The organism is Caldicellulosiruptor morganii (assembly GCF_026810225.1).
GTDB lineage: Bacteria > Bacillota > Thermoanaerobacteria > Caldicellulosiruptorales > Caldicellulosiruptoraceae > Caldicellulosiruptor > Caldicellulosiruptor morganii.
Genome location: NZ_CP113865.1, coordinates 744043 through 801713 on the forward strand (window position 1 = coordinate 744043; position 57671 = coordinate 801713).

47 protein-coding genes, 1 tRNA gene and 4 pseudogenes (2 of these 52 only partly in view) are annotated in these 57671 nt (G+C 36.2%); 36 read left to right on the forward strand and 16 right to left on the reverse strand.

Annotated elements, in window-relative coordinates; all coding sequences use genetic code 11:
• The 11 genes and pseudogenes from wecB to OTK00_RS03570 all read left to right on the forward strand — a co-directional run.
• Positions 1 to 1082, forward strand: the 3' portion of a protein-coding gene (gene wecB / locus OTK00_RS03520) for a non-hydrolyzing UDP-N-acetylglucosamine 2-epimerase (RefSeq protein ID WP_045170117.1). 76 nt of this gene lie to the left of the window's left edge; the window shows 1082 of its 1158 coding nt (coding positions 77-1158); its start codon lies off the left edge, out of view; it ends in the stop codon at positions 1080 to 1082.
• Positions 1083 to 1172: 90 nt separating this feature from the next.
• On the forward strand, positions 1173 to 1490 hold the full coding sequence (locus OTK00_RS03525) for a fibronectin type III domain-containing protein (RefSeq protein WP_052670858.1): 318 nt from the start codon (positions 1173 to 1175) through the stop codon (positions 1488 to 1490).
• A 40-nt stretch (positions 1491 to 1530) separates the two neighbouring features.
• A complete protein-coding gene (locus OTK00_RS03530; RefSeq protein ID WP_052670860.1) occupies positions 1531 to 3816 on the forward strand; it encodes a fibronectin type III domain-containing protein in 2286 nt (761 codons plus the stop codon).
• A 22-nt stretch (positions 3817 to 3838) separates the two neighbouring features.
• On the forward strand, positions 3839 to 7450 hold the full coding sequence (locus tag OTK00_RS03535) for a fibronectin type III domain-containing protein (RefSeq protein WP_045169074.1): 3612 nt from the start codon (positions 3839 to 3841) through the stop codon (positions 7448 to 7450).
• Positions 7451 to 7472: 22 nt separating this feature from the next.
• The gene (locus OTK00_RS03540) at positions 7473 to 8297 is read left to right on the forward strand and encodes an S-layer homology domain-containing protein (protein ID WP_241765465.1); all 825 of its coding nucleotides are present in this window, start codon (positions 7473 to 7475) and stop codon (positions 8295 to 8297) included.
• Between the two features lie 141 nt (positions 8298 to 8438).
• Positions 8439 to 9197, forward strand: coding sequence for an ABC transporter substrate-binding protein (locus OTK00_RS03545; protein ID WP_241765466.1), 759 nt, complete (start codon positions 8439 to 8441; stop codon positions 9195 to 9197).
• Between the two features lie 16 nt (positions 9198 to 9213).
• Positions 9214 to 9876 (forward strand): amino acid ABC transporter permease, encoded by a 663-nt coding sequence (locus OTK00_RS03550; protein WP_045169078.1) that lies wholly within the window; start codon positions 9214 to 9216, stop codon positions 9874 to 9876.
• Positions 9863 to 10645, forward strand: a complete 783-nt coding sequence (locus OTK00_RS03555) for an amino acid ABC transporter ATP-binding protein (protein ID WP_307188830.1) — start codon at positions 9863 to 9865, stop codon at positions 10643 to 10645. Before OTK00_RS03550 ends, OTK00_RS03555 begins: the two co-directional genes overlap by 14 nt.
• A 109-nt stretch (positions 10646 to 10754) precedes the next feature.
• On the forward strand, positions 10755 to 11666 hold the full coding sequence (locus tag OTK00_RS03560) for a DMT family transporter (protein WP_052670862.1): 912 nt from the start codon (positions 10755 to 10757) through the stop codon (positions 11664 to 11666).
• Between the two features lie 4 nt (positions 11667 to 11670).
• Complete coding sequence (locus OTK00_RS03565; RefSeq protein ID WP_045169080.1) at positions 11671 to 14139, forward strand: MBL fold metallo-hydrolase; 2469 nt, start codon at positions 11671 to 11673, stop codon at positions 14137 to 14139.
• 9 nt (positions 14140 to 14148) lie between these two features.
• A pseudogene (locus tag OTK00_RS03570) lies at positions 14149 to 14361 on the forward strand (tyrosine-type recombinase/integrase); the annotation flags it as partial.
• Between the two features lie 695 nt (positions 14362 to 15056).
• Here OTK00_RS03570 and OTK00_RS03575 read toward each other — a convergent pair.
• The 6 genes from OTK00_RS03575 to OTK00_RS03600 all read right to left on the reverse strand — a co-directional run bounded on the left by OTK00_RS03575 (position 15057) and on the right by OTK00_RS03600 (position 20023).
• On the reverse strand, positions 15057 to 15185 hold the full coding sequence (locus OTK00_RS03575) for a hypothetical protein (RefSeq protein ID WP_268760832.1): 129 nt from the start codon (positions 15183 to 15185) through the stop codon (positions 15057 to 15059).
• Positions 15186 to 15448: 263 nt separating this feature from the next.
• Positions 15449 to 16342 carry a hypothetical protein gene (locus tag OTK00_RS03580; protein ID WP_241765467.1) on the reverse strand — a complete coding sequence of 298 codons (894 nt, stop codon included), beginning with the start codon at positions 16340 to 16342 and terminating at the stop codon, positions 15449 to 15451.
• Positions 16343 to 16477: 135 nt separating this feature from the next.
• Positions 16478 to 17278: a hypothetical protein gene (locus OTK00_RS03585; RefSeq protein ID WP_045169083.1), complete on the reverse strand. Its 801-nt coding sequence runs from the start codon at positions 17276 to 17278 to the stop codon at positions 16478 to 16480.
• Between the two features lie 77 nt (positions 17279 to 17355).
• A complete protein-coding gene (locus tag OTK00_RS03590; RefSeq protein ID WP_045169084.1) occupies positions 17356 to 19185 on the reverse strand; it encodes a CHC2 zinc finger domain-containing protein in 1830 nt (609 codons plus the stop codon).
• 158 nt (positions 19186 to 19343) lie between these two features.
• A complete protein-coding gene (locus OTK00_RS03595) occupies positions 19344 to 19670 on the reverse strand; it encodes a hypothetical protein (RefSeq protein ID WP_045169085.1) in 327 nt (108 codons plus the stop codon).
• 131 nt (positions 19671 to 19801) lie between these two features.
• Positions 19802 to 20023 carry a helix-turn-helix domain-containing protein gene (locus OTK00_RS03600; RefSeq protein ID WP_045169086.1) on the reverse strand — a complete coding sequence of 74 codons (222 nt, stop codon included), beginning with the start codon at positions 20021 to 20023 and terminating at the stop codon, positions 19802 to 19804.
• A 146-nt stretch (positions 20024 to 20169) separates the two neighbouring features.
• Between OTK00_RS03600 and OTK00_RS03605 the strand changes: the two genes are divergently transcribed.
• Positions 20170 to 21411, forward strand: a complete 1242-nt coding sequence (locus OTK00_RS03605; protein WP_045169087.1) for a helix-turn-helix domain-containing protein — start codon at positions 20170 to 20172, stop codon at positions 21409 to 21411.
• Between the two features lie 39 nt (positions 21412 to 21450).
• Here the strand turns inward: OTK00_RS03605 and OTK00_RS03610 are convergent, their stop codons facing one another.
• A complete protein-coding gene (locus OTK00_RS03610) occupies positions 21451 to 22380 on the reverse strand; it encodes a tyrosine-type recombinase/integrase (RefSeq protein WP_045169088.1) in 930 nt (309 codons plus the stop codon).
• A gap of 168 nt (positions 22381 to 22548) precedes the next feature.
• Positions 22549 to 22624 (reverse strand) — tRNA-Arg (locus OTK00_RS03615).
• Positions 22625 to 22823: 199 nt separating this feature from the next.
• Here OTK00_RS03615 and OTK00_RS03620 point away from each other — a divergent pair.
• From OTK00_RS03620 to OTK00_RS03630, 3 genes are read left to right on the forward strand one after another with little or no spacing between them, the layout of a single operon-like run.
• Positions 22824 to 23957: a dienelactone hydrolase family protein gene (locus OTK00_RS03620; protein ID WP_045169089.1), complete on the forward strand. Its 1134-nt coding sequence runs from the start codon at positions 22824 to 22826 to the stop codon at positions 23955 to 23957.
• 27 nt (positions 23958 to 23984) lie between these two features.
• The gene (locus OTK00_RS03625; RefSeq protein WP_045169090.1) at positions 23985 to 24356 is read left to right on the forward strand and encodes a sensory rhodopsin transducer; all 372 of its coding nucleotides are present in this window, start codon (positions 23985 to 23987) and stop codon (positions 24354 to 24356) included.
• 28 nt (positions 24357 to 24384) lie between these two features.
• A complete protein-coding gene (locus tag OTK00_RS03630; protein ID WP_045169091.1) occupies positions 24385 to 26415 on the forward strand; it encodes a beta-galactosidase in 2031 nt (676 codons plus the stop codon).
• Between the two features lie 291 nt (positions 26416 to 26706).
• Here the strand turns inward: OTK00_RS03630 and OTK00_RS03635 are convergent, their stop codons facing one another.
• Entirely contained in the window at positions 26707 to 28137 is a 1431-nt protein-coding gene (locus OTK00_RS03635; protein ID WP_045169044.1) for an ISNCY family transposase, read from the reverse strand.
• Positions 28138 to 28419: 282 nt separating this feature from the next.
• Here OTK00_RS03635 and OTK00_RS03640 point away from each other — a divergent pair, with 282 nt between their 5' ends.
• Together OTK00_RS03640 and OTK00_RS03645 are read left to right on the forward strand one after the other, a co-directional pair.
• Entirely contained in the window at positions 28420 to 29667 is a 1248-nt protein-coding gene (locus OTK00_RS03640) for a putative DNA modification/repair radical SAM protein (protein ID WP_045169092.1), read from the forward strand.
• A gap of 2 nt (positions 29668 to 29669) precedes the next feature.
• Positions 29670 to 30413: a TIGR03915 family putative DNA repair protein gene (locus tag OTK00_RS03645; protein WP_045169093.1), complete on the forward strand. Its 744-nt coding sequence runs from the start codon at positions 29670 to 29672 to the stop codon at positions 30411 to 30413.
• A gap of 40 nt (positions 30414 to 30453) precedes the next feature.
• Here OTK00_RS03645 and OTK00_RS03650 read toward each other — a convergent pair whose 3' ends face one another.
• Positions 30454 to 31536, reverse strand: coding sequence for an AAA family ATPase (locus tag OTK00_RS03650; RefSeq protein WP_045169094.1), 1083 nt, complete (start codon positions 31534 to 31536; stop codon positions 30454 to 30456).
• A gap of 177 nt (positions 31537 to 31713) precedes the next feature.
• Between OTK00_RS03650 and OTK00_RS03655 the strand changes: the two genes are divergently transcribed.
• From OTK00_RS03655 to holA, 4 genes are all read left to right on the forward strand, one after another.
• The gene (locus OTK00_RS03655) at positions 31714 to 33096 is read left to right on the forward strand and encodes an NAD(P)/FAD-dependent oxidoreductase (RefSeq protein WP_045169095.1); all 1383 of its coding nucleotides are present in this window, start codon (positions 31714 to 31716) and stop codon (positions 33094 to 33096) included.
• Between the two features lie 109 nt (positions 33097 to 33205).
• Positions 33206 to 34045: a PHP domain-containing protein gene (locus tag OTK00_RS03660; protein WP_045169096.1), complete on the forward strand. Its 840-nt coding sequence runs from the start codon at positions 33206 to 33208 to the stop codon at positions 34043 to 34045.
• Entirely contained in the window at positions 34042 to 36294 is a 2253-nt protein-coding gene (locus tag OTK00_RS03665) for a DNA internalization-related competence protein ComEC/Rec2 (RefSeq protein WP_045169098.1), read from the forward strand. The genes OTK00_RS03660 and OTK00_RS03665 overlap by 4 nt, the downstream gene beginning before the upstream one ends.
• A gap of 6 nt (positions 36295 to 36300) precedes the next feature.
• On the forward strand, positions 36301 to 37305 hold the full coding sequence (gene holA, locus OTK00_RS03670; protein WP_045169099.1) for a DNA polymerase III subunit delta: 1005 nt from the start codon (positions 36301 to 36303) through the stop codon (positions 37303 to 37305).
• Between the two features lie 50 nt (positions 37306 to 37355).
• On the opposite strand, the gene rpsT is transcribed toward holA, so the two are convergent.
• A complete protein-coding gene (gene rpsT / locus OTK00_RS03675) occupies positions 37356 to 37655 on the reverse strand; it encodes a 30S ribosomal protein S20 (protein WP_045169100.1) in 300 nt (99 codons plus the stop codon).
• A 145-nt stretch (positions 37656 to 37800) separates the two neighbouring features.
• Positions 37801 to 38745: an L-lactate dehydrogenase gene (locus OTK00_RS03680; protein WP_045169101.1), complete on the reverse strand. Its 945-nt coding sequence runs from the start codon at positions 38743 to 38745 to the stop codon at positions 37801 to 37803.
• A 251-nt stretch (positions 38746 to 38996) separates the two neighbouring features.
• Here OTK00_RS03680 and OTK00_RS03685 point away from each other — a divergent pair, with 251 nt between their 5' ends.
• Positions 38997 to 39881, forward strand: coding sequence for an ABC transporter permease (locus OTK00_RS03685; protein WP_045169102.1), 885 nt, complete (start codon positions 38997 to 38999; stop codon positions 39879 to 39881).
• A 176-nt stretch (positions 39882 to 40057) separates the two neighbouring features.
• On the opposite strand, the gene OTK00_RS03690 is transcribed toward OTK00_RS03685, so the two are convergent.
• Entirely contained in the window at positions 40058 to 41350 is a 1293-nt protein-coding gene (locus OTK00_RS03690) for an IS110 family RNA-guided transposase (RefSeq protein WP_045168742.1), read from the reverse strand.
• 489 nt (positions 41351 to 41839) lie between these two features.
• Between OTK00_RS03690 and OTK00_RS03695 the strand changes: the two are divergent.
• From OTK00_RS03695 to OTK00_RS03705, 3 genes and pseudogenes are all read left to right on the forward strand, one after another.
• Positions 41840 to 42816 (forward strand): annotated as a pseudogene (locus tag OTK00_RS03695) (ABC transporter permease).
• Between the two features lie 42 nt (positions 42817 to 42858).
• Complete coding sequence (locus tag OTK00_RS03700; RefSeq protein WP_045169103.1) at positions 42859 to 43875, forward strand: ABC transporter ATP-binding protein; 1017 nt, start codon at positions 42859 to 42861, stop codon at positions 43873 to 43875.
• 32 nt (positions 43876 to 43907) lie between these two features.
• Positions 43908 to 44873 (forward strand): annotated as a pseudogene (locus tag OTK00_RS03705) (ABC transporter ATP-binding protein).
• Between the two features lie 309 nt (positions 44874 to 45182).
• On the opposite strand, the pseudogene OTK00_RS03710 reads toward OTK00_RS03705, so the two are convergent.
• A pseudogene (locus tag OTK00_RS03710) lies at positions 45183 to 46623 on the reverse strand (transposase).
• Between the two features lie 168 nt (positions 46624 to 46791).
• Here OTK00_RS03710 and OTK00_RS03715 point away from each other — a divergent pair.
• Both OTK00_RS03715 and OTK00_RS03720 read left to right on the forward strand, forming a co-directional pair.
• Positions 46792 to 48402: a peptide ABC transporter substrate-binding protein gene (locus tag OTK00_RS03715; RefSeq protein WP_045169104.1), complete on the forward strand. Its 1611-nt coding sequence runs from the start codon at positions 46792 to 46794 to the stop codon at positions 48400 to 48402.
• A gap of 121 nt (positions 48403 to 48523) precedes the next feature.
• Complete coding sequence (locus OTK00_RS03720; RefSeq protein WP_045169105.1) at positions 48524 to 49114, forward strand: hypothetical protein; 591 nt, start codon at positions 48524 to 48526, stop codon at positions 49112 to 49114.
• Here the strand turns inward: OTK00_RS03720 and OTK00_RS03725 are convergent.
• On the reverse strand, positions 49100 to 50227 hold the full coding sequence (locus tag OTK00_RS03725; RefSeq protein ID WP_045169106.1) for a M20 family metallopeptidase: 1128 nt from the start codon (positions 50225 to 50227) through the stop codon (positions 49100 to 49102). The genes OTK00_RS03720 and OTK00_RS03725 overlap by 15 nt on opposite strands.
• An 18-nt stretch (positions 50228 to 50245) precedes the next feature.
• Positions 50246 to 51616, reverse strand: a complete 1371-nt coding sequence (locus OTK00_RS03730; RefSeq protein ID WP_045169107.1) for an aminotransferase-like domain-containing protein — start codon at positions 51614 to 51616, stop codon at positions 50246 to 50248.
• A gap of 91 nt (positions 51617 to 51707) precedes the next feature.
• Between OTK00_RS03730 and pdxS the strand changes: the two genes are divergently transcribed.
• The 9 genes from pdxS to OTK00_RS03775 form a co-directional block, all read left to right on the forward strand.
• Positions 51708 to 52604 carry a pyridoxal 5'-phosphate synthase lyase subunit PdxS gene (pdxS, locus tag OTK00_RS03735; protein ID WP_045169108.1) on the forward strand — a complete coding sequence of 299 codons (897 nt, stop codon included), beginning with the start codon at positions 51708 to 51710 and terminating at the stop codon, positions 52602 to 52604.
• A 3-nt stretch (positions 52605 to 52607) separates the two neighbouring features.
• Positions 52608 to 53174, forward strand: coding sequence for a pyridoxal 5'-phosphate synthase glutaminase subunit PdxT (gene pdxT, locus OTK00_RS03740; protein ID WP_045169109.1), 567 nt, complete (start codon positions 52608 to 52610; stop codon positions 53172 to 53174).
• 252 nt (positions 53175 to 53426) lie between these two features.
• Positions 53427 to 53798 (forward strand): holo-ACP synthase, encoded by a 372-nt coding sequence (gene acpS, locus OTK00_RS03745; protein ID WP_045169110.1) that lies wholly within the window; start codon positions 53427 to 53429, stop codon positions 53796 to 53798.
• A gap of 7 nt (positions 53799 to 53805) precedes the next feature.
• Positions 53806 to 55341: a bifunctional ADP-dependent NAD(P)H-hydrate dehydratase/NAD(P)H-hydrate epimerase gene (locus OTK00_RS03750; protein WP_045169111.1), complete on the forward strand. Its 1536-nt coding sequence runs from the start codon at positions 53806 to 53808 to the stop codon at positions 55339 to 55341.
• Positions 55342 to 55412: 71 nt separating this feature from the next.
• Positions 55413 to 55640, forward strand: coding sequence for a hypothetical protein (locus OTK00_RS03755; RefSeq protein ID WP_241765468.1), 228 nt, complete (start codon positions 55413 to 55415; stop codon positions 55638 to 55640).
• 7 nt (positions 55641 to 55647) lie between these two features.
• Positions 55648 to 56811 (forward strand): alanine racemase, encoded by a 1164-nt coding sequence (gene alr, locus OTK00_RS03760; protein WP_198525727.1) that lies wholly within the window; start codon positions 55648 to 55650, stop codon positions 56809 to 56811.
• 107 nt (positions 56812 to 56918) lie between these two features.
• Entirely contained in the window at positions 56919 to 57236 is a 318-nt protein-coding gene (locus OTK00_RS03765) for a hypothetical protein (RefSeq protein WP_045169113.1), read from the forward strand.
• Positions 57229 to 57636: a type II toxin-antitoxin system PemK/MazF family toxin gene (locus OTK00_RS03770; protein WP_272480965.1), complete on the forward strand. Its 408-nt coding sequence runs from the start codon at positions 57229 to 57231 to the stop codon at positions 57634 to 57636. Before OTK00_RS03765 ends, OTK00_RS03770 begins: the two co-directional genes overlap by 8 nt.
• Positions 57597 to 57671, forward strand: partial view of a coiled-coil domain-containing protein gene (locus OTK00_RS03775; protein ID WP_045169115.1) — the 5' end (the start) only. It continues 573 nt past the right edge of the window; only the first 75 of its 648 coding nucleotides appear in the window; its start codon is at positions 57597 to 57599; the stop codon falls past the right edge of the window. Before OTK00_RS03770 ends, OTK00_RS03775 begins: the two co-directional genes overlap by 40 nt.

The window sequence follows — 57671 nt, forward strand, 5'->3', positions numbered from 1 at the left end:
ATGATTCAAACTTTGATGTCAGGGTATGCGTAACAGCTCAGCACAGGCAGATGCTTGACCAGGTTCTGGAGATATTTGATATAAAACCTGATTATGATTTGAATATTATGAAGCACAATCAAAGTCTTTATTCTGTAACAGCCGATGTTATATTAAAGTTCGAGGAGGTTTTAAAAAAAGAAAAGCCAGACATTGTTCTGGTGCATGGTGACACAACCACAACATTTGCATCAGCTCTGTCTGCTTTTTATTATAGGACAAAGATTGGGCATGTTGAGGCAGGGCTTCGCACTTTCAATAAATATTCACCATTTCCGGAGGAAATGAACAGAAAACTCACGGCAGCCCTTTGTGACGTTCACTTTGCACCCACAAAAAGGGCAAAATTGAATCTGTTAAAAGAGGGGATTAAAGAGGAGGACATTTTTGTAACAGGAAACACAGTGATTGACACGTTAAAATATACTGTGCAAAAGGATTACAAATTCAGAGAGCCAATTTTAAACCGGATTGACTACACAAAAAAAGTTATAACACTTACAGCTCACAGGCGGGAAAATTTTGGAAAACCGCTTGAGAACATATTTGAAGCAGTGGCAAATTTAGCCGACCAGTTTGACGATGTTCTTTTTGTATACCCTGTTCATCTAAATCCCAATGTTAGGGATGCTGCAGAGAGGATTTTGAGAAATCATCCACGAATTATTTTGATAGATCCTGTTGATGTTGATGATATGCACAATCTCATAGCAAGAAGCTATCTTGTCCTGACAGACTCGGGTGGGCTTCAGGAAGAGGCGCCTTCTTTGGGCAAGCCGGTTGTTGTTTTGAGGGACACAACAGAAAGACCTGAAGCAGTTCTGGCAAACACAGTTAAAGTTGCGGGGACAGATAAACATAATATAGTTGATGTGGTAAAAAGACTTTTGACTGACGAAGAAGAGTACTCTAAAATGGCGCATGCGATAAATCCTTATGGTGATGGGTTTGCCTCAAGGAGGATAAAAGATGCGCTTTTGTACTATTTTGGTTACAGGAAAGAAAAGCCAGAGGAATTTAAAGGAAGTGATCTGTATGTGTGAATATCTTTATGAAATGTTGTAATTGGCCGATTTTATCAATATGAAAAAATAAAAATGGTTAAATTTTTTATTTGCAGGGTGGGGTATTTTATGAACAGGATTTTCAAAAAAATTATTGTGATTTTATGTATTGTAGGGCTTTTCATATCAAACCTTGATTTTAGCGTGCAGGGATTTTCTCAGACTCTGAGTTCCTGGTTAAATTTGATGGTAATGCGCGATAGCAATGGGGTTTATATGATAACAAAAAATTCCATTACTGTAAAGTGGAATGCAATCGAAGATGCTGCAACCTACCAGGTAAGTGCTGCTTCTTCAAATACCCAGATAGATTTTTCAACAGTTACTGCCAATACATACTGTGATGTAACGGGTTTAAAACCAGCAACAGTTTATAAATGTCTCTGACCCTAACAATCCAAAAAAATCAGATTTTTCACTTGTATTTGTGGGAACAACAAAGCCTGTTGTGACATTGATTGTTCCACCCGTTGATGATAATTTTGTAACAAAGGTAGAGTCTGATGTGAGCAGGATTACAATCTATACGTATCAGGATAAGCTTTTGGAAGATGTGCATTCAAGTGTGTATGACTTTGTAAGAAATAGCCAGGAGTTTTTAAACTATCAGAGTGTTGAAGAGGCGGTATACTATCAGGTGTACGTTTGTAAATCTACATGGGATGAAAGCAGAGTTATCAAATTTTTTGAGATTTCAAGTAGCAGCTTGAAGAATGATGAAGGAAAGATTGAGATAAACGGTCTTGAGGCAAATACTGTTTATTACATCAGATTTAAAGTGAGAGTTTCTCTTTTTGACAGGGATTATTTTTCAAATTTCAGCAAAGCATATGTTGCTGCAACAAAGCCCCAGCAGGTACCACCGGCAATCTCAAGACCTGAGATTCCCAGAAACTTTATGATAGCACCAGAGGATGGAGCTTTGAGCCAGACATCGGTGAAATTGAGATGGGATACAAAGCAAAATCAATCCTATGTGATTTTGCAGACTTTCAGGCTTTTAGAAGATAATAGCTTGAGCTTGGATGATACAATCAGATATTTTACAAATACTTTAAAGCAAAAAGTTGAGATTTATTCTCAGACATCTTCGGGTGGTTTTGTAGTAGACAGAGTTGTATATGATGTATATTCTCAGAACGCTTCTGTTGGCGCAAAGATTTATATAAATGTAAAACCTCCCTGTACTTTTACAAACCTTGCACCAAATACACTGTATTACTTTTCAATAAAGGCAATTGAGAATGATATGGAGTCTTACTGGGGAAGTATAGCAGTAACAACATCGCCTATTGAAAAACCTGAAAATTTGATTGTTGTATCAAGAGACTCAAGCGGACATGGTATTAGTATACAGTGGCAGGCAAACCCCTCTTATGGCTACCAGATTTTTGTCAAAACGGATACAGATACTGTATTTTCAATGGTCTACTCGGGGAATATCTCTCCTTTTTCAATAATTGACTCAAAAACGGCAATTTTCAGGTTTTATATTGGAAATCTTAAATCCAATACCCTTTACCATATAAGAGTAAGAAGTATTCATATTCCAACAGGTAAAGTATCTTTGTTTGCCGAAACCTTAGCAAGGACGTTGTTCAATCAAAGTGATTTTGAAGATGAGCAGAGAAAGTTAAAAGAGCAGGAGGAGAATAGAATTAAAGAAATCCAAAATCAAAAACAGGTAACCGTTGTTTTAGAAAATAGCCCGGATAAATACTACCTGTATGTAATTGACCAGAATGCCCAGGATGAAATACAAAGGGTTTCTGCAGGTGAATTTGTCATTGACTTTACAAAGGCGGCATACAGCAGTGCAAAAGCTCAAGCTCAGTTTTCATATAAAGTAGCTGATTTGCTCGAAAATGCAAAGAAAAACCTTGTTTTGAAATACAAAAACACAATCATAAAGATACCCGCAGGAGCTTTAAATGTGCCCGAGGTTGAAAGCCTTTCTAAAAGATATAATATTGACAAAACGGGTATATTGCTATTTGCAGAGATGAAGATTATAAATGCTTCCCCGCCGCCGGGCTATGAATTAAATTCAGAGATTGTAAGCTTTAAATTGACAGCCAGATACTATTATAACGATGATGTGGTTATTTCAAATTTTGTAAAGCCTGTAAGCATTACAATGTTTTACAATCAATCAGGCATTGATCAAAACCAAACAAGGGTTGTGTATAGCTTTTCGGATAATGTCTTTATAAATAATTTTGATACAGACAAATTGGCAAATAGAATAGTATTTAATACCAACAAAACAGGAGCATATGGAATTTTGAAAACTTCAGTTTCGTCAGCTTATACAAATAGCAGATACAGAGATGATATAGTTTATCTTGCACAGAAATACGAACTGACCGGTTTGTACACCAATTTTTCACAGATTTTAACCCAGGAATATGCAGCACAGCTATTGAAAAAGGTGTTTTCTGTGCAGCCAGAAACCATAAAAAACGGAAACCTTACCCGACAGGAAGCAATATATCTTCTTGCAAGGGTGTACGAAGCAAAGAAGAGTACCTCGGTTGATAACATTTTGATTACAAAGACAACCAGTTTCAATCCCGATGGAAGGTACAAAAAGTATATCCTGGCTATGCTATCAATTGGTATTTTGGATGCAGATTTGAATCCGGTGGAGTATATACCTGTAGATGAATTTGTTCATTATATTGCTGCTGCCGAAAAGATTTTGAACAACTAAGAAATGGATTGGGTGATTGAGCATGAAGATGTGTGCAAAGAAATTGTTATCTTTACTTTTGCTATTTTCTTTCATCTTTTCTTTAATGCCTGCTTGGGTGTTTTCACAGACCATTGTTCTTCCTGCACCGTCGCAACTTACAATTGAAAGGCAAAATAATCTGCCAAGGATGGATGTCGGAGATGATGGGACAATTACCCTGTACTTTTCCTGGCAGTATTCTTATACTGATTTTGACTACTTTGAACTTTATTTGGGGGATGACCCCAGCAAGTTTACCTATAGCTATACAATTTATAAAAGTGATCCAAACCTCACACAGGCAAATGCACAGAATTATGTCTATAAGGTTCAGGGACTGCCAAACGGGCAGAAGATACCAAGCGGTACAATCTTTTATGCCAAGGTAAGAGCAGTGAAAGTCCTTCAGCAGCAAACAGGAAATATCATGTACTATTCTCCCTATTCAAATATCACCGTTTTTTTAACTCCAATATTTGTGGAAGCGTCAACATCATCAGAAACCTCAATTGACATTGTGTGGGACGATGTTTACTATTCAGGCAAAAGAATTGATTATGACATATATGTTTCAAAAGACATAAGCTTTACAACACCCACAAAATACCAGATTGATGGTGATAGAATTACACTCATGCAAAGCCAGAAACCGGGCGGGCGTGTGGATATTTTACCAAACAGGAAATTAAAGTACACCGCATCAAATCTTGCACCAAGCAGCCTTTACTATGTGAAGGTATTGCCAAGAAATTTGCCCTCAGAGGTGATCTGGAGAGACCCTCAGACCTATACTCCTCCAAATCCAAAGGTGATTGGTGAGGCAGCAACCTATATTCAAGCGGAGGCGCAGAGGATTGCAGACAATGTGGTGTGGCTCAAATGGGCAAAAGTTAGTATTGCCGTTGGTAATGACTATGAAGTATACAAGGGCAGCAAAGATCAGGTACCCACTTTGATTGGAACTGTGTCAACAAATGAATTTTTTGCAACGGTTAATATTACCGACGATGTGTTTTTCAGAATTCAAATTGATGTGATTGACGCATTTGGGCGAAAAGTGTCAATAAGATCACCGGATTTGTATGTTCATCCATACACACTGCCATATGCTCCGCCTGCCGCAGAAGATTTAGGTGCTTTTCCAAAAAACCAGGATACCATAACTTTGCGATTTAAGGTACCTTCGGATAAAGAAGTTGTATATGATTTTTATTACAAAAGGTATCTTGACACAAATGCAGATTTTACACTGTACCTTTCCAATTACCAGATGACAGATGCTGATATTGAAAAAGATAGCAACAACATTCCTACAGGCTACTATAAGTTTGATATTACTGGTCTTGAGAAGAATACTGTGTATGTTCTAAAAGTGGTTGTGAAGAAGAGATTTTTTGATTATGAGTCGGGGAATTTTATCTATAAAGAATCAACGCCTGCTCTGGCAATTTCATATACACTTTCAGGGGATATTACACCGCCAACAACCCCAACATCACTTTCTGTTGTGTATTCTACCTATGACAGTGTAACACTTTCATGGCTGCCAGTTTACATTCCGGGTACTCAGCCACCTGTAGTTGACCAGAGTATCTCATATGAGGTAAATTTTGCATTTTATCAGGACGGTATGGACATTTCAAATCCAGAGAGTTTTGATGCATCGAGTTTGCAAAAAGCAATACTTTCAAACCCTCAGATTGATTCAAACGGGAAGGTCATTTACAAAATAGGAGGATTGGAGTCAAATACGCGATATGTGTTTTTCATCAGGGCAATCAGAAAAATAGATAACAAAGATTATTATTCACTTCCTTCAAATGTAGTTATGGCAACCACATTGCCAATATATGAGGAGCCTGTTCCTTCAAAACCGCCGATTGTCGAAAACCTTAGCGTGGTTGCAACCACGTATAACACAATTACACTTTCATGGCAGTATATACCCAGTGTGTATTTTGAGATTCAGATATCCGAAGACATCAAAAATGCAAATGGCTGGCGAACGGTATCTGATTCTTTCAAGCCTTCTGTAAAAGAGATTGACTATCAGATGGGGATTTGTTATTTCACAGCCACGGGATTAAAGCCGGATACGCTGTACTATTTCAGAGCAAGGTCTTTTGTGGTGAAGAATAATCAAAGAATATACTCGGACTATTGCAGTCCTGTGTTTGCAAAGACGCAAAAGATTCCCCCACCGCAGACACCAATTGCATTTGGTATAAAGGACTATGGAAAAGACTATGCTGTTTTTGTATGGGAGCTTGCAGAAACAGGGAGAAGATATATGATAGAGGTTGCCGATAACATTTCTTTTACAAACTCACAGAAGTTTACAACTGATATAGATGCTACAGAATACAGAGTTGAAAGGTTAAAACCAAATACCAGATATTATGCAAGGCTTTTTGCAGTTTCATCAGATAACCAGATGTCGCAGGCAACAGATATCATATCATTTGTGACAAAAAAGGATGTTAGCGAATACACAGGTGTGTTTGAACCTACGGAAGATACCACACCGCCTTTTATTATAACCGAGGATGTTCAAAATAACACAATGACCATTGAGATAACCTATAAATATGTTAATACCTCTTTGGATTCAAAACCGGTTGTTATTGATTTTACAAAAAGGACAAACGCCGGTATTGGCAGGTTTGTATTGAAAATAAGATATGATGTTCTGGGCGCGCTGATAAGATTGAATAAAAACTGTCAGGTTGTTTTGGATGGGGCGAGTGCAGAATTTGGCTTTGATAGCCTTTATGTGGATGAACTAAAAAAACTTTCAATTTCTAATTTCTCACCGGGCAATCTGTATGTTCAGCTTTCTTTTGAAAAAAGCAATGAAAAGTTTGTTCAGGATGCTATTTCAGAAGTCTATGACATTAAATTGCTTGTGTTAACATCAACACAGAAAGTTGGCGCTGGCAGTTTTAACCTTCCGATAAACTTTACTCTTATAAACAGGGAGCCATGGTCCTCATTTATACCCTATGAATTTGATATTTTGAATTTGAACTGGAAGATAGCAGATGCTTATAAAGTTTCAGGTGATAAAAAGTATATTACATTTGTGCTGAAATCTCCACATGCAGTTGTGATTACAAGAAAGAGTTTTTACAACGACATTATATCAAGCAGCTATGCAACAAAGTTATATAATTTATTCCAGAAAATACCTTCCGATGATTTGGGTGCAAGTATAGGCATAAAAAATCCTGTGGGAAAACTGGAACTTGCTTCATTTTTGGTTTACTTTGCACAGAAGAAGAGACTTTACAGGTTTGAAGTCATAAATGAGTATGTGCAAAAAGCATATAAAGCAGGAATAATTAGCAGTATTGATGACAATTCGTATCTTACAAAAGAGGCTGCTATTGACATGCTGGTTAAGTTTTATGAGGTTTACACCGGTGATGAGATTGATATCAGCAATGTGACATGGAAAAAACCTGGTGTTGACAGTATGTATATGAATTCAGTAATAAAAGCATATAAAATGGGATGGCTTTTTGACCATGTGACATTTAACCCCAAAGAGACTGCCACAAGAGAGTACATCCTGGCAGTATTTTATCAAATGATTCAGGGGATATACCAGTAAGAAGTGAGGGGGTGTTTGAATATTGAAGAAGATCGTTGCTATTCTTTTGTTTGTGCTTTTTATATTTTCTACAGTTTCGGCTTTTGCAGCTGATGTTTGGTGTAAGGTTGAGTACTACTACAATGGCACAAATTATACAAAAGTTACCCTTTACTCCAAAAGCAACAAGACATATTATGTAAAAGGGTTTACAAGAGATTCGGATAATCAGGTGAGCATATATTTTTCAGATAAAAAAACTTTTAGCTCTGAAACAAATACAGTTCTCATACCGCAGAGTATGTTTCTCATGCCTGTAAGAGTGATACTGGTAAACTCAGATGGCTCTTTATTGTTCAGTGATATTAAAGATTCACCTTACAAGGATTCTATTTTGTACCTTGCGAGTATTGGGAAGATTGATGGCTACAAGGACGGGACATTCAAACCCAAAAAGAGTATCACACGTCAGGAGTTTGCAAAACTTATGGTCAGTGTATTTAATATACAGGTGAAAAAAGACATTACCAGATATTCCTTTGCAGATATAAAAGACTGCTGGGCAAAGAATGAAATTGAGACACTGGCCAAGATGGGGGTAATTGCTGGTATCAAGGGAAAAAATGGTGCACTGTATTTCAAACCACAGGATGGTATAACCTGCGAACAGGTAATTGCGATTTTAGGGAGGTATTTAAAATTGAAGGCCACTTCAAAAAAAGATTATAAATCATGGGCAAATGAGTATATAAATGCTTTTGTTGATAATAATATTTTAACCGAAAAAGAGGTGGCAGGATTAAGACTTAATATGCCTGCAACGCGCGAATGGATTGCTTATGTTTTGAGCAAAGCTGTGTTAAGGTAGAAAATTAGACCAGAAGAAAAGGGTATTGATAAAAACCAAAATGGGTGTATAATTATAACGTATGTTTATAAAAAAATTATCGAAAGGGGCTAAAATACAGAGTATAAGGGGTTAGCAAAAATACTTATCGTTGCAATGTTTATGGTTGCGTTTTTGGGTGGTTGTGGCTCAAAAAACCAGAACCTTTCTACGTTAGAAAAGATAAAACAGAGTAAAGAGTTTGTGATTGGTATGGACAATACATTCCCGCCTATGGAGTTTGCAGATGACAACAACAATACAGTTGGTTTTGATGTTGACCTTGCAAATGAGATAGCTAAAAAGCTTGGAGCAAAACTTAAAATTGTTACAGTTGACTGGAGTGGCATTCAGAGTGCTCTTAAATCCAAAAAATTTGATGCTATAATTTCATGTTTTAGTATAACAGAGGAGAGAAAGAAATCGTTCAATCTGGCCGGTCCTTATCTTTACATTCGCCAGGTTATTGCTGTTAAAAAAGGTGATAATTCTATCAGGAATTTTGAAGATTTAAAGGGTATAAAAATAGGAGTTCAGGCAAACACAACAGGTGACAATGCTGTTCAGAAGATGAAGTTTATAAACTATGAAAAAGATGTAACAAGGTATGAGAGAATTACTGATGCTTTTAACGATTTGGACATTGGGAGAATAAAAGCTGTTGTAATTGACAGTGTTGTTGCATATTACTACAAAAAACAAAATCCTGAAAAGTTTGACATAGCACCGGCTGAGCTTGAAAAAGAGCCTGTTGGCATTGCACTCAGAAAGGAAGACAAAGACCTTTATGAAGAGATTCAGAAGATTTTGAACCAGCTAAAAGAAGATGGGACAATAGCAAATATATCAAAGAAATGGTTTGGCGAAGATATTACCAGGTAAATAGAGGTAGCAGAAATTGGCTGAAAATGTCATAATAAAGTACTTTCCTGTGCTTTTGAAAGCAAGCGTTGTTACAATTGAACTTACTGCAATTGCAGTAACAATCGGGCTTGTTTTTGGACTTATTGCAGCGCTTTTTAGAATTTCGAAGCTAAAAGTTTTAAACTTAATAGGAAGCTTTTACGTCTGGCTGTTTAGAGGCACCCCGCTGCTTTTGCAGATATTTTTCATTTACTATGGTCTTCCCAAAATTATTCCGGCACTCACACTGCCAGCTTTCTTAGCGGGTGCAATTGCTCTTATTATCAACTCCGGGGCATATACAGCAGAAATCATAAGAGCAGCTATTTTGTCTATTGACAGAGGTCAGTATGAGGCGGCAAAAGCGCTGGGTATGACATATCTTCAGACAATGAGATATGTGATTATGCCACAGACATATAAAAGGCTTATACCACCTATTGGCAATGAATTTATTGCACTTTTGAAAGACTCATCGCTTGTCTCCACAATAGGCATGGTTGAGCTAATGCGTGCAGCACAGCTAAAAGCGTCTCAAACAGGAAGGGATGCAGAGATTTATATTGCTGCGCTTATCATTTACCTTGCGCTTACCACAATTTTTTCGACCATATTTAATTGGCTTGAAAAGAGGCTGGGGAAATATGAAGGACAATGAAATGACAAATAAGAAGATGATAATAGCAAAAGACATTGTCAAATATTTTGGACATAATCTCATACTGGACAGGGTATCTTTGGAAGTTGACAGGGGAGAGGTTGTAGTAATTATTGGACCGTCGGGTTCTGGCAAGAGCACATTTTTAAGATGTCTTAACCACTTGGAAAGGATTAATTCGGGATACATTGAGGTTGATGGATTTGTAATTGAAGACAAGGGACTTCATGAAAAGCACAAAAAACACAGCCCGAAGGAAATAGCAAGGTTTTGTTCACAGATAGGTATGGTATTTCAGCGATTCAATCTTTTTCCTCACATGACAGCGCTTGAAAATGTCACAATTGGTCCTATTGTTGTAAATAAGATGAAAAGAGAAGAAGCAATAGAAATTGGTCTTGAGCTGCTTGAAAAGGTGGGACTTAAAGACAAAGCAAATTCATACCCTGCCCAGCTTTCCGGTGGGCAGCAGCAGAGGGTTGCAATTGCAAGAGCTCTTGCTATGAAACCCAAAGTTATGCTTTTTGATGAGCCAACCTCAGCTCTTGACCCGGAGCTTGTTGGTGAGGTTTTGAATGTCATGAAAGAGCTTGCAAATGAAGGTATGACAATGCTTGTTGTAACCCATGAGATGGGGTTTGCCAGAGAGGTTGCTGACAGAGTTGTGTTTATGGACAAAGGCAGGATAATTGAAGAAGGGCTACCTGAAGAAATTTTTACAAATCCAAAAGAGGAAAGAACAAGGCAGTTTTTGCAAAAGATATTGTAAAAATTGGATTTCTACTGTATTTGCTTTTGATGGGGCTGCTTTTGAAAATGGCAGCCCTTTAAATATGTAAACAGTAAAATTTTCATATGAAAGGAAGAGAGCTATCAAGTTGAGTGCAAGAAAAAAGATTCTGGCAGATGCAATACTCCTTTTTATTACAATGATCTGGGGAAGTTCGTTTGTCCTTATGAAAAATACAATCTCCCAGCTTCATCCTCTTGCATTTCTGACATTAAGGTTTTTACTGGCATGGCTTATTATTTTGCTGATATTTCACAAGAATCTTAAAAATTTAAAAATAAAAGAGATGGTTTATGGGAGTTTAATAGGTTTTTTTCTTTTCTTGGGAATGGCTTTGCAGGTTGTGGGATTAAAATACACGTATGCTTCAAAGTCGGCATTTATAACAGGTTTGACAGTTGTTTTGGTACCTATTTTTGCAGCGATTGTTGAAAGAAGGATTCCCAGGGCAAATGTCATGGTTGGTGTGATTTTTGCTTTTACCGGGTTGTACCTCTTAAATGGTGCTAAGCTATCGCAATTTAATTTTGGTGATTTTCTAACCCTGCTTGCAGACTTTGGATTTGTTTTTCAGATAATATTTATTGATATCTTTACATCCAGAGAGGATGTGAACCCGGTTAATATTGCAATATTTCAGCTTATGAGTGGTGCAGTTTTGTATATTATTTTCTCTGCTGCATTTGGAATAAATCCTTTAAATATCAAGCTTACATTGGATTCAGTATTTACGATTCTTATCACAGGGGTACTTGGGACGGCTCTTGCTTTTACTGCGCAGGTATTTGTTCAAAAGTACACAACACCAACCCACACAGCTTTGATATTTTCTGCTGAGCCTGTGTTTGGTGCAATATTTTCAGCAATAATTCCTTCTGTAGCAACTCACACAACTGAAATTTTACCTTTGATTTCTTATGCAGGATGTGGTTTAATCTTAATTGGCATGATCATAGCTGAACTAAACCCGGATAAGAATCTTGATACGGAGTTGAGCTGAAAAGATGGAGATAGTTTTTCTTGGCGGTGCAAAAGAGGTTGGAGCTTCCAGTGTTTTAATAAAGGCTGGTGGAAAAAACATTCTGGTTGACTCAGGTATAAGGATGAAGGAGGACAAGCTTCCCAACTTGCAGCTTCTTCGTGAGCTTGGTGGAGCGGATGTTTGTCTTATTTCACATGCGCACCTTGATCACATAGGCAGTCTTCCTCTTATAGCAAGAGAGTATCCTAATATATTTTTCTATACCAATCAGCCAACAAAAGATCTGGTGAAAGTGCTTTTGTATGATAGCTTAAAAATTATGGATTCAAAAGAAGATGAGATTCCAATATATGCAGAAAAGAATGTTGAGGATTTACTTGACAGAACAATTACCTATGGTTTTAATTACACATTTGAACCCATAGAAGGGATAAAGGTTACTTTTTTCCCTGCGGGACATATTCTTGGAGCATCCATGATTTTTATTCAGACCCAGGAAGGTAGTATACTCTACACAGGCGATTTTTCCACTGACAGGCAGCTTACTGTTGACAGGGCTTCTTTGCCCAAAATCAGACCGGATATTGTGATTTGTGAATCAACATATGGTGACAGGCTACACACAAACAGAAGCTATGAGGAGGAAAGACTGTTTAATAGTATATTCGAGGTTGTTTCAAAAGGAGGCAAGGTTTTAATTCCTGCTTTTGCAATTGGAAGAGCTCAGGAGATAATTCTAATTTTGAGAAATTACATGAGAAAGAAAAAGGTAGAGTTCAATGTATATATTGATGGAATGGTAAAAGAGGTTATAAGGGTCTACAAAAACAATCCCACATTTTTGTCTTCAAGATATTACAAAAAAGTGCTGAAAGGTGAAGATATATTTTTATCAGATACCATTAACGTAGTATCTGACAAAAAACAAAGAGAAGAGATTATATCTTCATCAGACCCCTGTGTTATAATCTCAAGCTCAGGAATGTTAACCGGTGGTCCTTCTGTATTCTATGCCGAAAAATTGGTGGAAAATCAAAATGTGCTGATTGCAATTACAGGGTATCAGGATGAAGAGTCGCCTGGAAGAAAACTTCTTGAGCTGACCGAGCTTTTGGAGAGTGAAAGAAAGATTGAACTAAATGGCAAGGAATATGAGGTAAAGTGCAGAGTTGAAAAGTACGGGCTTTCTGCACATGCAGACAGGGATAGTATCTTAGGATTTTTGGCAATGCTAAAACCCAGAACTGTTATTTTTGCTCATGGGAGCGATGAGGCCATTTCACAGATTTCAGATATGGCTGTAAAAGAGCTTGAAGCAGCAATTTTTGTTCCTCAAAATGGAGAATTGAATACAGTTTTGATTGAAAAACCAAGAAGACAGCTATCATTTTTCAATGTTAAAAAGCTGAGCAATGATGAAACTTTGAATGAAGAAAATATCAAGAGCCTCTGGGAGTACCTTCTTGAAAACAGACAGGAAGCAAATCATATCACAGCAGAACACGCAATCATGATATGGAATGGGAAACAGTTTTTAGAGAGGGATGAAGTAAACAGGGTATTTGAACTTTTGAAATCCTGCCCGTACTTTGAGCAAAATCCACGCAAACCTTATCTTTTCAAAATTCTATCTAAAGCCGAGGTTGAGGAAAAGCTCAAGCCAAAGCCTATGGAACAGAACAGGATGAGAGATCTTGCTTTTGAAATGTTTAAAGATTACGGGCTTTACAAGGTTGGTATGGATACTGAAAAATTTTCTGTAACTTTTTATTTCAACTTTCCTTATATAGCAAATAAACTTGAGGATAAAATAAAAGAGTTTGAAGAAAAGACTCTGTGGAAGGTAGAGGTAAACCCAAATGTAAATTTGACATATGTCCAAAAATATATAAGTGGGTTGTTAGAAGAAAAAGGTGTAAAGCTGCTAAAATTTTCCTACAATCCTGTGATAAATGCTGTTGTAGTAAGACCAAATAAAGAGCTTGATTCGATGAAAGATATGTCTTCTGAATTTTTCAAGCAGACTGGTATTGAGCTTATATTTGATATGGAGAAAAAAGAGGATGAAACAGCAAAAACACAGAATAAAGACAGGATGGAACAAAACAAGGCTTTACTTTTGATAGACCTGTATTTTGAAAATGAAAAGGACAGGGTTTATAAAAAGAGCATAAAAGAGAGTGGAAAATACATTGAACTTTCATTTGTAACACCATTTGTTGCAGAAAAGTACAAAGAAAAGCTTGGAGAGCTTTCACAAAAGACCGGCTGGGAAATAAGAGTTTCGCAAACAATAAACCAGGTTGAGATGGTAAATATCCTGAAAGATATTTTGGCACGCTATAGCATTGACCTGGTAAAAAATCCAAGTATTTATCCTGCAGCAAGAGAAGTTAAGGTGAAGCTGGCAGAAGAAATTTCCAAAGACATTGCAGATAAAATTGCAAATGAATTTTTCGAAAGAACAGGGTTTAATTTGAAATTTAGCTAATGTTTGATTATAAACTTTCATACGTTAAGACACACATATACAACAAGGCTTTTAGAAGCAAATGAGCATCCTAAGGTTGTACAAGAGCTTTTAGGGCATAGAGACATCTCAACAACTCTAAATATCTATTCCCATGTTATGCCGGAAATAAAGAAGGCTGCTGCAATGAAGTTGAACAATTTATTTGAGGATGTAATAAAGACAAAGGGTAATCACTCCTAAACAGGTGGAGTAATTACCCTAATTTTTTACAGTTTCTTGGGTAGCTGTAAGGTAGCTGTAAAAAAGCATTTGTAATATTATTCCAAATCTCAAAACCCTTGAAAATGAAATGGCACGCCCGGGGGGAGTCGAACCCCCGACCACAGGATTCGAAGTCCAAAAATGTAAGCATTTTACACAAAACTCAGTTAACAAGCCATATCCACCAATACGCTTTAAAAATTTACCACTGGACTTTTTGGACTATTGCTTATGAATTACAAAGTCCATTGGTTAGTAAATAATATAGTAACAAAAAAAGTAATTAGTCAATACCAATTTTTTGTTCGCTATATATGTAAACAATTTTGCAATTAGAGAATACAACCCAAAATTTATGCTTTATAGATTTTTCTTCCTTTTGTTTTTAAGAAGCCTCTACAATGAACAAAAAATAGTTTGGGAATATAAAAATATTACCTTGCCTTTTAGATGTGGCTTATAAGCAACGGTATAAAAGGAAATGCTGATAAACTTTGGATAAGACACTTTGTATTTTGCAAGCTTTTTGATTTGACAAAAAATCAAGATAAAAAGCAATTAGACAACAATTTTCTGTTAGCAGAAGTTTGCAAGGACCTCGCAATTTGCGATTCCCTTATGCATTGTAAATGAAATTGCAACTATAAATGTTAGCATTTATTAGCATTGTCATTTTAGATAGAGAGAATCAGCTTTTTCACCACGTTTTTGATTTTGCTTTTGTAACTGCTGCCATACTTTTGGACCATTGAAAGATGTGAAAGACACAAAACAAAGTAGTCTTTTTCAATTGGATAGGACAATACATCCCATCCTAATTTGTTTTTTTAAAATTGCTTTTGACCAAAGAATCGGTGACCGGAATTGAATTCCGCCCATCAATTTGTTTTTTTTAAAAATTGCTTTGACCCCCCTCGCGTGTTTACTTGTCGCAGGTTTTTGGAGGTGGACCCGCCGGTCTTTGGCTGGGTTCTCTAAATTCAAGGTAGGGGGATATATTCTTTTACTGCTACACCTAATTACTCGAAAAATACTATAATTAAAGAGTAGCTTATTATTACATTTTTTATATGTCTTCAGAAGTACTTAACCCATCCCACGGATAAAATTCTTCTCCACAATCACTACAAAGCCAGCCTTCCCATTCATCGCTGCTATACCACCTAAAAGTTTGACCGCAGCGTGCACATAATCTGTTAGGAATAAGATTCCCCATTCCTAAGGTTACACGATTTGACCATTCAATTATGTCATTCTCGATTGATACATAGGCTATAAAATGAACTTGTCCTGATTCTTTTAAACATGGCAAACAAACAAAACCTTTTTGATTCCCATTTTCAGCAAACACAAAATCTTTACTGCCACATACAGGGCATTTTGCATTTAGGGAAGATTGCAGTTTCTCAATTTCCCATTCTCTTTGTCCGCATTTTGCAAACATCGTGAAAAGTTTTAGTGTGTTCTCGTCAGGATGTTTTTTGTTAAACTCTTGCGAAAGCCTTTCAATCATAGCCCAGAAATGACCTTCTTTGCTGCAAAGCTGCTTTTCATAAGCCTTCTTTTTTAGCTTTGCAAAGTAGGAAGGCTTTTGCTGGGCAGCAAGTTCTCTTATCTCAAGTTCAGTCATAAGTCTTATTGTGTGGTTTACTTGCTTACTGCCTTTAGTTATCTGGTTGACTTGGTTTACATAGTCTGCTTGTTTTTGAGAAGCTGCTGCCAGCGATGTTACGGCAGCAACACCAACATTACATTCAGGTTTTTTAGTATCTTCAATTAGGGAAAGCCATTCCCATGGATGCATATATAACACCTCGCTTGTAGTTTTATGCAACTGGGGAAATTTGCATAAATACAAAATCACTTTTTCTCTATTAGAGAGAGTTATATAACTCTCTCTTTTTATTTTAATTTTAATTTTACCCGATTTTATGCCTGCAAACTCTTGTCCTATCTGCATTTACCATTTTCTTCCCTGCGATTTTTTGCAGGTATATACTGCGATTTTTCATAGGTATATACTGCGATTTTCTGTAGGTACATACTGCAATTTTCCCAGCTGATTCCAGCCATGTTTTAGAGTAATTTTATGCAATTATTTATGTATATTTATGCATATAACGTCCTTGTCTATTTTGTAGTTTATCAAACCCATACTTTCAAGTTTTATAAGTGCATTTATAACTTTTTCCTTGCCTTCATCTAAAGGCAGTTCTGGACAAATATCATTTCCTACAAACTGGGCAAAGTTTCGTTTGTAGGTCTTGTTGCGTGTGCATTTTCCCATTAAGAAGTTATAAATTCTATGTGCTATCTTATATTTAATAAGCTGCTTTGCGATGTCCAAATTACCACGTGCAACATATCCGTTGTCAAGGTTGTTACAAATCTCTTTGGCAATTGTAACAGTAAGCTTTGTTTTGTAGCCACGACCTTTGCTGCCTTTCTGTGATACTCTGTAGGAAGGCAAAAGTGTAAACTTTGCTAAGTCTCTTCTAAATGTCTTGTTGTTGATAAAACCGTATCTTTCAACGACAATTTTCGTCATCATTAAGCGGTCAAGAGATTGCAAAACCAATTTTACGTTTTCTGAAGATGTCACATCCAAACCACGCTTTTCCATGATGTACTTTATTGGTATCTCAAAAGTATCTCCTCTCAAACCTGTTTCCTGCCTATAGGTGGTCAGGATGTAAAGTGTATTAATATCTGCAGGTGTCAGCATATAGTAGTTTGTCCCAATTTGAACTTTGCCACCGTCGTTTGTTTCGTACTCGTAAACAAACTTGCATTCTTTACCCTGTCGTGGTTGTATGCTATCCTCTAATAGGGAAAATATGTTAATAGGCAGGTTTGCGTCTGTGATATAAAAATTTTCGCTGCATTGATTATTCATCGCAAAATACCTCCTAACTGTAGATTTTGTTTTTTAATGCCGCCCTGTCGATTACTGCTACAAGGCAGCGTTTATGACTATAAGCTGTTATCTTTGCTGTCTATTTCTTCAAATAAGTAAATTCCACCCCAAAATCTCATTGTGATGTCATCTCCAATGCTGCCATATCTGTTTTTGACACATTTAAATGTAATTGTGTAGCCATTTCCTTTGTAGTAATCATGAACCACACGGTCATCGTCTCTTTGCATTAAGAATGCTGCAGCCGTGCCATATTCAATTGAACCTGATTCTTTGAAGGCTGTCATATCGTCTTTGTCATAGTTTTCACGGTTCAAGCTACTAATTGCTACAACCGGTATTAGGAATCGGTTTTTGATTTCAAATAATTCCTGCATTATCAGGTCTACACGCTGCTTATCGCTTTGATATGGTTTTGCTGGTTGTAGAAGCTGCAAGTAATCAATAAACAGAATAGGCTTTTGCAGGTGGTCAAGTGTGTAGGGTATATCATCAAGTTTTTGTTGTTCTATAATATGCAGTCTAAACGCATACTTTTTGACATAGTCTTGTACAACATTCATGTAATCTTGCATTTCTTCACTGCTTGCAGATTTGGTCCTGAGTTTGCGGTAAAAATCGAAAGCTGGTACTTTGACATTTGCCTTTTTTAGCCCATATTCACGACAAAATATTCTGGTCAGAATCTCTTCTTTTGGCATTTCTGCAGATAGGAAAACACAATCATAGCCTTGCTGCAAAAAGTTATCCATAAGCTGTAGCAAAAAGGTTGTTTTACCTACACTGGGCTTTGCACCAAAGACATACAGGTTACCTGCAACAAGTCCACCGTTTAACACTTTATCAAGGTTCTTAAAGCCAGTAGGGATTGATTCAAATCTTTCCGATTTGATAAAGTCCTCGTAACTGGGTAGCATGCTGATAAGTGCATATGGGTAAAACGATGTTTTTAACTGCCATTGTAGGAATTTTATGCAGTCTTCAGGATTAGCAAGCCAAAACTCGTTAATGTCTTTGTAGGGGATATCTCTATCCCAATTGCACAAAGCAACCTTGTATTCTGTTTTTAGCTTATCAAAAAGCTGTTTTGCTGCTTTTTGTCCTGCCTCGTTTTCGTCATTGTCAAACAAGATGTAGAATTTTTTGTTTTTAGGTTTAATTTTATTTAATGCTTGCAAAAAATTGCTTTGATTGTTGCAGCTATTCAAAGCAATTGCTGGTTGCCCTAAAGCTGCTTCAATTGTTAGTGCGTCAAAAATGCCTTCAGTGATAAATACACTGGTTTGTTGTTCGTCTTTGAGAATATCTAAATTAAAAGGCATACCATTAAAGCCTTTAGGAAAATCGTATTTGTGTTCTGTTTCCCCTATGTTGCGACGTGTCCAGCATATCACTTTGCCATCTTGAACAATAGGGAAGACAACAGCGTTTGCTTCAATGTCAAAGCCAACTCTGTACTTTTCAATAAAGGAATCGGGGATTCCTCTACTTGCAAAATAACTCTTTGCTAAACTTGAATTAACTTGACATCTTTCGACATATGTTATAATCTGTTCAACAGGTTCTTGTTGTTTTTGTAAATTGTTTTCTGATTTTTTATCATCAACAGAAATGCCTATTTCTTTAGCAAGCATTTCTACCGCCTCCTTAAACTCTAAACTGTGATATTTCATCGCAAATGTAATTACATCGCCCTTGTTATCACAACCGAAACATTTGAAAAACTGTTCACTGGGTTTGATATAGAATGACGGGTTCTTATCAGGATGAAATGGACACACAGCTTTGTAGCTGCTGCCTTCTTTTTGCAATGTCAGGTATCGTCCTATATAGTCAACAATGTCTACCTTGCTTTTGATTTCTTTGACAATCTCTTCTAATTGCATTGCAAACGCCTCCTAATTGGTTTTGTTCAGTGACTTTCTAAATTAAAAAGCCTGTAGAAGGTATCCTTAACTTGCGGATACCTTGGGTTTTGTTTGATGACTTTCTACATTAGAAAGCCACCCTACCGATGACCGAATAGGGCAGCGTTTTTGTTTGTTTATGAAGCAGCTTCAACTTTAGTGAAATATTTCAGCGGCAAATAATATTGTTCAGTGGAATTGCCAAACACACGCAGGATAGCTTTTTCAACAAACTTGTCAAAGTCGATTTCAAAAACGTTACCTGTATTAATTTCTTCTATCCGAATTAATTTACAACCCTTTTCTTTAAGTGCTTCAATGACACACTTTTCTATCCCATATGCGTTTAAGACAAGTAGTTTGCTGTGTGTTGAGACTGCTTTGTAAAAGATTTTTGTTTTTGTATTGAAGTGCCCAGCAGTAACTTCTCGTCCTAAATTTTTGTTGTATACTTTAAAAATCATGATAAACCCTCCTTCTGTTTTGAAGATTATTTAAAATTTCAGAAAACTTTTGACTTTTAGTTATGCTATAATCAAAATCAAAAGGGAAATTGATTTTTGCTTTGTTTAGGTGGTTGTAAAACCACCTTTTTTTATGCTATTTCGCTGTTCACCTCCTTTAGTGTCCCATCGGGCTTTGCTATCTCCTCGACGGGTACCTCAAAATATGCTGCCAGGGATTGCAGCAACTTTGGATAAGGCTTTCGCCATCCCCTTTCAATTTGACTAATCAAATTTGGATTAATACCTACTGCAAGACCAAGCTTACTTTGTGAAAGTCCCTTTTGCTTCCTCAAATATTCCAGTTTTGTCATTTTAATATACCTCCCTGAGTCGTTATTATTGACAATCTTTACCTTTTAGTTTAAAGTTATTATTAGTGAATTTCAATATCTTTAAAAGTCATTTTAAAGTCATTTTGAAGGAAAATTAGAAAAGAAGAAAGGATGATAATATTCATATGGACAGAGTTTATAATTGTGTTTCTTATGTATGTTCTGAAGGTTATGAATGGGAAGAAAGAGGATTAGAAATAGACGATATGTTAATCTCATTATATTTTAAAGGTATATCATGGAGTTTTAATGAAAAATATGGTATAGGCTTTTCAGGTAAAATTGGAAAAACTATTAATTGGTATTTTGGTTCTACCCAAGAAGTAAAAATAAATTATCCTGTATTACTTGCAAAGTCAGATAAAACTTTAGTATTAAATATATGGCAACAATATCCTTCACTTTATAAAAAATTTGCTAATTTACAACCTACAAAAAATAATATTCTCCAGTTCGCAAATTCTTTCGGCAATATCAAAGATTATTATTTTCACAAAAATGTCATAAGTAAAAATGGTGTCAAATCTTACAGTGTCGACAATATCTTTATTGGCTGTTCTTATGAAGAATGGAGAAAAGAAATTTTTGAAATGTTTGAAAACGTAAAGCTTTTAGAAATAATTCAAAGATTTGAGGAATTTGACCTTGACGATATAGTGCATATAGGTGAAGATTTAATAACTATATGGCTTCCTATTGAAGCCTTGCCTAAATGGGTTTACCCTTGTGAATCAGATAAAATGTTCGATGAAAAGACACAAAATTTGCTACAAAATATTCTTTCTCAAAGTGAAGGCAAATACCTTGAGATTGTCTGGTCCCACAAAGGTAATTATCGTATAGAAACTATTAGAAAATCTTCTATTCAGCAAATTTTTGAAGATAATGTAAAGCCTGATTTTTATTTTAGTCCAGAAGGGAAATTGCAAATTTTAAAATACACTTTAATGAAACGTATAAACAAGAAAATAACAAATAATGTAACGTTGCGAAATTTAATAAATCCTCAAACAGGTGAAATAGATGAATTTATATTCTCAGATAATTTACTAACCACTATGTATTTGCAACTTAATAATGACTTTTTGAAAAAAAGAAATATAAAACGTTGTTTATATTGTGGAGAATATTTTACACCTGTTAAAGAAAATCAGTATTATTGTCCTGAAGAAGCGGAAATAATAATTCAAGAAAAAAACAAGTTTATAAGAAAAATTGTACCTACAGGTAAGCATTGTAAAAATTATGATTATACTAAAAATAAGCCAAAGATTATAGATATGTATAAAAAAGGTATGACGATAGAAGAAATATCCACTTTAACAGGTAGACCAATTGAACAAATCAAAAGATGGGTAAAAAGATAAAGCCTTGTCCTAACAGGTAGGGCAAGGCTTTTTGTAAACTTATTTCAATTTGTTTTTGACTCTTTTTGTTTGTTGCAATAATATATTTAAAGGTGAAGCTGCATTGTTTATCTCTCGCAGGTCGTTTTGCGTGAAGTGGACATACCGCTTGGTCATCTCCAACGTGGTATGTCCCAATGTCCTTTGCAAGCTTAGTTCATAGCCGCCGTTCTTGAGATAAAGCAAAGCAAATGTGTGTCGCAAATCGTACGGTCGTATTTTGACGCCAAGCTTTTTGCTATACATCTGCATTCTTTCGTGCCATATGTCACGTGTAAGTGGACGACCTGTTACTGTACAAAACACCGGTACTCTTTCATTCCATTCTGGGTGTCTTGCTGCAATTAATCTTTTAATTGCATTTGCTGTAACTGGTAGGATAGGCAGTACTCTTGCCACTCTTGTTTTAGCCACATCACTTGGAATGTAAACTTGCAGCGTTTTAAAGTCAAAGTGTTCAATAAGAAGAGAAAATGCTTCTTTTGGTCTTATTCCCGTATCCAATGTAAGCAAAATCAATGCATAATCACGCAAACCGCAAAATGTGTTTTTGTCTGGCAATTGCAAAAGCCTTTCTAAAGTCTCTTTATCAATGTTGACAATTCGACCCTCGGCTTTCTTTTTGGGAATCCCTTCTAAAGGATTTGAATTAAGAATGCTTTCCTCGACACACCATTTAAAGAAAGCCTTCAAATATGACAATCTCAGGTTGTAGGTTGCAGGTTTAATTGGCTGCGAAAGATATTCGAACAAGTTCTTTTTAAGTTGCTTTTCATCGTGAAAGCAATTAGGATAAAGTGTAAAAAAGTGTGTTATGTGATACTCATAATCTTTAAGTGTCAATTCACTTCTGCCCTCTGCACGCTTGTAAAACAAAAATTGCTGCATTGCCTCTTGCCAGTCAACTTTAACAAAGCTTCTTTTAGGCATAATAAAACCACCTCTCGCATTTTTTTATTGCGATTGGTGGCTATGGCTTGTTACTTGTAATCGTGCAAAATAACAAAATCCTGTGGCACATAAACACCAAAGGATTTTGAGTTTTTAAACCCGGTTTCCAGTTTTTGCTGCCACGTTCAAGCCTTGATATTTCTCATTTGGCACGCCCGGGGGGAGTCGAACCCCCGACCACAGGATTCGAAGTCCTACGCTCTATCCTCTGAGCTACGGGCGCTTCTTTGAGATTACTCATACTAAATTATAAAATCAAAAGTGCAAAATTGCAACTTTTTTGTTCATCTTAAAATTCTTATATTAATCTTAATATTTAGCATATCAAAGTGGCTTAAAAAGAGTTATTTTAGTTGATATAATATAAGAAAATCCTGGAGAAAACATTTACCCGAACAAAATTTGAAAGGGAAGTTGATGAAATGTCAAATGTGTTTGAAGAATATTTTGGCATCCACAACAAACCCCATTACCTCAATCAGCAATTGACATATGATATTTTACAGTCATGTAATTTTGAATTTCAAAAAAATATACTTGAGAAATTGCAGTCTTTGCTTTATTTAAGTTTAGATTTGTGTTTTACTGAAAAGAGCATAAAAGAAAACTTCAACGAAAACTTTACAGAAGAATTAATAATTGGTAACCTAAGTAATATAGAATCCGAAGCGGTATTTTTAAAACCCGTTAGCTCAAATCCACCATATCCTGTGGTTGTAGTCTTGCATGACCATGGTGGTTTTTATTACTGGGGCAAAGAGAGAATCTTTATGGATGATACTACACAGCCTTTTTTAAGAGAGTACAGAGAAAAGTTTTATTCATCAAAAAGATGGGCTCTTGACCTGCTTGAAAAAGGAGTTGCGGTGTTCTGCCCTGATGCTTTTTATTTTGGAAAAAGAAGACTTCCTCAGGAGTTAATAAAGACATTTGTGGATAATGGAACTTTTAAGGAGCTTATAGGTTTTACTGATGGCAGCGACGAATTTATTAGGCTTTTTAACAGGATTTCCTCAGAACTTGAAGGGATAATATTTAAGAACATAAATCTGTACGGGACAAACTGGCCAAGTATCTTGATTAACGAAGACATTGCATGGTTAAATTATCTCTTGGCACGAGAGGATGTTGATAAAAGCAGAATTGGATGCATGGGTTTTTCGCTGGGCGGATTTAGAACATTATTTTTGAGCGCTTTGAAAAGAGAAATTAAAGTAAGTATAATAATTGCTTTTATGTCTGAGTTTTCAAAAATGCTGGGACAAACAGCAAGACATACCTTTATGGTACATATCCCCGGTTTTACGCGTTTTTTAGACCTACCAGATATAGCAGCACTTATAGTACCAAGAAAACTGTTTGTAATGCAATGCAATGAAGATTCGTTATTCCCATTTGATGCAATGAAAAGTGCAGTAGATAAGATTGAAGAGTATTACAAAGAAGCAGGTTGCAGAGATAATTTCTTATACAAGTTTTACCCAAATCCGCATCAATTTAATTCATACATGCAAGAAGATGCGATTAATTATATATTTTCAAATATTCAAAAGTAAAATTACTCAAAAGGAGTGTTTTGAAAAATGAAAGCTTTGGGTAAAAAGGTGTGGGTGATCCCGGATGGTTATATTCCATCCGAGGGATCAATGTCGATTCCAGGGCATGAGTGTTTGTGCATAGTGAATACTGGAGATGTTGATGCAAAGGTAAAACTTACGGTCTTTTTTGAGGACAGAGATCCATTGGAGAGCGATTATTTTGTTGTCAGGGCAAAAAGAACAATTCACGCATGGCTAAACAGGCCAGAACTGATAGGAAATCTTGTTATTCCCAGAGAAGTCCCATATTCTTTGGTAGTTGAAAGCGACCAGAACATTGTTGTCCAGATGTCAAGATTGGATACGCGACTCGGTAACATGGCTCTTTTGAGTGTAATTGGATTTCCAGTTGAGTAATATGTTGGAAAAGGGAGGTACATTTACAGTGGCTAAAATCAGGTTAAGAAAATTCTTGCATGGTGGAGACTACAATCCGGACCAGTGGACAGAGGATATCTGGGATCAGGACATTGAGTTTATGAAGTACTACAATGTAAATGCAGTGTCCATGCCAATATTTTCATGGGCGCAGCTTCAACCATCGGAGCACGAGTTTACATTCGAATGGCTTGACAAAATAATTGACAAGCTATATTCCAATGGTATTCATGTCATACTGGCAACGCCAACAGCTTCACAGCCAGCTTGGCTTTCAAAAAAATACCCTGATGTGTTGCCTGTTGATATTTATGGGCGAAAGAGAAAGCATGGGGCAAGGCAGAACTACTGCCCTAACAGTAAAAACTTCCAGGAGGCTGCAAAGAGGATTGTTGAGCAGATGGCAATAAGGTACAAGGATCATCCAGCAGTTATAATGTGGCATATCAGTAATGAATATGGTCCTTACTGCTACTGTGAAAACTGTGCAAGAGCTTTTAGACAGTGGTTAAAAGAGAGGTATAAAACACTGGATGAGCTAAACAGGCGCTGGAACACTGCATTCTGGGGTCATACATTTTATGATTGGGACGAGATTGAGGTTCCGTCGTATCTGAATGAAGAGTATGAGTATATGCCGGGCAGACAAAAGAGCTCATTTCAAGGGCTTTCTCTTGATTATAAGAGGTTTATGTCTGATAGCCTGCTGAATCTTTATAAGATGGAAGTTGAGATTATCAAAAAATATATGCCAGATGTACCTGTTACAACAAACCTGATGGGACCATTTAAACCACTCGATTACCACAAGTGGGCAAAGTATATGGATGTAGTTTCATGGGATAATTATCCTTCTATCAAAGATTCTCCACATTCTATAGCTTTCAAGCATGACCTTATGCGTGGACTTAAAAGGGACCAATCATTTATATTAATGGAACAAACACCAAGCCAGACAAACTGGCAGTGGTACAATTCAGCAAAACGGCCTGGTATGATAAGACTTTTGAGCTACCATGCAATAGCTCATGGTGCGGACTCTGTTTTGTACTTCCAGTGGAGACAGTCAATTGCTTCATGTGAAAAATTCCACTCTGCAATGGTACCGCATGCAGGAGATTTGAATACAAGAGTTAGCAAAGAGCTAAAACAAATTGGAGATGAGCTTTTGCAACTGGATGAAATTTTAGAATCAGTGAACAAAAGCGAGATAGCACTTTTGTTTGACTGGGAGAACTGGTGGGCGCTTGAAGAGAATATGGGTTTTAGAAACGACCTTTCATATTTAGAGCATATTGATTTGTATTACAGAGCTCTGTATAAACTTAAAACCAATATAGATGTTGTTGACCCAGCAGAGGATTTGACAAGGTATAAACTTGTGGTTGCTCCTCTTTTGTATATGCTTGATGACAGGACTGCAAGGAATATAGAAGAGTATGTAAAAAATGGAGGAATATTTATTACAACATTTCTCTCAGGGCTTGTTGATAAGAACGACAGGGTAATTCTTGGAGGGTATCCTGGCTGGTTCAGGAAGCTTTTAGGAATCTGGATTGAGGAGATTGACGCACTCTTTCCTGACATGAAAAATGCAATCATCTTTGAAAAACCGCTCGGGGCACTTGATGGCAGGTACGAATGTGATTTTATATGTGATGTTATTCACCCAGAAGGTGCAAGAACACTTGCATATTACGAACAGGATTATTATAAAGGAATGCCTGCCATTCTGGAAAATACCTATGGCAGTGGCAGGGCAGTATATATAGGTACAAGGCCAGAGCAGAAAGTTTTGGAAGGACTTATCAAATACTATGCGGATATGGCAGGAATAAAACCAATTTTGTCTGTTCCAGAGGGTGTTGAGGTTACAAAGCGAATAAAAGATGGTAAAGAATACATCTTTCTTTTGAATTTCAATCCTTACGATGTTTATATTGACCTGCCAGAAGAGTTTTATGAGCTTATAACCCAGAAGTCTTTATGTGATAGAGTTATGCTAAGGTCAAAAGAAGTTATGATATTGAGAAAATAAGAGGCTGAAAAATAAAAAAGTGATAGCCGTTTGCAAAATGGTTGGTGATTGAAGGTAACAGATGCCAATACTAACATGAAATACTATCAAGATACAAAAAGAAAAGCAAAATGACAACCAAATATTATCAATGCAAACAAAAATAATCAGCAACAAACATATGACAAAAATTAACAATATCAAAAAAGACAATAGTATCCTAAGCCTTCTAGCTTCTTGGCTTTAGAAGGTTAAGTAAAAAACAAAGTCACAAATTTTTGGTAGATTAATGATTTAAGAAAAATTGTAGTTTTAAGCGATAAGTTTTTTGAGTTTGTTAAGCTTTTTGATAGTTAATTTAGAACAATAGAGTTTGATATTGTGAGCAAGGATAAACAAAAGTGAGTAAGTAATTGCAGAGAGTAAAAAATCAGAGAAGATAGAAATATGGTCATAAGTACAGATGACATCGGAGCCCATATAGGATTTTAGGTGATAAATAGTCTGCTCTACAGCGACACGTTTATTGTAGAGGTCTAAAAACTCTTGAGAATTTCTGTTGATACCTGGGGAAGAGCGAAAATCGTCAGGGTAAGTGTAGAACATTCTGCCAGATTTAGAGTTAGTACAAGGTTGAGGGCAAGAGCAAATGCGTTTGCCGTCTTTATAACAAGACATGGGGCAGACCCATTTAAGACGCACAGAACGATTTTTACCCTGACATTTGCCTTCAGGTTTAAAAGGTTGATTGAACTTTTTGCAGATAGGGACACCATCTTCAGATATAACGATATTAGGGTCTGAAGTAGGTGTAGTATTTTTAGAGGCTCTTGGATTTAGAGGGATAATGATTTTGGAGAAGTTGAAAGTGTTTTTTAAAGTTGAGTAGATGTTATGTGCATCCAAGGCACTGTCAGCGATGAAAGTGGAGAAATTTTTGGGAATGTAAGAGAATAGAGTTTCGAGCGAAGGAAATAAAGCTTTAGAGTCAGAGATAGCCTTTGCTTCTTGAGGGTCAGAAGAAGGAGAGTCAGAGTTAAACAGAGGTACTAAAGCCAAAGGAATACCGAGAGCATTGGTAATGACAGCGAATTTTAAAGCCCAGCAGAAATGGCCATTTACGAACATAAGACGGATATTAGAATTAGCATTAGCAGTTTTAGGCAAGGAAGAATAAACAAGAGAGTAGATTTTATCAGAGGACAGCTCAGGGTTAGCTTTTGAGGTATTTTTCAAGAGAGATTGAATGAATTTAGGGTTATTTTCACGGACCTTTGGGACAATACCGGTTGTATCGAAGATTAAGATTGAAGCAAGTTCAGGGGATTGCCTAAGAGAAATATTGTGTGCATGGATAGAGATATTTTGAAAAAGTTTATGGATTTCGTTGTTGAAGATTTTTCTGAAGCGAGAGAAGGTTGAAATAGAGGGAACATTACCATTTAAGTTACAGAATGAACGAAGTTCATAGGAGTTAAGAAGCACAGCGCGGAGCTGAGTAAGAGTATTGAGTTTGAGTAATTTTTGGACAAAAAAGCAAAGGAGCATAGATTCTAAGGAGAAGCATCTATGCTTACCAAAGTATTTGTAGTAGGCATTGTAGAAAGAAGAAGGTATGTAGTCTGATAAGTTGATGAATTTATTGAACAAGCCCAAGAGGCTTTCAGGCTTGTAGAGAGCCGAAGCCTTTAGGTGGGAGAATAGATCGAGGAAAGAAAGTTGTTTAGGTTTGTTGTTGAACATTTTGGACCCCCTCCTCATAGTAGAAAATTTGTTTTATATAATCATATTTTACTACAACTATGAGGAGGGTGACCAGACTTTTTCGAATCTTTATAAAGCTTGATAACGCTCATATTGAGCGTTTCTGCAAAAGGCTATGAAAAATAAAAAAGTGAGCAAAGGAGGGCTTCCAATTTTATTACATTTCAAGGAAGCTCTTTGTTTTTTGCTATTGAAATAGAATATATATTTGGTTATCATATAATTATAAAGTTTAAAAACAAAATAAAGAAGTGATACGGAATGGACATCCTTGAAAAGCTTCAAATTTTGGGCGCAGCTGCAAAATATGATGTTTCCTGTGCATCCAGTGGCAGCAAACGTGAAACAAATTATGGAATTGGTTCAACTTTTACAGCAGGTATTTGTCATAGCTGGACGGATGATGGTAGGTGTATATCTCTTTTGAAAATTCTTTTTACAAACGAATGCATTTTTGACTGTGCATACTGTGTTAACAGGAAGAGTAATGATATAAAAAGGGCAACTTTCACTCCTTTTGAAATTGCTGAACTAACCATAAATTTCTATAAAAGAAATTATATTGAAGGACTTTTTTTGAGTTCTGCCATAAAAAACTCTCCCGACTGGACAATGGAGATGTTGTACAAAACAGTATACCTTTTGCGCTACAAATATCAGTTTAATGGATACATTCATGTAAAGGCAATTCCATATGCGTCACTTGATTTGATTAGAAAAACAGGATTTTTAGCAGATAGAATGAGTGTCAATATTGAACTTCCTTCTGAAAAAAGCCTGAAGCTTCTTTGCCCAAACAAAACCAAAGAAAGCATTTTAAAGCCGATGGAGTTTATAACAAAGGTAGGTGAGGAGGAAAGAAATTTTGTATCGGCCGGGCAAAGTACTCAGATGATAATTGGTGCAACAGACGATAGTGATCGAAAGATTATTACACTAAGCCAGAATCTTTACAAAAAGTTTAAACTCAAAAGAGTATACTATTCTGCCTATACACCTGTCAACGATGATCCGAGAATTTTAAAGGTTGAAAAACCACCGCTTTTAAGGGAACATAGACTGTATCAGGCAGATTGGCTCATCAGGGTTTACAATTTTACAGCTGATGAACTTTTTGAAAAGGATGAAAACCTTGACCTTGAGGTAGATCCGAAAGTGATGTGGGCACTGAGGCACCTTGATAGGTTTCCTGTTGAAGTAAACAGGGCAAGCTATGAGGATCTGATAAGAGTGCCGGGAATAGGTATAAAAAGTGCAAGAAGAATTATAAAAAACAGGATATTTCATTCACTTGACTTTGATGACCTGAAGAAAATTGGTGTTGTTTTGAAAAGAGCAAAATACTTTATAACCTGCAATGGTAAAACATATGAGAGACATTTAATAGATACTGCACCTGAAAAGATAAAGCTGCAACTCATTGAAAAAAGGGTGGCAGAACAAAAAGTACATCAGCTTTCTTTTTTCGATACTGAAACATTTGGTTCAGTAATAACCGGGGAGATCTGAAAATGTACAGAGTTTTTTTGTACGATGGAACATTTGAAGGATTTTTGACGTGCGCAGAAAGGATTTTGTCAGTGGATATTGACATCGAAAAACTCAGAATTGAGAACAAAAGCACATATCAGCCCATGTTTTTTGACACTGCTGTGTTTGTTAATGCCAATAAAGGTATTAGTAACATGCTAAAAGAAAGGATAATAAAAAAAGCTGACAAAAACACTTTTAAAAAGATATATTATTGTTTCCTATCTGAAGTCCAGAACAAAGAGATGTATATTTACAAATATATAAAGCTTGTTTTAAAGCAGGGCAAGAAAGTTAAATATTTCTATCATGATGATGTTGTCAATTTTGTTGAGAAAGTATCTAAAAGTGTAAGCAGAGAAATAGGAAAGTACATGGGACTTATGAGATTTAATGAATCAGAGGATGGACTGCTTTATGCTCAATTTGAACCTGTTAATGATATTTTGGTTCCCATTTCATACTTTTTCAGGGGGCGGCTGGCTAATTTCAGATGGATTATTCATGATAAGAAACGTGGCAAACTTTCTTTTTATGAAAACGGCAGGATAAGATTTTTAAAAAAGGCAGATTTAAAGACAGCATTTTCAAATGAAGATCTACTCTACCAGAACCTGTGGAAAACTTACTTTAAAACAATGACCATTGAAGAAAGAAAGAATTTAAAGTTACAGCGTCAGAACATGCCCAAAAAATACTGGAAATACTTAACAGAAAAGAAATAGGTGTATACCGTCAGCTTGAGTACGGTATACACCTATCTTTTTAATCAGCAATAATCTTTTTCCCTTTTCGAGGTACAGGTATTTTTGGGTGTATTTTAATATTTGTGTTGTTATTGTTATTCTTAATCTTTTCCTGTTCTTTTTGAATATTTTTATTTGGAGCAGGTAATTTTATTTTTAAAGACTCTTTGATAATATTTTCAATCTTCTTCAGTATATCTGAATAAAGATTTTTGATTTCGGTTATTCTATCAACTTTCTGCTGGTAAAGGGCAATTAAGGTGTTTAATGAGGCTATTATCTTGTTATAATTCTTCTCTTTTTTAGCCTGCTCATAATCTTTTAATGCTACCTTTATTTGAGCATTTATTTGCTCTATCTGATATACCTTGTCCTTAACAACTGGTTGAATTTGATCAACCAGCAGTTTTACTTGATAGACTGTTTGGTTGACTGCTTCTTCCTTTTCATTCTTGTAAGTTTCCTGATATACCTGTAACTCATTCAGTTTCTGTGTAAGCTGTTTCTGATACTCACTTATCTGTGAAGGTAAAAGCTTTTTGTTTTTTAAATTTTTCTGAAGTTGTTCAATCAGTCTATTTGTCTCATTGATAATTCTTTGCAATTCCCTATCAAAAAAGTTTCTGTCATAACGCTTTGCAGCTGCGATGTAGTTATTAATCTTTGCACGCAGGTAATTAACCTCTGCGTTTGTTTTATTAAATTTGAGTTTCAATTGGTTAATTTTGGCTATCAAAGAAATTATATTCTTCTTCTGTTCTTTTGTTAATTTTTCAGCCTCTTTTAGTGTTATGTTGTCATTGCTGATGGGTGGAATAACCTCTTGTGAAGTTGTAGAATAAGTAGAGCTATAGGTTGTTGATGATGTTGATGTGGTTGTTGTGCTGGAGCCTGGATTGTATGTTTGTTCATACGTTGTGCTGTATGTGGTATTTGTAGTTGTCTGATAGGCTGCACCTGCTGTTGTATCATATGTTGCAGAAGCCACAGTTTGAGTATTTGTACTGCCTGTTGATGAAGTATTCTCCTGGGCAAAAACCGGGGATATTATCGAAAGACCAAACACTAAAGCTATTAAAAGGGCAACAACTCTTTTTTTCATGAATTTAACAACCTCCTTCTGGTTAAATTTTCTTTCCTAATTCATATAATACCCTATACATATAGATTTTTCTTTTCTTCTTTGTTAAAAAAGTGTGTAAATTTGTAATAGACAAATACCACATTTTGTAGTAATATTTCAAAGGAAATTCAAATTTCAAAAGGGTGAAGGCAAAAGATGAGGTATGATGTTATCATTGTGGGTGCAGGTCCGTGTGGCATATTCACTGCATACGAACTTGTAAAACAAAACAAAGATACAAAGATAATTATGTTTGAAAAAGGAAGAGACATTGAGTCACGTGAATGTCCGAAAAGAATTACAAATAAATGTGCCAATTGCAAACCATGTAACATAACAACAGGTTTTTCGGGTGCAGGGGCGTTTTCAGATGGAAAGCTTTCTCTGTCTCCCGATGTTGGCGGGAGGATACAGGAGTTTGTGGGAAGAACAAATGCAGAGGCACTTATAAAGTATGTGGATGGTATATATCTTGAATATGGTGCAGATAAAAAGGTTTATGGTACGGACAGTCAGGTTATTGAGGAGATCAAAAGAAAGGCAACTGTTGCAAACCTCATGCTTGTTGAAAGTCCCATAAGACATCTTGGTACCGAGGAGGCAAAAAAGATATATAAAAGATTGCAGGATTTTTTGACAGGCAGTAACGTTGAGATAAAATTCAAAACACCTGTGAAGGATTTGATAATTGAAGACGGTAAAGTTGTAGGTGTGATTGCTGAAGATGGCAAGAATTACTTTGGTAAGAATATGGTTATATGTGTTGGGCGTGAAGGCGCAAGCTGGCTTTCCAAGATAATAGAGAAATACCAGATTCCCTGTGAGAACAACAGAGTTGATATAGGTGTCAGAGTTGAAACACCAAATCACATTTGGAAAGGCATTACCGAACATTTGTACGAAAGCAAATTCATTTACTATACCAGGACATTTGATGACAAGGTAAGAACATTTTGTATGAACCCTGGAGGATATGTTGCGGTTGAACACTATGATAATTTAGCAGTTGTAAACGGACACAGCTATAAAAACATCAAAAGTGATAATACAAACTTTGCATTGCTTGTTTCAAAGCATTTTACAGACCCGTTCAAAGACAGTATAAAATATGGGAAGTATATTGCAGAGCTTGCAAACATGCTCTCGGGTGGAAAGGTTCTTGTTCAGCGGTATGGTGATTTTATAAGGGGAAGAAGGTCCAACGAGGAGAGAATAAGAAGAAACTCGGTTGTTCCAACTTTGCAGGATGCAGTTGCAGGCGATTTGAGTCTTGTTTTGCCCTACAGGATTATGCTGGATATAAAAGAGATGATAGAAGCTCTGGACTATGTTGTGCAGGGTGTTGCTTCATTCGATACACTTCTTTATGGAGTTGAAGTGAAGTTTTACTCCAATGAGGTAAAGGTAAAGCAAAACTTTGAATGCACAACAGTTCAGAACCTGTATTTTGGTGGCGACGGTGCCGGGATTACAAGGGGACTAATGCAGGCAAGTGTTAATGGAGTTTTGATTGCAAGGGATATAGCAAAAAGGCTATAATGGATGTGTATAAAAACATAAAGAGGGTGGTCTTTGAAGGTAAAAGGCCACCTTTTTTGATCCCGGCATTTGATGTATAATATTTTTTAAGAAAAGGGGTGAAAATAAATTGATAGATTTACACATTCATACAACCATTTCAGATGGAACATATTCACCCGAAGAGGTTGTTTTGCTTGCAAAGGAAAAAGGACTTTCTGCAATAGCAATTACTGACCATGACACAACAGATGGGGTTAAGATGGCTGTTAAAAAAGGGCAGGATGTAGGGATAAAAGTTATAAGTGGTGTTGAAATTAGTGCAGATTTTGAGATTGAAATGCATATATTAGGACTTTTTATAGATGTTGACAATACCCTGTTGCAGGGTAAATTAAAAATGCTTGAGATGTTCAGGAAAGAGAGAAATCCAAAGATAATAGAAAAACTCAGAAAAATGGGATATGACATTTCAATGGAAGATGTTGAAAGGGTTGCAGCGGGGGATGTAATTGGAAGACCTCATATTGCCCGGGTACTTGTTCAAAAAGGATATTTTGAGGACACAAAAGCTGTGTTTGAAAATTTGCTGGGTTTTGGCAAACCTGCCTATGTCAAGAAAGAAAAGTTAAAACCCTATGAAGCCATTGAAGCTATAAAAAAAGCCGGTGGTCTTGCAATACTGGCACATCCGCACAGGTATTTGTATCTTGAAGAAGGACCCGAAGATGTATTTGAAGAATTGAAAGAATATGGCTTAGATGGAATTGAAGTTTATCATTCTGACCACACTGACAGAGAGACAAAGCAGCTTTTTGAGATTGCCAGAAAGCTTGACTTTTTAATTAGTGGTGGCAGTGATTTTCATGGGGCTAATAAGCCCGATATTGAGATGGGAAGAGGAAGAGGCAATTTAAATGTGGGGGAAGAGATTTTGGAAGAATTGGAAAGAAAGGTAAAAAGAAGATGAAAAGAGATGCTCTGTTTTTAACCATTTTTGTGATTGCTGGAATAGTAGCCGGGAGAAATTTTTCTAATTTAACCCTGCTGGTTTTGTTTATGGGTATTGCCTCAGTTTCTCTTTTTATCTTGAATTTTTATTTTTTAAGAATGAAAATCAATACGTTACTCATTTTGCTGGCAATACCCTTTTTTGCATTTGCTTCTCTCAGGACATTTTATATTTTTAACTTTTTTGAACCGGATAGATTATTGGATGGCAGGGAAGTGGTTATTGCTGGAAAAGTTTCTTCTTTTCCAGAAGGCACAAAAGATAAGATTTCTTTTTATCTGAAGACAAAGGTGGGGAGTAAATATGTAAAAATAAGAGTTACAGCAAATTCAAATAAAACCTTATACTACGGTCAAACTGTAAAAGTATCTGGCAGGTTGAAGATACCGGGAGAAAAAACAAATGAATTTGGATTTGATTACAAAGAGTATTTAAAAGCAAAAGGTGCGCTGTATACTCTCTATGCTAAACGATTGTATATAGTTTCTTCTTCTCACAACATACTAACTTATCTGAACATGTTTTCAAATAAATTAAATTCTCTTATTGATACTTCTTTTGAGCCGGAGATATCGTCCCTTTTAAAAGGCTTGATTCTTGGCAATAAATCTACAATTCCCGATGATATGTATAAGGATTTTCAAAGAAGTGGGCTTGCACATCTTCTTGCAGTTTCAGGCGGGAATGTTGGAGTGCTGTGTGCATTTGTTGAAATCCTGTTCAGAAGAATCTTGAAAGTGTATGGGAAGGCAGTAAACTTTACAATAATCAGCATTATAGTTGTTTTTGCAATCATAACAGGTCTTTCTGCTTCAGTTATAAGGGCTTCTATAATGGCGATTATATACTATATTGGTAGAATAATCTACAGAAATCCGGATACACTAAATAGCCTGTCGGTAGCTGCACTTTTAATGCTGCTTGTCAATCCACTTTATCTTTTTGATATTGGCTTTCAGCTTTCTTTTTTAAGTGTGCTTTCTATAATAATTTTTTACAAAAGGATATACGATTATTTCATAAAATTAAAAGTTTTCCCGGCCATTTCTTCTCTTTTTGCAGTTTCTGTTGCAGCTCAAATTTTGATCTTACCACTTTTAGCTTACTACTTTTGTGAAGTGTCACTGGTTTCTTTTTTAACAAATCTCATTGCAGTGCCCTTAGCCGGAGTGTTGGTGCCGGTGGGATTTTTATATTACATACTTTTGCTGCTTGGAATAGATTTTGTCCTTCTCAAATGGTTTGTGCTGATAATTGTCAGAGTTTTGATTTGCATTTCAAGGCTGTCGCACATAAGATTTTCATATATAAAGATTGTATTTTGGGATGAAAAACTGATTGCTGCCTACTATATATTCATTTTACTCTTGCTTTATAAAAAAGTTATGCCAACATTTATAAAACTTTTGACCTATTCAACTATTGTTGCTCTTGTGCTAATATTTATTTTGCAGATTGCAATAAACTACAATAGACTTATCATCAGAGTAATCGATGTGGGGCAGGGAGACAGCAGCCTTATAACTTACAGAGGATTTTCAATGCTCATTGATACAGGTCCAGCAAACGAGGATTTTAGCTCTCTCAAACGTATAGTTTTGCCATACATACTTAAAAACAATATATCCGAGATTGATGCACTGGTACTTACACACAAACACAGCGACCACATAGGTGATTTTGAGTATCTTTTAAATGAGATGAAAGTGAAATCGGTGATAACATCAAAAGAGGTTTATAGTGAGAATTTTAAGGCATTGAAGAATAAATATGTAATTTTAGTGGATAAATTTAAGAGTTTTTCTTACAAAGACTTAAAACTTTTTTTCTTTCCACCGGTTGAGCAGGATTCAAATTCGTCTGTTGTTGTGAAAATTGTTTTGGGGGACTTTAGCATGCTTTTTACAGGAGATGCCTCTTACGAGTCAGAAAAGGAATACATAAGAAGATATAATCTGCGCTCAACCATTTTAAAGGTGGGGCATCATGGTAGCAGCACTGCAACATCAGAGGAGTTTTTAAAAAGTGTAAGTCCCATGGTTGCTGTGATATCTGTTGGCAAAAACAATATGTTTGGGCATCCATCAGATGAAGTTTTGCAAAGGCTTTATAAGCGAAAAATAAAGATTTTCAGAACAGATTTGAATGGTACAATCAAGATAGTGAAAAACAGAGATAGGGTTTTGATATATTCTTATTTGAGGTGAGAAAAAATGGACAGGTCAAAGGAGATAATAAAAGAATTGAACTCTCAGCTTCTAAAAAAAGAATTCAAGAACATCTACCTTTTTTATGGGCAGGAGACATTTTTAATAGACGAATATACAAAGAGGATAAGCAGAGCAATTGTAAATGGAGATTTAAACAACATCATAAAGTTTGATGGAGAAGAAGCCAATTATGAAGATGTTATAAATGAAATGATTTCAATATCATTTGATTTACAGCCACGTGTGCTCATATTCAAAAACTTTTTTAAATACTATACAAACAATTCACATTTAAATCTTCCAGCAATAATTGAAAAACTGAAAAGTATTCCAGCAAACAATGTGTACGTAATTTTTAAAGAGTATGAAATAAAAGAAAATAAGTTATTTAACAGTTTAAAATCAATGGCATTTTCTGCTGAGTTTACAACACCGTCAATGCCGGATCTGATAAAATGGGTACAAAACATTTTGGCAAAAGAAGGCAAAACTATTTCGGAAAATATGGCACAGGAGATTATTCTTCACTATAACAAAGATATGATGCTAATATACAACTATCTTCAAGTGCTCATTTCTTACCTTGGGAAAAGGAACAAAGTCACACACGATGATATTTTAAAAACCCTGACAGACAATCCACAGGATCATATTTTCCAGATGCTTGATGCTTTTGCCACAAAAGATGTGGAAACAGGGTTTAAATATTTAAAAGAGCTGTATCAGCTTAAAACAAGCAGTAGCAAAATATTTGCTCTTATTCTTCGGCACTTCAAAATTCTGGGTATGATGAAAGAAATGCAGGACAAAAGCAAAAAGGAGATTGCCAAACAGGCTGGAATACTTGAGTTTTTTGTTGATAAGTACAAAAAACAATCTGAAGCTTTTACCATAGATAAAATTAAGAATATTATTCAAAGAACAATTGAATATGAATACATGATAAAAAGAGGACAGATTGACGATGAGACAGCGCTTGAGATGCTTTTGTATCAGATTGTTAAATGAATAATATAAAAAGGCTATCCAAAAAAAGGTAGTTGGACAGCCCTTTTTCTTTATTGTGCTTTCTTTTCTGGTTGCGGTGCAGCCAGAGCAGCATACTTGTTGATGAGCTTCATGAGTTTTGATTTCTTTCGTGAAGCATTGTTCTTGTGTATAACACCTTTTGCAGCTGTCTGGTCGATTAACTTTGCAGCCTGTGGATAAAGCTGTCTTGCCTTTTCGATGTCACCAGCTAACAGTGCCTTTTTTACCTCTTTGATAGCCTTTTTCATTTTCATTTTTTGAATTTTATTCTCAAGAGTTCTGCGTCTTATAACCTTTATCTTCTTTTTAGCAGATTTTGTATTTGCCAAAACTTTTCACCTCCACTCAAAAATTAAGACTAATTGCTATTTTACCACGACAAAAATAAAATTGCAACAGATGTGTTGCTATGAGTAAAAACAAAAGGTAAGGCTTTTGCCTTACCACACATTGCAGACTTACAACAAGAAGCTTTTAAATACCAAGAGAATCTATTACACCTTTGATGACCTTAGCAGAATTTTTCAACTTTTCTTTTTCCTCATCTGTAAGGGGGATGTCGAAAACCTTTGCAACCCCATTTTTATTAACAATAGCTGGAAGTGATAATGCCACATCTTTTATTCCAAAAAACTCACTGATGATTGAAGACACAGGTAAAATGGAATTTTCATCTCTTATAATTGCTTCGACAATTCGTCTTACTGCCAGAGCAATGGCATAATAGGTTGCTCCTTTTCTTTCAATTATTTCATATGCTGCATTTTTAACTTTGTTAAAAATTTCATCTTTGACTTGAGGTGAGCAATTTTTACCACATAAAAGACATTCCTGCATGAAATTAACACCACCAATGTTTGTCAAAGACCATGCTGCAATTTCACTATCGCCATGTTCACCAAGAATATATGCATGAACATTTCTTACATCCACCTGACAGTGCTGTGCCAGAAGGTATCTGAACCTTGACGAATCCAGAACAGTTCCGGAGCCTAAAATTTGATTTTTGGGCAAACCCGAAACTTTATACATTACGTATGTCAGAACATCAACAGGGTTTGTTACCATAAGTAGTATGGCATCGGTTGTATATTTGATTATGTTTTCAACTATAGATTTGATAATCTGTACATTTTTGTAAGTAAGATCAAGCCTTGTTTCACCAGGCTTTTGATTTGCTCCGGCAGTAATTATAATTATATCTGCATCCCTGCAGTCTTCATAGCTTCCAGCCCAGATCTTAACCGGCTTTACAAAAGAGATTCCATGATTTAAGTCCATTGCCTCGCCTTCAGCTTTTGCCTGGTTTACATCAATCAAGACAAGTTCTGTTGCAAGTCCTGCATCCATTATTGCAAAGGCGGTTGATGAACCTACAAAGCCGGTGCCAACAATAACAATTTTACCGGGTTTTCTCACCTTTTTTGCCTCCTGCTTATTTTAAATTTCTAAATTTAATTTACCCTTCAAAATAAACATTTAAACTGAAACAGAAATTTTTTATCATTCAACACAGAATAAATATAAAACGATTTTGATTTCCATTTGAAAACCACTCAGTTTTGTCCTTCATTTTAAAAGCCATAAAGCAATAGAAAACGGGTGAAATAAATTAATAAGTATAAGCAAATACATGCATACAATTCAAACGTTTGTAAATTTTTTAATTAATTCAGACAATATTTGTAATTATAACTGTGACCTTTTTCCTTATGAGGATGATACCCGGTGGACCTTTTACAGGTGAAAAAACTTTGCCCGAGCAAATTTTAAAGAACCTGAACGAAAAATATGGTCTTAATCAACCCGTTTGGATTCAGTATACAAAGTATCTGAAAAGCCTTTTGCATGGTGACCTGGGAATTTCAATGAGAAATCAAGGACAAACAGTAAATGAAATTATTGCAGAGACTTTCCCTGTTTCTGCAAAGGTTGGTATTCTTGCGATAGTTGTGAGCTTGTTGATAGGGATTCCTCTGGGTATCTGGTCGGCTGTCTATCAAGGAAAATGGCAGGATAATCTTTCTATGGTTCTGGCTACAATATTTATAACGATCCCGAGCTTTGTTCTTGCAGTGCTTTTGATGTATATCTTTGGTGTAAAGCTGCAACTTGTTCCCATAATGGGCTTGGATGAGCCCAGAAGTTATATTCTGCCGGTGATAACCCTGGCAGCATACCCAATATCTTTTATAGCGAGGCTTATTCGAAGCAGCATGCTTGAAAGTTTGGCACAGGACTATATAAGAACGGCAAAAGCAAAAGGGCTTTCTAATTTTGTGGTAATATACAAGCATGCACTGAAGAATTCTTTGATACCAGTTGTGACATATTTGGGACCGTTGATTGCAGGGGTTTTAACAGGTAGTTTTGTGGTTGAAAAGATTTTCTCAATCCCCGGTATGGGAAGATTTTATGTTGATAGTATTTCAAATAGGGACTATTCACTTGTTATGGGAACCACCATATTCTATGCAGCCTTTTTGATATTTATGAATCTAATTGTTGATATCATATATGTATTTATAGATCCGCGTATTAAACTTGAGGATTGATTTTAAGACCAGCTAATTAAAGTCAAGAGTTTTTTTAAAAAATTTTGACACCATTTTATGGTATAAGATTCTTTAAAGAGGGCGCAAAAAGGTAAGCCATCCATTAGAAGTTGACATAACATATGGAGGCTGAGTAGTGTTATTGTTAACTAATGTTTCGTAAACAGAACAATTGTTTATGCACTACAAACTGCAGTTTTATTAAAGTATTTTTGAATATGTTCTTCTGGAGTTCTAAGTTCAAAAGGTTTTTTATCGCGCATAACAGCAAAGATAATACAAATAATTTTTCTCATAACAGCACCTAATGCAACTTTTTTGGGCTTTTGTTGGCACTTTTTCTGATAGTATTCGAATAATACAGGATTACAAGGTTTAGAATTTCTTTTTGTTCTGATATTGGCAAGAGCAATTGTAAATAAGATTCTTCGCAAGATTTTAGAACCACGTTTAGACATTTTATTTTTTGTGCCAACAAATTGCCCCGATTGATTTACGGAAGGATCTACACCAAAGAAAGCAACAAGCTTGTTGGGTTTTGAAAATTTTTCGAAATCACCTATTTCAGCAAGGATAGTTGCAGCGGATAGAAAACCTATGCCGGGGATAGATTGAAGGAGGTTAATATTTTCCATGAGTGAAGGCTGAGATTGCGAAGATTGCTGAACAAGTTGATTTATGGCTTCAAAAATTTTGTCGATATTCTGCTGTAAATTCAGGACCATGTTAATATAGACTTTAAGCATAGTAACAGTTGCTAAGTCTGATATAGAAAAAGGTTGAAACTGTTTAGCTTTTGCGACAAGTAATTCATATTTTTCTTTGGCCCATTGATAGCTTTTTTTAGAGGTTAGCTGAATGATGGAAATAAGTTTTTCGCTGTCAGCGCCTAAGATATCGGTTGGAGTTGGGTAGTTTTCAAGTATAGCCAAGGATGTTTTAGAACAAATGTCAGGGAAGACCTCTTTGAAATTGAGCATAATTTGATCGACGACAGAAGTAAGTCTGTATTTGTAAGAGGTTAGTTCATCACTGAGGTTGTAATACTGGCGGCATAGGTTTTTCAAGCAGTCGAGGATTTCAGATGAAGGTTGTACTACAGTAGAGTCAGTAAGTCTAAAAGTTAATGCAATCCACAGGGCATCGGTTTTATCATTTTTTACTTTTCTAACTCCCGCATTTTTGATAGAATTAGATTGGATGGGATTGATAATTGAAACATCCCAGCCATTAGAAGTAAAGAAGCGGGAGAGGATTTTGTGGTAATGCCCTGTGGCTTCCATGACGATGATAGGGCGTGCTGCGAAATCCTCTTCAACTTTTTTAAGGATTTCAATAGCCCTATCAAAATCAGAGGGATTATTGTGACGGATAGTCAAGCGGGCAATTATTTCATTTGTAGGAGATATAATCACCATTTCGCTGAAATACTTGGCTACATCAATCCCGGCAATAGGTTTTAGATTCATAGCAATTAAACCTCCCTGCAAGTGATTTTGAAATTGAATTAGGGCATGAGTTTTCCATTCCGAGCAAAGGTAAGTATACAACCTTGCACGTGATGCGAGGAACCAGCTTTGATTAGGATCTAAGCTGGCCTCAACCAGCCAAATAGTTTAGACTTACCTGGAATGGAATAATAATCTTTTTCACGGGTATACGGAAAGAAGTTCCGTTCCCAGGGGGCGCGTACAGGTAAATTCCATGCCCAGATAGAAAGAATTATATCAAAGTTAGAATGGCTGGCAAGAGGCCAGCGTTAAAGTGGCTAAAGATTAGAAGCCACAAGCAGCAGGAAGAGACTTTGCGCTGCTTTCCTCTCAAAGAGGTAGTATTTGAGATGTTATTTTAAGGATGAGACTCAAAATCTTATGTTAACCGAAACTTTGGTTGTTATTTTATTAGAATTTTTTTGATGTGTCTTACGAAAATAATTATACAAGGGGGCAAAGAAGGAAATGGAGAATATATCCAGAGAGCTTTTTGTGCCGGTGTCAAAAGAAGAAAAAGAATATGAAACTATAGTGCGACCAAGCATGAGCTACTGGCAGGATGCGTGGCGAAGGCTCAAAATGAATAAAGTTGCGATGGCTTCCATGTGGGCAATAGTAATTTTTATCCTGCTTGCAATAATTGGACCAATTGTTATGCCATACAGGTATGATCAGCAGATTCGAGGACACGAAGCGTTAGCACCATCTCTCAAACACCTGTTTGGGACTGACGAACTGGGCAGAGACCTTTTTGTAAGGTGTCTGTACGGTATGAGAATATCTCTTTCCATTGGGATAATTGCAACAATAATAAACATTGTAATCGGTGTGCTGTATGGCGGAATTTCAGGCTATATAGGTGGAAGAGTTGACAACATAATGATGAGAATTGTTGATATTCTGTACAGTGTGCCTTTGATGATTTACGTTATACTTCTTTCGGTATCGTTAAAACCTGCGCTGGAGGAATTGTTTAAAAAATATTTTTTTTTGAGCGGACTTCAAACGGTGGGTGCACCGCTTGTGTGTATATATATTGCTCTTGGTTTAACATACTGGATATCAATGGCAAGGATTGTTCGAGGTGAAATTTTAAGTTTAAAGCAGCAGGAATATGTGACAGCTGCAAAGACAATTGGTGCAAATGGCTGGAGAATTTTGCTCAGGCACCTTATTCCGAATGCTATGGGGTCAATTATTGTTACCGCTACGCTGCAAATTCCAAGCGCTATTTTACAGAATCTTTCCTGAGCTTTATAGGGCTTGGTGTTGATGCACCGGTTCCTTCATTGGGATCTTTGGCATCTAATGGTATAAATGGTTTTATATCATACCCTTATAAACTATTTTTCCCATCGCTTTTATTGTGTTTGATAATTCTGGCATTTAACCTGTTTGGCGATGGACTGAGAGATGCACTTGATCCAAGAATGAGAAAATAGCCAGATTTAACAAACAGATTTATGAATTTGAGGTGAAGTAAATTGGCTAATAAACTGCTTGAAGTCAAGAACTTGAAAACTTCATTTTTTACGCATGTTGGCGAAGTAAAAGCAGTAAACGATGTATCGTTTGATGTATATGAAGGTCAGACAGTTGGTATTGTAGGAGAATCTGGAAGTGGCAAAAGCGTAACATCCATGTCTATAATGAGGCTTATTGCTCCACCGGGGAAGATTGTGGATGGTCAGATTATATTTGAAGGAAAGGATCTTTTAAAACTGTCTGAGAAAGAGATGAGAGATATAAGAGGAAACAAGATAAGCATGATATTTCAGGACCCGATGACTTCTTTAAATCCGGTTTTTACAATTGGAAATCAATTAGTTGAAGCGATAAAGATTCACAACAGGGTCTCTAAAGCAGAAGCCAAAAAGAGAGCTTTAGATATGCTTCGACTTGTTGGAATTCCAAGCCCGGAGAGAAGGCTTTCCCAGTATCCTCATGAGTTTTCAGGTGGTATGCGCCAGAGAGTAATGATTGCAATGGCGCTTTCATGCAATCCAAAACTTTTGATAGCAGATGAACCGACAACTGCGCTGGATGTTACAATACAGGCACAGATATTAGACCTTTTGAAAAAACTCCAACAGCAGCTGAAAATGTCAATTATACTCATTACTCATGACCTGGGTGTTGTGGCAGATATATGTCAAAAGGTAATTGTGATGTACGGTGGAATTATTGTTAAAGAAGGCACTGTTGATGACATATTTTACAATCCAAAACATCCATATACGTGGGGGCTTTTGAGGTCTGTTCCAAAGATGCATTTGGGACTTAAGAAAAGACTGGTGCCGATTGAGGGCCAGCCACCTGATCTTCTAAAGCCGCCGAAAGGATGTCCGTTTGCACCAAGGTGTGAATATGCGATGAAGGTATGCTTAGAGGCAAGACCACCGCTTTTCGAAGTTGGAGATGGCCACAGGTCAAGATGCTGGCTGAATCACCAGTATGCTCCACAGAGCTTGCTGGAAAGAGCAAAAGTGGCAAACGAGTAATTAAGCTGTAATTCAAGAGGCAGGTGGAGAAGTTGAGTGAGGTTTTAATTGAAGTAAAAAACTTAAGAAAGTACTTTCCGGTTAAAATGGGACTGGTGAAAAAAGCATATATAAAAGCAGTGGATGATGTGAGCTTTTTCATAAAAAAGGGTGAAACATTGGGGCTTGTTGGTGAAAGCGGATGTGGCAAGTCTACCACAGGAAGAACTATTATAAGACTTTATGAGCCGACAAGCGGTCAGATTATTTTCAAAGGAGAGGATATAACAAAAAAGGACATGCAGCCTTACAGAAAATCAATGCAGATGATTTTTCAGGACCCGTATGCTTCTTAAAATCCAAGAATAACAGTTGGTGATATTATAGGTGAGCCTCTGGAAATTCACAACATTGCAAAAGGCAATGAGAAAAAAGAAAGGGTTCAGGAACTGTTAAGGCTTGTTGGTCTCAACAGTGAACATGCAAACAGATACCCCCATGAATTTTCTGGCGGGCAGAGGCAGAGAATTGGAATTGCAAGAGCTCTGGCTGTTGAGCCCGAGTTTATCATATGTGATGAGCCAATATCGGCGCTTGATGTGTCAATTCAGGCTCAGATTGTAAACATGCTTGAAGATCTCCAAAAGCAACTTGGGCTTACTTATTTGTTTATTGCACATGATCTTTCGATGGTAAAACATATAAGCAATAGAGTTGGCGTAATGTATCTGGGCAAGCTTGTAGAGCTTGCAGAAAGCAATGAGCTTTATGAAAGACCTTTGCATCCTTACACACAGGCATTGCTTTCGGCAATACCTATTCCTGACCCGAAGATTTCAAGACAGCGTACAAGGATTATACTGGAGGGCGATGTTCCAAGCCCGTTAAATCCACCGAGTGGATGCAGATTCAGAACAAGGTGCAAGTATGCATTTGACAGGTGCAAAGAGGAAGAGCCACAGCTAAAAGATGTTGGAGGCGGTCATTACGTGGCTTGTCATCTAATGGATAGAAAGTAGATGGCAGGCTGCGAAAAGATATAAAAAATTTTATTAGGCGTTTGCAAAATAGATGAAAATGTGAGCAATAAAATGGAAATGAAGTAATAGAGAACAAGGCAGATGATAAGTATAAGTATTTACAGATGCCATTATATAGCATTGCAAACAATAAAAGCATATACCAGACAAATGGTAAGTAATACCAAACTAAAAGAAGACAAAGTAATCCTAAACCCTTTTGAAAGTGATTGTTAAAGGGCTTTTAGATGAAGAAGAAAGTTTATGCAGAATAAGCAAAAAGGAATTTGTTAGAAGCTGAAGTTAGGCTTACGCTATAAGTTTTTTAAGTTTTTGAAGTTTTTTGTAAGTAATGTTTTTATGAGATTCTAAGATAAAGTAAGAGAGAATAAAAATCAAAAGCATACAGATGGCGGAGAGCAAGAGGTCAGAAAAAAGTGAAGTATGGTCATAGGAGAATAATGTATCATGACCGAGGAAAGACTTTAACTGGAAGATAGTTTGCTCTATAGTAACTCTTGATTTGTAAAGTTTTTCAAATTCATTAGAATTTCTGTCTATGCCAGGGAAGTTGCGCAGGTCAGAGTCCGGGTAGGTATAAAACATTCTACCAGATTTAGAAGAAGTACAGGGATGAGGGCAGTTGCAAAAGCGTTTACCATCTTTAATTTGAGAGCAAGGGCAACGCCACTTGATACGTGGTAAGCGATTTTTGCCATTACACAAGCCTTCACGGATAAAAGGCTTGTTAAGCTTATTACAAAAGGGCACACCTTCTGGAGAAATAGAGATATTTGGGTCGGAAGTAGGCGAGGTTGAATTTGATTTTGAGCCCCTTGGGTTTATAGGGATAATAGCTTTAGAGAATTTAAAGTTATTTATTAAAGTAGAGTAAATTGCATATGAGTCGAGAGCGCTATCAGCAATGAAGGTTGAGAAAGGGTTTTGGAAGTTCTTATTCAAATTAATTAGAGCAGGGATAAGAGCTTTTGAATCGGAGATAGCTTTAGCACAGGATGGGTCAGATGTATCAGCTTGAGGGAAAGTAAAAGCAGGAGAGATTACAAGAGGGATACCAAAGCCATTGGTTAGGATAGAGAATTTATAAGCATAGCAGAAATGACCATTAGCGAACATACGAGTGATATATGGTGAAGCAGAAGCAGTTTGAGGGAGATTAGAATATGTAAGAGAATAGACAAGATGAGATTGTAGGTCAGGGTTTTGTGACTTAGTTTTTTTAAGTTGTGATTGAATGAATTTAGGATTATTTTCTTTGACCCTGGGTTCTAAAGCGGTAGTATCGAAGATGATAGTAGAAGCAAGGTCAGGGTTTATTTTAAGGGCGATATTATGGGCATAGTTTGCGATATTGTAGAAAAGTTTTTCAATCTCATGGCAGAAGATTTTTCTGAATCTTGAGAAGGTAAAGATGGAAGGTATTTTATTGAAGTTGCAAAAGATTCTGAGCTGATAAGAGTTGATCAGGATAGCGCGCAGCCAAGTTAATGTAGTGAGTTTGAGGATTTTTTGTACAAAGAAAGCACGGAGCATAGATTGCAAAGAGAAATCTCTTTGTCTTCCGAAGTATTTGTAGTAAATTTTGAAGAAGGATGCAGGTATGAACTGGTTTAAATCGATGAAATTGCTGAAAAAGCCGAGCAAAGTGTGAGGGCTGCTAAGAAGCAACGTTTTTAACGTGCTCGTAGAGATCTAAAAAAGATAGTTGTTTGTTTTGGTTTTTGAACATTTTATCTTCCTCCTCATAGAAAGTATGTTTTATATAGATAAATTTTACACTATCTATAAGGAGGAAGGAAGACTTTTTTAGAAGTTTTGAAGAGCTTGATAACGCTCATCTTGAGCGTTTATGCAAAAGGCTAATATAAAAAATTTTATAAAAGGGAGGAGAGCTTTTATGAAAAAGCGTCTTATTGCTGCGTTTATTTTGGTAATGTTTCTTGTAACAGGTCTTTTTATTAACTCCAATTACAAGTCAACAGAGGCAGCTTCAAAGCAGGTTCTAACCTATATCAATGGTGCAGAGCCAAGATATTTGGACCCTGCTTTGAATAATGCAGCAGATGGTGCAAATATTATAATCAATGTCTTTGAAGGTTTGACAAAGGTTGATGTTAAAAGTAAAAAAACTGTGCCTGGTATGGCTGAAAAATGGACAGTTTCAAAAGATGGCCTTACTTACACATTCTATCTAAGGAAAAATGCAAAGTGGTCAGATGGCAAACCTGTTACAGCATATGATTTTGAGTATGCATGGAAGAGAGCTTTAGATCCAAAAACAGCATCAGAATATGCTTATCAGCTTTTCTACATCAAGAATGGTAGAAAGTTTAATGAAGGGAAAGCCAAAGCATCTGATGTTGGTGTAAAAGCTCTGAATGAAACAACATTGCAGGTTAAATTGGAATCACCAACACCATATTTTATTGATTTGACAAACTTCCCAACATACTTCCCTGTAAGAAAAGATATTGTAGAAAAATATGGTGAGAAATGGCAAACTGATCCAAAGACATATATTGGAAATGGACCTTTTAAGATGACAAAATGGGTTCATAATTCATATACTGAACTTGTGAAGAATCCTAATTATTGGGATGCTAAGTCGATCACTCTTGAAAAAATAGTTTTTAAACTCTCAGAAGATGAAAGATCTAACCTTCTTGCTTATGAAGCAAGACAAGTTGATGGTGCAGAAGGTATACCCACCGATGAGATTGATAGACTGAAGAAGAATGGCGAACTCAAGACAGCTCCTTTACTTGGAACATACTACTATCTTGTCAACTGTAAGATGAAACCATTTAATGATCCAAGAGTAAGACGTGCTCTATCTCTTGCAATTGACAGAAAATACATTGTTGATAAGATTGGCAAGCTCAATCAGAAACCAGCAACAGGTTTTGTTCCATATGATATAAAAGGTATTAGTAAAGATTTTAGAATAGAAAGTGGCAGCTTTCTGCCAGAAAAGGCAGATTTGGCAACAGCTAAGAAGCTTTTAGCTGAAGCGGGTTATCCAAATGGGAAAGGATTTCCTGAAGTAGAGATAATCTACAATACCAGCGAAGGGCATAAGAAGATTGCTGAAGCAATTCAAAATATGTGGCAACAACTTGGACTCAAAGTTAAGATTTCCAATATGGAATGGAAAGTTTTGCTCCAGAGAAGACAGAATAAAGACTTCATGGTTGCGCGTGATGGTTGGGTGGGCGACTACATGGATCCCATGACTTTCTTGGATTTATTTACATCATACAGTGAGAACAATAATACAAACTGGAGCGATAAAAAATACGATTCGCTGATTGATTTGGCTAAAAAGACAGTTGATCCCAAGCAAAGAATGAAATATTTAATGCAAGCTGAAAAGATTTTGATGGATCAAAGTGTTGTGATTCCAATATACTTCTACACAAAAGGGTATCTGTTAAGAGATTATGTTAAGAATTATTATATTTCTCCACTTGGATTCAACTACTTCATGTACGCAAAGATTGTAAAGTAAAAAAGATAGGAGTAAAATATAAAGGGAAGGGCTATTAAATTGGCTCTTCCCTTTTTAATTAAAGAACACGAAATGACATTATGTTTTATTATTATGTAAAGAAAAGGCAGGTGGTGTATGAATGATTAGAACAAATCTTAAAAAAACTCTGGTTTTGATCATTCTCATGGGTTTTGCTGCATTTTTGCTACAGGGGTGTTCAAATACTACAGATGATATTAACAAAAAAGTAAGAATTGTTCTTGTTGGCAATTTCATTGGCGATGAAAATGCTCAAAAACTTGTCTCTGAGCTTGAAAAAAAGTCGAAAGACAAAGTTTACATTGACCAGATTCTCTACACAGGAGAGACTCCCAAATCTGAGCAAGAGTTTGCATTTATGCAAAAACTCATGGTAATGCTTGCCGCCGGTGAGGGTGATATCTATGTCCTTGATAAAAAGCTATTTACAAACTATGCTCAAAATGGAGCGTTTTATTCTTTAAAATCTTTTGTGAGTAAAAACAGGTTAAATAAGTTTATTGATGATACATGTTATGTTAAAGAAAAAGATAAATCTTCAAAGGATTTATATGGTATTAAAGCCGACAGTTCTGAAATACTCAAAAAGTATGGATTTGATACCACAAATAAATATCTGACAGTTTACATCAGAAGCAATAAATTTGCAAGAGCACAGAAAGTGTTGCTTGCCCTTCTAAATGGCAAGTAAGTAATTTACAATAAGGTATATTCCATAAAAAATGCTTTTTTCAGAAGCATCAAAGAAAGGTGAGTGCAAAGGATTTTCTCCTTTGCCATTTTCTTTTATTCCAAGCCTGAAATAAAAAGAGGGAACTTCTTTGCAGTAAAAAGCAAAATCCTCGGCTGTAAAGCTGATTTGTGCATTCAGCACATTTTTGCTACCAAGCAGCCTTTTTGATAAATTTGAAAACTCTTCAGCAACCTGAGAATTATTTATTAAAAGTGGATATTGGAAATAGTAATTGATATTGACATCACAGTTGAACTTTTCAGCCGAGAACTTTGCCAATTTTTGTAGGTTTGTGTATACAAATTTTTGAATCTCATCGTCGAATGTTCTTACAGTGCCTTTTATTTTGCATGTGTTTGCAATGACGTTATAGGTTTCACCGCTTAAAATAGATGAAAAAGATACATGAAACGGAGATGTCTTTTTTGAGTATGCATTTAAAAAATTGTTCATGCTTTGAATAAAGTCTATTGCCGGGTAGATTGGATTTCTTGTGAGCTCTGGCATTGCAGCATGCCCGCCTTTTCCAATAAATTCTATTTCAAAGTCATCCACGCTTGCCATAATGGCACCATTTGATACTTCAATCATTCCTACATCGAGATTGGGCCATACATGAAATCCTATCATCTTTTTAACATCTGGATTTTTAAGCCCTCCTTCTTCAATAACTTTTTTTGCACCTCCGGGCCCTTCTTCTGCAGGTTGAAATATAAACTTCACACATTTTTTGTATCCAATATCAACCAGCGTTTTTGCCACTCCCAGCACAATTGCCATGTGAAAGTCATGACCGCAGGCATGTTTGGGTTTTCCATCCACAAGGATGGCATCCATATCAGCTCTGATTGCAATACACTCTTCAGATCTGTTGAGAAGTCCAATTACTCCTGTTCTGGCAACAGGGTAGTTTTCTATTCCCCATTCGGTTAGCGTTTTTATTATGAACTCCTGTGTTTTATATTCCTCAAAAGAAAGCTCAGCTATGTTGTGCAGCTGTCTTTGAATATTCTCAAACATTTTCAGATTTTTTTGGATTGCTTCTGCAATCCTGTTTTGTTTCAAATCCATTGTATATTCACACTCCTTTTATGAGATTGAGTTTAAAACATCTCTTATCTTTTCTACTCCGGTTTTAAGCTCAAGATTGCTACAGTTCAGAAAACTTACTCTGAAGAAGTTAACAGAATCTGGCTTGTGGTAAAAACATGTATGAGGTTGTATGAGTACCTTTTCGGCTTTTAGCCTGTTGTAAATATATGCCGAAGAAATTTTTGATGGCAGCCAGAATGATACAAAAATACCTTTTGGCTGTTGAGTAAACAGTCTTTTTAAGAGATTATACTCTTTCATCAAGTCTAAAAATAGTTTCTGCTTTTCCTGAATGTATAATTTCAAATTTTGGATATACATGTCAAAGTAATTTTTCAAAAAATGCGCAAAAGATACCTGAATGAACAGCGATGTTGAAATATCAGCAGTAGATTTAAAATATGCAACCTCATCAGAAAACTCTCGTGGTGCCACCACAAAACCAATTCTCAGAGCCGGCATGGTTATTGTTGAAAAGCTTTTTATATAGAAAACTCTATCTGCTTTATCATAAGCCTTCACAGGAAAACTTTCTTCATCCACATCACTTAAAAAATCATCCTCAATGATGTAAAATTTATATTTTTCAGCAATCTCACATAAATATCTCTTATATTCCTCGGTATATGAAATCCCGGTTGGATTTTGAGAAAACGGAATTATATAAATTGCTTTCGGAGAAAATTTTTTAATATAGAGTTCAATTTGCTCCATCTGGTCTATATCAATTCCGACAATGTTCAGATGCATATTGCTGAAGATATGATATGCTCCCAAATACGAAGGATTTTCCATAAACACTGTATCGCCCGGCTTTAGGAAGCTTTTTGTCACAATTTCTATCCCCTGCTGAGCACCCGAGACAATTGTTATATTTGAGGATTCAGTGTATATTTTGAATTTTTTTAAGTATTCTTCAACAAGATATTCCTTCAAAGGGTTTTTGAAAGGCTCAGTATAATCAAAAATTTGTGGACCAAAGCTTTCAATTGCAGCATTTATTGATGATTTAAACTCTTCAATGGGATACAAGTTATATGGCAGTTTTGAAGATGAAAGGTTTATGGCTTCAGCCACAAGGGTCCCCGGTATCTCTTCTTCAAATATCACTTTATCCTGATATTCATTGTACACAACATAGTATCCACTGCCTGCAACTGCCTTAACATATCCCTCAAGCTGAAGCTGATTTAAGGCTTTTGTCACAGTAGAGAGGTTGATATTTAAATCCCTGCAGAGTTTCCTGACAGGTGGGAGTTTGCTCATATAACCATACTCACCGGATAAAATCTTCTCTTTGATGGCTTCATAGAGCTGAACATAAAGAGGTTTTTTTGAACTTTTATCAAGCTGTATCGATACAGACATAGCCATCCAGCCTTTACTCAAAGTTTATTTTAATTATAATAAAATGGACAGAAAGATTCAACAAATTATATCGATACGGAGGTGCAATTTTATGAGCGAAGTTGTAAACGTAAATGATCGATACGAACTGAACAAAAACCTTGCACAGATGTTAAAAGGTGGTGTTATAATGGACGTGACATCACCACAGGAGGCAGAGATTGCTGAAAAAGCGGGCGCTGTTGCTGTTATGGCTCTTCAAAAAGTTCCGGCAGACCTGCGCAAAGAAGGCAAGGTTGCGAGGATGGCTGACCCAAAAATTATACTGGAAATTAAAAAGGCTGTCTCAATTCCTGTTATGGCAAAGGTGCGAATTGGTCATTTTGTTGAGGCACAGATTTTAGAAGCTCTTGGTATTGATTATATAGATGAGAGTGAAGTTTTGACACCTGCTGATGAGGAGCATCACATTGACAAATGGAAGTTTAAAGCGGCTTTTGTCTGTGGTGCAAGGGATTTGGGAGAGGCACTCAGGAGAATTCAGGAAGGAGCTTCTATGATAAGGACAAAAGGCGAAGCTGGCACAGGAAATGTGGTTGAAGCAGTAAGACACCTCAGAAGGATTAACAAACAGATTGCATATGCTGCATCTTTGAATGAGGATGAACTTTTTGCATATGCAAAGCAGCTGGGTGTTTCATATGAACTTTTGAAGAAAACTGCTGAGCTTAAAAGACTTCCGGTTGTGAATTTTGCCGCAGGTGGAATTGCAACACCGGCTGATGCAGCGTTAATGATGCAGCTTGGAGCAGATGGTGTGTTTGTTGGCTCTGGAATATTTAAATCAAAAAATCCAGAAAAAAGAGCAAGAGCAATTGTCATGGCAACAACTTACTACAATGATCCAAAAATTTTAGCAGAGATTTCATATGACCTTGGTGAAGAAATGGAAGGAATTGATTTAAGAGGTCTTTCGCAAAATGAACTTTTGCAGTTCAGGGGGAATTAAACTTTGAAAAGGATTGGAGTTTTGGCATTTCAAGGTGGAGTTATAGAGCATGTAAAAAAGATTGATGAAGTGGGTTGTGTTCCGGTTCTGGTAAAGAAAAATGAAGATCTGGAAGGCGTGGATGGACTGATTTTGCCAGGTGGAGAGAGCACAACCATAGGGAAGTTTTTAATAGAAACTGGACTCAAAGAGAAAATATTGAAATTGGCTGAAGAAGGTCTTCCTGTATGGGGGACATGTGCAGGTGCAATCCTTTTGTCAAAGAGTATAAAAAACCAGGGAAGCGGTGTTTTGCCACTTCTTGATATAGTGATTGAAAGGAATGCCTATGGCAGCCAGCTTGACAGCTTCAAAAAGGAAGTTTTTGTTCCGAGGTTAAATAAAGTATCAGAGTGTGTTTTTATAAGAGCTCCAAAGATAGTTGAGGTTTTCTCAAATGTTGAAGTTTTAGCACAGCTTGACACTCCAATTGCAGTGCTGCAGGGTAAGATTCTTGCAACAACATTTCATCCTGAACTCACTTCTCAAAATTATTGGCATTCTTTCTTTGTTGAGAATGTGGTAAAATAAATTTAAAGTTGTTCTCTTTCTTTTTCTTTATTTCTTTTAAAATTTTCTTCAGGTTCAAAAAATAAACAAAAAGCTGCGTTGTATTTTGATGGTGGGCAGATATGAGTTTTTAAACAATATCCATCTTTTTGATACTTGCATGGCTACCAGCAGATAATAAAACTCATGTTTTGTCCCCTCCCATCTTTATTTTTTGCAGTTTTTCAAATAAAATTTAAGCAAATTTTTAACAGAAGGAGAAAATTTTAAAATATGGTATTCAATGTGGGGATTGATGTTGTTGAAATTGAGAGATTTAAAAACATGAAGAGATTTGATAAATTTTTAGAAAGAGTATTTACTCAGAGCGAACTTGAATATATAAGGTTAAAAAACTACAATATTCAGACCATAGCAGGGTATTTTGCTGCCAAGGAGGCTGTGGCAAAGGCACTTTCAACAGGCATTGTGTTTGGGTTCAAGGATATTGAAATACAAAAATATAAAAATGGATGTCCTAAGGTTGTGCTATATAACAGGGCAAAAGAGATCTGTGAAAGCTTAAAGATTAAAAACATTGTGGTAAGTATTTCTCATCAAAAAATGGTGGCAGTTGCATGTGCAATTGCCGAAAAAGAGGGGTGAAATTTGCATGTATGTATTAACTTCTGAACAGATGAAGCAAATAGATAAAAAAGCAACAAGCGAAATTGGAATTCCAGAAGTAGTGTTGATGGAGAATGCAGGTTTTTGCGTATTTGAGGAAATAAAAAGAGATTTCGGTGATTTAAAGCAAAAAAGGATTGCTGTTTTTTGTGGCAAAGGAAATAATGGGGGAGATGGTTTTGTAGTTGCGCGTTATCTTTTAAATGAATCAGACAATGTTCAGATTTTTATATTTGATGAGAATGTAAGTGTATCTTCAAGGGTTTTTTTAAACATATTAAAAAACTTAGGCGCAAACATTCAAGTGCTAAATGAAGATCTTGTGGCAAGACTTTATCGTGAAAGATTTGACATTATCGTTGATGGGATATTTGGAATAGGTCTTGTAAGAGATGTTGAGGGCTTGTACAGAAAGGTAATTGAGTATATAAATTCTTCGAAAGCCTATGTTTATTCTATCGACATTCCAAGTGGAGTTTGCTCTGACACAGGGCAGGTAAAAGGAGTTGCAGTGAAGGCAAACAAGACAATTACTTTCATGTATCCTAAAATTGGGAACATCCTTTATCCAGGGGCTTATTTGTGTGGCAAACTTATAGTAAAAGACATTGGTATCCCTGAAAAGGTTGTAGAGAAGATCAGTATAAAGATTTTAAGCAGAGAAGAGCTAAATATTGAAAAGCTTTACCGCTATCCCGATACACACAAAGGTGACTACGGGAAAGTGGGGGTTGTAGCAGGTTCAAAATTCTTTCCTGGTGCTTCTGTTCTCTGTGCAAATGCTTGCGTTAAAAGTGGGTGTGGGTTATGCTTTTTATTCTCACCAATTGAGAGTCTGAGTCTGCACAATTTTAGAAATCCAGAAATAATCACAATAGCGATTGAAAGCAAAGATGGAGTAATAACTTTTGAGGGTTTCAAACAGAAAGAAGAGTTTTTGAAAAGGTTAAATATCATTGCATTTGGATGTGGTCTTACCAGTTCGGTAGAAGTTGAAAAGATATTGATTCATATTTTAAAAAACTTTCAAATACCTATTGTAGTAGATGCAGATGGTTTGAATGTTTTGGCAAATAGTAAAGAAGCTCAAACACTTTTGCGTGAGTACAAAGCACCCAAGATATTGACTCCACATTACAAAGAGGCGTCAAGGATACTTAGCTGTGATGTTTCTGAAGTTGCTAAAAACCCACTTGACGCAGCTGTTCAGCTTTCAGAAAAGTTTAACTGTGTCTGCATTTTAAAAAGTGCAAGGACTATAATTACAGATAGCAACAATATTTACATTAACATACTTGGTAATACCGGTATGGCAAAGGGCGGAAGCGGGGATGTCTTGACTGGAATAGTTTCGGCAATGCTATCTCAGGGATATGATGCTTTGGATGCAGCAAAACTTGCTGTTTATTTGCATTCACTTTCTGCTGATATCTTGCTTGAGACAAAAACAGTGCAGACTATTTTACCTTCAGAAATAATTGAGAATCTTGACATTGCTTTTAGGAGAGTAATTGAGAGTTAGGTATATAAGAAAATGGTAAAAGTTAAAAAGTTTGCTCTTTTTGTTATGATGGCAATTTTTATACTCCGCAAATGATATTTTTTGAATACTACATTGATAAACTTATAAATAGCGAAAAATACTCTATGGTAAAGCAGGCAAAATCGACTATAATAACACTTGAATTGAAAGGTGATATCAGATATCTGCACTACTATTTTGAAGATGGAAATCTAAAAAAGATAGCTGTGATCTATCAGGATGAAAGACTAATTAAGACAATCTACCTGACAGAGTATAAAAAATACAGAAAGGGATGAACAAAAATTGTCTTTGTACAGCCGTGTGTGGGCAGAGATAAACCTTGACAATCTTGTATACAATGTAAACAACATCAAAAAGAAGATTTTGCCGGATACACAGATTATGGCTGTTGTCAAAGCTGATGCGTATGGTCATGGCGCAATAGAGGTGTCAAGGGTTTTAGTGAAAAATGGCATTAATATGCTTGCTGTTGCAATAATTGATGAGGCCATGCAGCTGAGGCACTACAATTTTGATGTTCCAATTTTGATACTGGGGTTTACTCCTTTTGAGCTTTCTGAGCAGGTTGTTGAAAATGATATAAGTCAAACAGTCTATACATTTGAGCAGGCGTATTATTTAAATGAGGCTGCCAGAAAGTTAGGGAAAAAGGCAAAGATACATATCAAAGTTGATACTGGCATGGGAAGGATTGGTTTTCTGTGCAACCAGGAGAGTATAGCCACCGTAATAAAGATTGCCAGCCTTTCTAACATTGAACTTGAGGGCATATTTTCTCATTTTTCCTCGGCGGATGATCCGCAGTCTGATGATTTTACTTCTGAACAATTTTTAAAATTTGAAAACTTTGTGAAAGAACTAAATAAAAATGGGGTATACTTTAAATATAAACATATTGCAAATAGCAGTGCGGCAATCCGTTTCCCCCGGTATCAACTTGATATAGTAAGGCTTGGTCTTGTGCTTTATGGGCTTTATCCGAGCGAAGCTGTAAAACAAGAGATAAATTTGAAACCTGTTATGTCTGTAAAGGCAAAGGTGATCAATGTCAAGGAAGTACCAGAAGGGTATCCTATAAGCTATAGCAGAAAATATATAACACCGTGTAAAAGCAGGATTGCTACAATACCCATTGGCTATGCTGATGGTTTTACAAGGGTTGGAAGTGAGAAAAGATATGTTCTTATCAATGGAGAGTATGCCAAGGTTGTAGGGAATGTGTGCATGGACCAGTGCATGGTGGATGTAACTCACATAAAAGATGTTAGGATTGGTGATGAGGTTGTAATTATAGGAGAGCAGGGTGATAGAGAAATTACAGCAGATGATCTGGCAGCGCAAATTGGCACCATAAACTACGAGGTTATATGTTCTGTGAGCAAGAGAATTCCAAGAGTTTATATCAAGGATGGGCGGGTTGTCAAAATATTAAACTACATCTTATGAAAAATTTACATTGATTTGAGCTACCCAAAAAATTTATAATGGTAATAAGCTCATCCGCTATTCTGTTTTGATTGTCTTTATATTTTGTTTTGCAAGGGGGAAATCAGATGCCGCAGATACGAATAATGAAATATCTTTTGCAATATAGCGGTGATTTATATGACAATGGTTTTTTGAAACCTTTTGCACAGCGAAGGATGCTCAGAAAAATTGAGAGGGATCTGGAAAGTTGCTATAAAAAATATGCGGATTTAAATAGGGCAATTGCGAATGAATGGTTGGCACTTGACTTTGAGGGGCTTGTCAAGTATGAGAATATAATATTTGAGGAATTTAACTATGATTTTTATAAATTTGAAGAAAGTAGGATAGCGGAGAGTGGAGAAAGTGCTGCAACAAAATCAAAACCAAAATCAGATATTTGAAATTAAAAGAGGGGATATATTCTATGCCGACCTTGCTCCGCATGTTGGGTCCGAGCAGGGCGGTATAAGACCTGTTCTGGTTATTCAGAATGATATTGGTAATAAATACAGTCCAACGGTAATTGTTGCTGCGATAACTTCACAGATTAGTAAAGCAAAGTTTCCAACCCATGTTGAGATTCATGCAGGTGAATTTGGACTCACCAAGGATTCTGTTATTTTGCTTGAGCAGATAAGGACAATAGACAAAGTCAGGCTTAAAAACAGGGTTGGAAAGCTCTCTGATGAGGTCATGGAGAAGGTAAATAGGGCAATACTTATTAGTCTCGGGCTGATAGAATGGACAACGGAGGGATATGATTGGAAAAAGAAAGAAGGCGCTGGTATAAAAAAGGCTTAAATCTAATAGTAGTAGCTATTTTGTTGCTGGCGATA

Excerpts from the sequence above, each read along its gene's own strand:
- OTK00_RS03580 (WP_241765467.1), bottom strand. The coding sequence starts at position 16,342 with ATGCAGATAGGACAAGAGTTTGCAGGCATAAAATCGGGTAAAATTAAA.
- OTK00_RS03725 (WP_045169106.1), bottom strand. The coding sequence starts at position 50,227 with ATGGATTTGAAACAAAACAGGATTGCAGAAGCAATCCAAAAAAATCTG.
- OTK00_RS03525 (WP_052670858.1), top strand. The coding sequence starts at position 1,173 with ATGAACAGGATTTTCAAAAAAATTATTGTGATTTTATGTATTGTAGGG.
- OTK00_RS03665 (WP_045169098.1), top strand. The coding sequence starts at position 34,042 with ATGAAAAGAGATGCTCTGTTTTTAACCATTTTTGTGATTGCTGGAATA.
- pdxS (WP_045169108.1), top strand. The coding sequence starts at position 51,708 with ATGAGCGAAGTTGTAAACGTAAATGATCGATACGAACTGAACAAAAAC.
- OTK00_RS03555 (WP_307188830.1), top strand. The coding sequence starts at position 9,863 with ATGAAGGACAATGAAATGACAAATAAGAAGATGATAATAGCAAAAGAC.
- OTK00_RS03650 (WP_045169094.1), bottom strand. The coding sequence starts at position 31,536 with ATGAAAAAAAGAGTTGTTGCCCTTTTAATAGCTTTAGTGTTTGGTCTT.
- OTK00_RS03640 (WP_045169092.1), top strand. The coding sequence starts at position 28,420 with ATGGACATCCTTGAAAAGCTTCAAATTTTGGGCGCAGCTGCAAAATAT.
- OTK00_RS03585 (WP_045169083.1), bottom strand. The coding sequence starts at position 17,278 with ATGAATAATCAATGCAGCGAAAATTTTTATATCACAGACGCAAACCTG.
- OTK00_RS03600 (WP_045169086.1), bottom strand. The coding sequence starts at position 20,023 with ATGACAAAACTGGAATATTTGAGGAAGCAAAAGGGACTTTCACAAAGT.
- OTK00_RS03610 (WP_045169088.1), bottom strand. The coding sequence starts at position 22,380 with ATGCCTAAAAGAAGCTTTGTTAAAGTTGACTGGCAAGAGGCAATGCAG.
- OTK00_RS03730 (WP_045169107.1), bottom strand. The coding sequence starts at position 51,616 with ATGTCTGTATCGATACAGCTTGATAAAAGTTCAAAAAAACCTCTTTAT.
- OTK00_RS03765 (WP_045169113.1), top strand. The coding sequence starts at position 56,919 with ATGCCGCAGATACGAATAATGAAATATCTTTTGCAATATAGCGGTGAT.
- OTK00_RS03750 (WP_045169111.1), top strand. The coding sequence starts at position 53,806 with ATGTATGTATTAACTTCTGAACAGATGAAGCAAATAGATAAAAAAGCA.
- OTK00_RS03655 (WP_045169095.1), top strand. The coding sequence starts at position 31,714 with ATGAGGTATGATGTTATCATTGTGGGTGCAGGTCCGTGTGGCATATTC.
- OTK00_RS03545 (WP_241765466.1), top strand. The coding sequence starts at position 8,439 with ATGGTTGCGTTTTTGGGTGGTTGTGGCTCAAAAAACCAGAACCTTTCT.
- OTK00_RS03595 (WP_045169085.1), bottom strand. The coding sequence starts at position 19,670 with ATGATTTTTAAAGTATACAACAAAAATTTAGGACGAGAAGTTACTGCT.
- holA (WP_045169099.1), top strand. The coding sequence starts at position 36,301 with ATGGACAGGTCAAAGGAGATAATAAAAGAATTGAACTCTCAGCTTCTA.
- OTK00_RS03720 (WP_045169105.1), top strand. The coding sequence starts at position 48,524 with ATGATTAGAACAAATCTTAAAAAAACTCTGGTTTTGATCATTCTCATG.
- OTK00_RS03590 (WP_045169084.1), bottom strand. The coding sequence starts at position 19,185 with ATGCAATTAGAAGAGATTGTCAAAGAAATCAAAAGCAAGGTAGACATT.
- OTK00_RS03625 (WP_045169090.1), top strand. The coding sequence starts at position 23,985 with ATGAAAGCTTTGGGTAAAAAGGTGTGGGTGATCCCGGATGGTTATATT.
- OTK00_RS03605 (WP_045169087.1), top strand. The coding sequence starts at position 20,170 with ATGGACAGAGTTTATAATTGTGTTTCTTATGTATGTTCTGAAGGTTAT.
- OTK00_RS03715 (WP_045169104.1), top strand. The coding sequence starts at position 46,792 with ATGAAAAAGCGTCTTATTGCTGCGTTTATTTTGGTAATGTTTCTTGTA.
- OTK00_RS03645 (WP_045169093.1), top strand. The coding sequence starts at position 29,670 with ATGTACAGAGTTTTTTTGTACGATGGAACATTTGAAGGATTTTTGACG.
- acpS (WP_045169110.1), top strand. The coding sequence starts at position 53,427 with ATGGTATTCAATGTGGGGATTGATGTTGTTGAAATTGAGAGATTTAAA.
- OTK00_RS03755 (WP_241765468.1), top strand. The coding sequence starts at position 55,413 with ATGATATTTTTTGAATACTACATTGATAAACTTATAAATAGCGAAAAA.
- OTK00_RS03635 (WP_045169044.1), bottom strand. The coding sequence starts at position 28,137 with ATGTTCAACAACAAACCTAAACAACTTTCTTTCCTCGATCTATTCTCC.
- OTK00_RS03690 (WP_045168742.1), bottom strand. The coding sequence starts at position 41,350 with ATGAATCTAAAACCTATTGCCGGGATTGATGTAGCCAAGTATTTCAGC.
- OTK00_RS03535 (WP_045169074.1), top strand. The coding sequence starts at position 3,839 with ATGAAGATGTGTGCAAAGAAATTGTTATCTTTACTTTTGCTATTTTCT.
- OTK00_RS03620 (WP_045169089.1), top strand. The coding sequence starts at position 22,824 with ATGTCAAATGTGTTTGAAGAATATTTTGGCATCCACAACAAACCCCAT.
- OTK00_RS03565 (WP_045169080.1), top strand. The coding sequence starts at position 11,671 with ATGGAGATAGTTTTTCTTGGCGGTGCAAAAGAGGTTGGAGCTTCCAGT.